Origin of the sequence: Microcoleus sp. N9_A1 (assembly GCF_036701795.1) — a bacterium.
GTDB lineage: Bacteria > Cyanobacteriota > Cyanobacteriia > Cyanobacteriales > Microcoleaceae > Microcoleus.
This window is the reverse complement of the sequence record NZ_JAUBRI010000005.1, coordinates 1-57,671: the sequence shown is the minus strand read 5'-3', so window position 1 is coordinate 57,671 and position 57,671 is coordinate 1. Positions and strand designations below refer to the sequence as shown.

Annotated in this window: 44 protein-coding genes, 1 tRNA gene and 1 pseudogene (1 of these 46 running past the window's edge); 23 read left to right on the top strand and 23 right to left on the bottom strand. The window is 45.6% G+C overall.

The window, feature by feature from the left end; translation table 11 throughout:
• Positions 1-984, bottom strand: partial view of a hypothetical protein gene (locus tag QUA58_RS03540; RefSeq protein WP_333393055.1) — the 5' portion only. 111 nt of this gene lie to the left of the window's left edge; only the first 984 of its 1,095 coding nucleotides appear in the window; the start codon lies at positions 982-984; its stop codon lies beyond the left edge, outside the window.
• 489 nt (positions 985-1,473) lie between these two features.
• Positions 1,474-1,626 (bottom strand): hypothetical protein, encoded by a 153-nt coding sequence (locus tag QUA58_RS03535; protein WP_333393053.1) that lies wholly within the window; start codon positions 1,624-1,626, stop codon positions 1,474-1,476.
• A gap of 239 nt (positions 1,627-1,865) precedes the next feature.
• Between QUA58_RS03535 and QUA58_RS03530 the strand changes: the two genes are divergently transcribed.
• Positions 1,866-3,299 carry a phosphoglucomutase/phosphomannomutase family protein gene (locus tag QUA58_RS03530; RefSeq protein ID WP_333255971.1) on the top strand — a complete coding sequence of 478 codons (1,434 nt, stop codon included), beginning with the start codon at positions 1,866-1,868 and terminating at the stop codon, positions 3,297-3,299.
• Between the two features lie 363 nt (positions 3,300-3,662).
• The gene (locus QUA58_RS03525) at positions 3,663-3,938 is read left to right on the top strand and encodes a LapA family protein (protein ID WP_333393052.1); all 276 of its coding nucleotides are present in this window, start codon (positions 3,663-3,665) and stop codon (positions 3,936-3,938) included.
• Positions 3,939-3,954: 16 nt separating this feature from the next.
• Here QUA58_RS03525 and QUA58_RS03520 read toward each other — a convergent pair whose 3' ends face one another.
• The 3 genes from QUA58_RS03520 to QUA58_RS03510 all read right to left on the bottom strand — a co-directional run bounded on the left by QUA58_RS03520 (position 3,955) and on the right by QUA58_RS03510 (position 7,393).
• A complete protein-coding gene (locus QUA58_RS03520) occupies positions 3,955-4,950 on the bottom strand; it encodes a hypothetical protein (protein ID WP_333393051.1) in 996 nt (331 codons plus the stop codon).
• A 154-nt stretch (positions 4,951-5,104) separates the two neighbouring features.
• Positions 5,105-6,160 (bottom strand): hypothetical protein, encoded by a 1,056-nt coding sequence (locus tag QUA58_RS03515; protein WP_333256124.1) that lies wholly within the window; start codon positions 6,158-6,160, stop codon positions 5,105-5,107.
• Between the two features lie 558 nt (positions 6,161-6,718).
• Positions 6,719-7,393 (bottom strand): Npun_F0813 family protein, encoded by a 675-nt coding sequence (locus tag QUA58_RS03510; RefSeq protein ID WP_333055855.1) that lies wholly within the window; start codon positions 7,391-7,393, stop codon positions 6,719-6,721.
• A gap of 1,092 nt (positions 7,394-8,485) precedes the next feature.
• Here QUA58_RS03510 and QUA58_RS03505 point away from each other — a divergent pair.
• From QUA58_RS03505 to QUA58_RS03490, 4 genes are all read left to right on the top strand, one after another.
• A tRNA-Arg gene (locus tag QUA58_RS03505) sits at positions 8,486-8,559 on the top strand.
• A 435-nt stretch (positions 8,560-8,994) separates the two neighbouring features.
• The gene (locus tag QUA58_RS03500; protein ID WP_445243704.1) at positions 8,995-10,521 is read left to right on the top strand and encodes a site-2 protease family protein; all 1,527 of its coding nucleotides are present in this window, start codon (positions 8,995-8,997) and stop codon (positions 10,519-10,521) included.
• A 241-nt stretch (positions 10,522-10,762) separates the two neighbouring features.
• The gene (locus tag QUA58_RS03495; RefSeq protein WP_333256120.1) at positions 10,763-11,713 is read left to right on the top strand and encodes a hypothetical protein; all 951 of its coding nucleotides are present in this window, start codon (positions 10,763-10,765) and stop codon (positions 11,711-11,713) included.
• A gap of 23 nt (positions 11,714-11,736) precedes the next feature.
• Positions 11,737-12,405: a hypothetical protein gene (locus QUA58_RS03490; protein ID WP_333393049.1), complete on the top strand. Its 669-nt coding sequence runs from the start codon at positions 11,737-11,739 to the stop codon at positions 12,403-12,405.
• Between the two features lie 130 nt (positions 12,406-12,535).
• Here QUA58_RS03490 and QUA58_RS03485 read toward each other — a convergent pair whose 3' ends face one another.
• The 3 genes from QUA58_RS03485 to glpX form a co-directional block, all read right to left on the bottom strand.
• Complete coding sequence (locus tag QUA58_RS03485; RefSeq protein ID WP_333393047.1) at positions 12,536-15,562, bottom strand: UPF0182 family protein; 3,027 nt, start codon at positions 15,560-15,562, stop codon at positions 12,536-12,538.
• A gap of 359 nt (positions 15,563-15,921) precedes the next feature.
• On the bottom strand, positions 15,922-17,214 hold the full coding sequence (locus QUA58_RS03480; RefSeq protein WP_333256114.1) for a glutamyl-tRNA reductase: 1,293 nt from the start codon (positions 17,212-17,214) through the stop codon (positions 15,922-15,924).
• Positions 17,215-17,373: 159 nt separating this feature from the next.
• Positions 17,374-18,411: a class II fructose-bisphosphatase gene (gene glpX, locus QUA58_RS03475; RefSeq protein ID WP_333256113.1), complete on the bottom strand. Its 1,038-nt coding sequence runs from the start codon at positions 18,409-18,411 to the stop codon at positions 17,374-17,376.
• A gap of 495 nt (positions 18,412-18,906) precedes the next feature.
• Between glpX and QUA58_RS03470 the strand changes: the two genes are divergently transcribed.
• Positions 18,907-19,524 (top strand): CP12 domain-containing protein, encoded by a 618-nt coding sequence (locus QUA58_RS03470; protein WP_333256111.1) that lies wholly within the window; start codon positions 18,907-18,909, stop codon positions 19,522-19,524.
• Positions 19,525-19,613: 89 nt separating this feature from the next.
• Here the strand turns inward: QUA58_RS03470 and QUA58_RS03465 are convergent, their stop codons facing one another.
• From QUA58_RS03465 to QUA58_RS03425, 9 genes and pseudogenes are all read right to left on the bottom strand, one after another.
• Positions 19,614-20,018 (bottom strand): MAPEG family protein, encoded by a 405-nt coding sequence (locus tag QUA58_RS03465; protein ID WP_333393046.1) that lies wholly within the window; start codon positions 20,016-20,018, stop codon positions 19,614-19,616.
• A gap of 29 nt (positions 20,019-20,047) precedes the next feature.
• Complete coding sequence (locus QUA58_RS03460) at positions 20,048-20,437, bottom strand: VOC family protein (RefSeq protein ID WP_333256107.1); 390 nt, start codon at positions 20,435-20,437, stop codon at positions 20,048-20,050.
• A gap of 149 nt (positions 20,438-20,586) precedes the next feature.
• Complete coding sequence (locus QUA58_RS03455) at positions 20,587-21,258, bottom strand: SOS response-associated peptidase (protein WP_333393045.1); 672 nt, start codon at positions 21,256-21,258, stop codon at positions 20,587-20,589.
• A gap of 451 nt (positions 21,259-21,709) precedes the next feature.
• Positions 21,710-22,654, bottom strand: a complete 945-nt coding sequence (uvsE, locus tag QUA58_RS03450; RefSeq protein ID WP_333393044.1) for a UV DNA damage repair endonuclease UvsE — start codon at positions 22,652-22,654, stop codon at positions 21,710-21,712.
• 30 nt (positions 22,655-22,684) lie between these two features.
• The gene (locus QUA58_RS03445) at positions 22,685-22,849 is read right to left on the bottom strand and encodes a hypothetical protein (RefSeq protein WP_333393043.1); all 165 of its coding nucleotides are present in this window, start codon (positions 22,847-22,849) and stop codon (positions 22,685-22,687) included.
• Positions 22,850-22,967: 118 nt separating this feature from the next.
• Positions 22,968-28,223 (bottom strand): AAA family ATPase, encoded by a 5,256-nt coding sequence (locus QUA58_RS31455; RefSeq protein WP_445301860.1) that lies wholly within the window; start codon positions 28,221-28,223, stop codon positions 22,968-22,970.
• 552 nt (positions 28,224-28,775) lie between these two features.
• Positions 28,776-29,621: pseudogene (locus QUA58_RS03435) on the bottom strand (sigma-70 family RNA polymerase sigma factor); the annotation flags it as partial.
• Between the two features lie 674 nt (positions 29,622-30,295).
• Positions 30,296-33,595 (bottom strand): helicase-related protein, encoded by a 3,300-nt coding sequence (locus QUA58_RS03430; protein ID WP_333393042.1) that lies wholly within the window; start codon positions 33,593-33,595, stop codon positions 30,296-30,298.
• A gap of 106 nt (positions 33,596-33,701) precedes the next feature.
• The gene (locus tag QUA58_RS03425; RefSeq protein ID WP_333256128.1) at positions 33,702-35,354 is read right to left on the bottom strand and encodes an AarF/ABC1/UbiB kinase family protein; all 1,653 of its coding nucleotides are present in this window, start codon (positions 35,352-35,354) and stop codon (positions 33,702-33,704) included.
• A 332-nt stretch (positions 35,355-35,686) separates the two neighbouring features.
• On the opposite strand from QUA58_RS03425, the gene QUA58_RS03420 reads away from it, so the two are divergent.
• Positions 35,687-36,271, top strand: a complete 585-nt coding sequence (locus QUA58_RS03420; RefSeq protein ID WP_333393041.1) for a Uma2 family endonuclease — start codon at positions 35,687-35,689, stop codon at positions 36,269-36,271.
• Between the two features lie 134 nt (positions 36,272-36,405).
• Here the strand turns inward: QUA58_RS03420 and QUA58_RS03415 are convergent, their stop codons facing one another.
• The gene (locus QUA58_RS03415; RefSeq protein ID WP_333393040.1) at positions 36,406-37,467 is read right to left on the bottom strand and encodes a mannose-1-phosphate guanylyltransferase; all 1,062 of its coding nucleotides are present in this window, start codon (positions 37,465-37,467) and stop codon (positions 36,406-36,408) included.
• A gap of 248 nt (positions 37,468-37,715) precedes the next feature.
• Complete coding sequence (locus QUA58_RS03410; RefSeq protein ID WP_333256097.1) at positions 37,716-38,330, bottom strand: thylakoid membrane photosystem I accumulation factor; 615 nt, start codon at positions 38,328-38,330, stop codon at positions 37,716-37,718.
• A gap of 321 nt (positions 38,331-38,651) precedes the next feature.
• Between QUA58_RS03410 and QUA58_RS03405 the strand changes: the two genes are divergently transcribed.
• Positions 38,652-39,554, top strand: a complete 903-nt coding sequence (locus tag QUA58_RS03405) for an undecaprenyl-diphosphate phosphatase (protein ID WP_333256095.1) — start codon at positions 38,652-38,654, stop codon at positions 39,552-39,554.
• A 438-nt stretch (positions 39,555-39,992) separates the two neighbouring features.
• On the opposite strand, the gene QUA58_RS03400 is transcribed toward QUA58_RS03405, so the two are convergent.
• Entirely contained in the window at positions 39,993-41,195 is a 1,203-nt protein-coding gene (locus QUA58_RS03400; RefSeq protein WP_333393039.1) for a tetratricopeptide repeat protein, read from the bottom strand.
• Between the two features lie 180 nt (positions 41,196-41,375).
• Positions 41,376-42,290: a tetratricopeptide repeat protein gene (locus QUA58_RS03395; protein WP_333393038.1), complete on the bottom strand. Its 915-nt coding sequence runs from the start codon at positions 42,288-42,290 to the stop codon at positions 41,376-41,378.
• Positions 42,291-42,430: 140 nt separating this feature from the next.
• Between QUA58_RS03395 and QUA58_RS03390 the strand changes: the two genes are divergently transcribed.
• From QUA58_RS03390 to QUA58_RS03370, 5 genes are all read left to right on the top strand, one after another.
• A complete protein-coding gene (locus QUA58_RS03390; RefSeq protein WP_333393037.1) occupies positions 42,431-42,562 on the top strand; it encodes a hypothetical protein in 132 nt (43 codons plus the stop codon).
• 433 nt (positions 42,563-42,995) lie between these two features.
• Positions 42,996-43,253, top strand: a complete 258-nt coding sequence (locus QUA58_RS03385; protein WP_333393036.1) for a hypothetical protein — start codon at positions 42,996-42,998, stop codon at positions 43,251-43,253.
• A 15-nt stretch (positions 43,254-43,268) separates the two neighbouring features.
• Entirely contained in the window at positions 43,269-43,607 is a 339-nt protein-coding gene (locus tag QUA58_RS03380) for a hypothetical protein (protein ID WP_333393035.1), read from the top strand.
• Between the two features lie 154 nt (positions 43,608-43,761).
• Complete coding sequence (locus tag QUA58_RS03375; RefSeq protein ID WP_333393034.1) at positions 43,762-46,320, top strand: sigma 54-interacting transcriptional regulator; 2,559 nt, start codon at positions 43,762-43,764, stop codon at positions 46,318-46,320.
• Positions 46,321-46,347: 27 nt separating this feature from the next.
• Positions 46,348-46,569, top strand: a complete 222-nt coding sequence (locus QUA58_RS03370) for a hypothetical protein (RefSeq protein ID WP_333253123.1) — start codon at positions 46,348-46,350, stop codon at positions 46,567-46,569.
• A gap of 278 nt (positions 46,570-46,847) precedes the next feature.
• Here QUA58_RS03370 and QUA58_RS03365 read toward each other — a convergent pair whose 3' ends face one another.
• Positions 46,848-47,084, bottom strand: a complete 237-nt coding sequence (locus QUA58_RS03365) for a hypothetical protein (RefSeq protein ID WP_333393033.1) — start codon at positions 47,082-47,084, stop codon at positions 46,848-46,850.
• Positions 47,085-47,440: 356 nt separating this feature from the next.
• Between QUA58_RS03365 and QUA58_RS31450 the strand changes: the two genes are divergently transcribed.
• The 5 genes from QUA58_RS31450 to psbM all read left to right on the top strand — a co-directional run bounded on the left by QUA58_RS31450 (position 47,441) and on the right by psbM (position 52,192).
• Positions 47,441-47,545, top strand: a complete 105-nt coding sequence (locus QUA58_RS31450) for a hypothetical protein (protein ID WP_445301859.1) — start codon at positions 47,441-47,443, stop codon at positions 47,543-47,545.
• A gap of 441 nt (positions 47,546-47,986) precedes the next feature.
• Positions 47,987-49,372, top strand: a complete 1,386-nt coding sequence (locus QUA58_RS03360; protein ID WP_333393032.1) for a TIGR03279 family radical SAM protein — start codon at positions 47,987-47,989, stop codon at positions 49,370-49,372.
• Between the two features lie 140 nt (positions 49,373-49,512).
• Positions 49,513-51,408, top strand: a complete 1,896-nt coding sequence (locus tag QUA58_RS03355; protein ID WP_333253116.1) for a TolC family protein — start codon at positions 49,513-49,515, stop codon at positions 51,406-51,408.
• Positions 51,409-51,554: 146 nt separating this feature from the next.
• Positions 51,555-51,851: a 2Fe-2S iron-sulfur cluster-binding protein gene (locus QUA58_RS03350; RefSeq protein WP_333083505.1), complete on the top strand. Its 297-nt coding sequence runs from the start codon at positions 51,555-51,557 to the stop codon at positions 51,849-51,851.
• A gap of 227 nt (positions 51,852-52,078) precedes the next feature.
• Complete coding sequence (gene psbM / locus QUA58_RS03345) at positions 52,079-52,192, top strand: photosystem II reaction center protein PsbM (protein ID WP_015177760.1); 114 nt, start codon at positions 52,079-52,081, stop codon at positions 52,190-52,192.
• Between the two features lie 120 nt (positions 52,193-52,312).
• On the opposite strand, the gene QUA58_RS03340 is transcribed toward psbM, so the two are convergent.
• Positions 52,313-53,164, bottom strand: coding sequence for a universal stress protein (locus QUA58_RS03340; RefSeq protein ID WP_333393031.1), 852 nt, complete (start codon positions 53,162-53,164; stop codon positions 52,313-52,315).
• Positions 53,165-53,305: 141 nt separating this feature from the next.
• Between QUA58_RS03340 and QUA58_RS03335 the strand changes: the two genes are divergently transcribed.
• From QUA58_RS03335 to QUA58_RS03320, 4 genes are all read left to right on the top strand, one after another.
• Entirely contained in the window at positions 53,306-53,806 is a 501-nt protein-coding gene (locus QUA58_RS03335) for a thioesterase family protein (RefSeq protein ID WP_333253110.1), read from the top strand.
• Between the two features lie 268 nt (positions 53,807-54,074).
• The gene (locus tag QUA58_RS03330) at positions 54,075-55,136 is read left to right on the top strand and encodes a DMT family transporter (protein ID WP_333393030.1); all 1,062 of its coding nucleotides are present in this window, start codon (positions 54,075-54,077) and stop codon (positions 55,134-55,136) included.
• Positions 55,137-55,158: 22 nt separating this feature from the next.
• Entirely contained in the window at positions 55,159-56,334 is a 1,176-nt protein-coding gene (locus QUA58_RS03325; RefSeq protein ID WP_333253106.1) for an ATP-grasp domain-containing protein, read from the top strand.
• Positions 56,335-56,525: 191 nt separating this feature from the next.
• The gene (locus QUA58_RS03320; RefSeq protein WP_333393028.1) at positions 56,526-57,458 is read left to right on the top strand and encodes a hypothetical protein; all 933 of its coding nucleotides are present in this window, start codon (positions 56,526-56,528) and stop codon (positions 57,456-57,458) included.
• Positions 57,459-57,671: the final 213 nt, after the last annotated feature.

Sequence of the window (57,671 nt, the reverse complement as noted above, 5' to 3'; positions counted from 1 at the left end):
CAGCAGCATATCCTGCACTAACTCCCAACTTACATGAAGTTTCGGGTACAACATCACGCAAATTGGAAACAATTCTTGCTGTACCGGGTGAATGCTACCTTCCAAAACGCACCAGCACAAATAGCTTTGAAAAATCTCGACATCCCGGATACCAGAATTTTTTACCTCGCGATCGCTCAAATACCCGCTGCTGCTGCGGTATCCTTGATGCTGGGAACTAGCTCGATCGTACACTGCACTAGCAATCTGAGTCGTGTGCTGCAATAAATGCTGAACGGCTAATAGAGCTCTAGAATTCGGGGGCTGATTCGCCGCAGCCTCGTTAATCTCTCCGTAGGGAATGTGCAGGTAGTCGTCTACAACTTTTAAGTAGGGCGCAAATTCCGATCGCTCTGACTCCGAAAGACATCCTAACAAGATTTTGCTAGTGTATTGAAACTCCATTGTCACAAATCCCAGCACTAACGAATCTGTCTCTGAGTATTTTCGCCTCACTTTGATAATATCTTTTCCCACCAGCACTGACAAGCGGAAAACAGGTTCTCTATCCGCATAAGCGTCTATTGCTTTCCGATATAAGGTGCGAGTGTCGGCGGAAATTTCTAAAGGATTAATTAAGCTCTTATCGATCGCGTGGCGCTCTATTTGTTTCCCTAAAAGAGCTTCTACTCTACTCCAAGCTATCTCGCTGGCTAATTTCAGGGTATCTGTCAATTTGTCAACTATTGGAGCTCTATTTCCCTCAAAATTAGTTAAATCGAGCCTTGGGAGAATTTGGCGTGGCGCTTGGTTCTCTCGTGTCGCAACTGTACTGTAATATTTTTTTGCCCAGCTAACTGCGAAGGAAGAAACGCTGACACCTTTAGCTTTTGGGAGTTTGTCAGTGTCCGATCCGGTAATACCTTGGGACGCCTGACTTGCGCCCTGTTGAAGTTGGTCTGCTGCTGGTAAAAATTTTGAAGATATTTGTGAAATACCCGTCATGATAAACCTCGTTTTTTTATTAAGTCGCACCCGGTCGATTCTCCTAATTTTTAACGTTGTTAACTACAATTTTCTGCATTTGTACGCTGACAGTCATCAGCCATTACGCTTAAAGCTATAAGCCATTTGGCTAGACTGCCTGCATCTTTTATAAGCTGCACGTTAATAACGCTATTTATTGTGCGAAGGATCACCCTCACCCTGTGATCGTGATCCTAAGTTATTTTTTTGACCTATAAAGAGGGCTATAAATAAATTTACTTTGTCTTAAAAGCTGAGAATTAAAGTCGAGTATGCCTCAAAAAAACTGCTTGAAATACTTTATCTTTGTTTTGGAGTGCTTCGATCGATCACCCTAACTTCTTAAAGAAGCTAGCTTACAGCGCGATCGAGCAGTGACTGTGGTTAATTTATTTACCTACCTGAATTAGAAATGTATTTTGAGGCTGGCGATTGTTAGGAAACCGTAACAAATTCAACAATCGGGTTTTATAAATAAAGAATAAAATTTGAGATAAGAATCAGATTTATGTGCATTTCGTTAATGCCATTGCCAGCGCGGTTTTTTGCGCTCAGTTTTTTAGCTTCCCCGTGAAGCGAAGCTAGCCCGTAGGGAATCGCCCGCAATAGATCGTCGTCCATTCGATCGGCAAACTACCCTTCAAAGCCGGAATTGGCGAGTGACTCGCCTGATCTCTCCCACATTTTGCCAAGTCTGAGTTTTTCGAGTCCTCTGCCGGAGGCCGAAGCCTGTCTCTACAACGATAGGATTAGGTTGATGCGGGCCCCACGGGCGATCGATCCTCACAAACAGCACGGCCAGTACGTCTTTAAGGCTATGGCTTCGGGTAGGATTAGTAGGACGAAAGGAAGTGAATAAAATGAGCGCCAGCAGCAATTCAACAGAAATCAAGTTCGGAACCGATGGGTGGCGGGGACTGATTGCCCATGACTTTACTTTTGCCAACGTGCGAAAAGTCACCCGGGCGATCGCCAGTTACCTAGAAACCGCTTACACCAAAGACCGCCCAGTGCTAGTATCCTACGATACCCGCTTTCTGGCAGACGAGTTCGCCCGCACCTCTGCCGAAGTCTTGGCAGATTTGGGATGGACTGTGCTTGTGGTCGATCGAGATTGCCCCACACCAGTCATCGCTTACAGCGCCAAGCATCTCAACTCCGCAGGAGCCCTGATGTTCACCGCTTCCCACAATCCCGCACCTTACTGCGGCATCAAATACATCCCCGACTACGCCGGCCCGGCTACCCCGGAAATTACCGATACAATTGTGGCAAATATTGCTGGTGCTTCTGATGCCCCGGCGAAAGGCAGTCACAACGATAAAATCTCCACTTTTGACCCGAAACCCGAATATCTGAAGTTTCTTTATACTTTGATCGATGTGGAGCGGATTCGCTCTGCTAAGTTGAAGGTCAAGTACGACGCTCTCTATTCGACTTCTCGCGGTTATCTCGACGACGTTTTGGAACACTGTGGTTGCGATGTCGAAAGTTTTCACACCTACCGCGACGTGCTGTTTGGTGGCGGAATGCCCGAACCCAAGGGCGAACAATTAGTCGAGTTGGTGGAAGCTGTTAAGAAGGATTCGGCTGATTTGGGTTTAGCTACCGATGGCGATGCCGATCGCTTTGGTATTGTTGACGAGTTGGGAAATGTCTTGACTCCAAATACTGTACTGTTGCTGCTGGCGCGTCACTTGGTTAAGAATAAAGGATTGACTGGGGCGATCGTCCGTACAGTCGCAACTACGCACTTGCTCGACAATATGGCCGCCAAGTACGGTTTAACAATCTACGAAACGGCAGTCGGTTTTAAATACATCGGCGAAAAAATGCGGGAAACTGCCGTGCTCATCGGTGGCGAAGAATCTGGCGGTTTGAGCGTTTTGGGTCACATTCCCGAAAAAGACGGGATTTTGGCTGATATGCTAGTTGCTGAGGCGATCGCCTATGAAGGCAAACCGCTTTCTCAGCTAGTCGAAGAAGCCATTAAAGAAGCCGACGGCCCCCTGTACAACAAACGCTTGGACTTGCACCTAGAAGAAGCCCACAAAGCAGCCGTTTTGGACTCTTTTACCAAGAATCCCCCCACAGAAGTAGCAGGTATTGGCGTTAAGGAAATCGGCCGCAAAGACGGAATTAAACTTTATCTTGAAGATGGCGGCTGGGTATTGCTGCGGCCTTCGGGAACCGAACCCCTGATGCGCGTTTACATGGAAACAAATTCTGTGGAAAAAGAAGCCAAAGTTGCCCAATACATGGAAAAGGTAATTTCTCAGTTAGAACCTGTTTAAATTTCAACCTATTCCAACGCGGGGTTTTTCTCTACCGCTTGAGATTGTGAGGTGCCCGCAGAGCACCTCACATCTTTTTGATAACTCTTGTAGAGCCTCTGAACATTCATCAACGATAATGCTCAGCTAGTTATATATTGGCAATACACGTGGATTTGTTAAAGTTTGGGATTGGTAAATTTATTTATTTTAAACTTTTAATAATTAAAAAATTTCCTAATTTTTTTCCGCATCTACTTGACTTTTTCCCTAGTCTTATTGTATATTATTAAATAATGGGATATTTGCACAAATAAAACTTTAACACATATTTAGATTGTAAAACAATTATATTAGTTAAATAAGTAGCCTGTCAACCCTTTTATGAAAACAATTCCTCTGCTCGCCATTAGTTTTTTAGTAGCAATTTTAGCAAGCGCGATCGGCATTATCTCAGTGCAGAACGCCGCCCCAGTATCCTTAAATTTTATCTTTTTTAAATCGATACAAATGCCCGTAGGAGTAGTATTGGCAATGAGCATTAGTGCAGGACTGATCGGCGGTGCGCTGCTGCAACCGCTGTGGAACCTTTCAGAGTCGCAAAACTCGCGTCCTAAATTTCCGGCAAATCCAGAAGACTCCAACACCGCAGAATATTAAGTTAATTGCTGAATTCTTAGATGGAATACACCTGGCCGTCAATCAGCAGCCGAGTAATTCCTTTGGCTAGCAAGTAAGGCGCAGCTTTTTGCAGCAGCCTACCGTCAGGAATCTTGAAAACTCTTTGATTGCGAGTAGCAAATCGGCGGGCAACTCGGTGATTGTCAAACACTGCCAGGGTTTTCTCGCGAATTTCCGCCGCCGGAATTTGACCTAGTTCGCCAAAAGCTTTTAGAGGTCTAGTGATTAACTCTGCTGCCCGATCGACAACTAAATAACAAATTTTGGGCAGAGACGCTTCGCTTAAAGGCAAAACTTGAATCAGCCCTGTAGCCCCAAGCTCGTTAGCGAAGCCCTCGAAGAGGATCGACTCGCCCGACGATATTGAACCCAGCAGACTGCCTTCAAACAGAGAGTCTTCATCCTCTAAATCTTCGTCGAAGTCGTCATCTAAATCGTCTTCATCCTCGTCCTCATCTTCCTCGAAATCGCTAAAATCTTCACCTGCCAGCAGTCCTTCTTCTGGCAGAATTGCCTGTAGTTCCCCAGTCACAGCGCGATCATTGCGATCGGCAAGATTTGCTACTTCGGTATCTGGCAAATCAGAAACATCCAAATCCGACTGTAAAGTTCCTAGAATTTCAACTTCTGCAACTGCTTGGGCGGTTGATAAAGAACGCTTTCGGATCGCCGGCCGCGAATTTGCGACTGACGGCTGGACTGGGACTGACTCAGACGGGCCACCTACAGGATCGGTTTCGCGATCGAGCTTTGACGACTCAGCAGTCGCCTCTGTCGGTTCAGAAACACTGCTGCGATCGGACAAACGCTTTTGTTTTTGCTGGACTAGAAATTCGTATTCCGGCTCCGACAAAGCCCCCTGAAGGATGCGCCTCACAGTCGAACTGCTCACTCCGTAGCGCTTTGCCAGAGTGATAGTATTCTCGTTTGACTGTCGGTACAGCCTGATGAGTTCGCGTTTGTCTGAATCGGAGAGTTTTGTAGGCGTCATGCCAAGTTTCCCAGCAAAAAGACGTGAAAAGACGCAGGCTAGCAGTCAGCGAACTGTGATTTTTCATTTTCAATTTCAAGCTCACAGATGCCGACAAGGGCAAAAAAGCTTTCGCATCCCCATCGTTTGCCAAAGCAACCCCAATATCAAATCGCTAGGCTGCGCGACGACTGCGCCTGCTCTGGCGAGAACGGGTTGAGATGTCATGTTCCAAGATAGCTCCAATCCCAAACAGGATGGCACTGAAAACAAAAAAGACTTCCAGCAAACTGCCACTTTGATAACTACCCTCAGCCTGAGTATCGCGCCATTTAAAATACATATCTGCGATGTAAAGCGAAAAAGTTGCAGCCGCAATCATTCTCCAAGATTGGGAAAAACGTCCTCCCCAAAATGCCAGCAGCAATGCAGTAGCAATAATCAGCAGAAAAACGTCCCCGACGATGTAAAACAAATTGATTGCATTTTTGTGAGGCGCCAGTTGCTTGTCTAGTGCCATCACCCATCCGGGAGCTTTGATTTCTGCTTCTTCTTCTTCGGGTGCTGATGCAGCATCGGTCGCGGCTGCTTTTGCCTGTAACTTAGACGAATTTTCCAAACCAGGCGCTCTTCCTGTGGCAGTGGTTGCTGGTTCAGATTCTGTCACTACTTCTTGAGTGGCTGCCGGAGCCATTCCTAGCTGGGTCCTCCAAGAGTCAGGTGCAGCAACCCAAATAGCTACAGCAATCCCGAAGGCTGCAATTCCCGCTAACAAGCCCCACTGCCAAATTTCTAGATTCAGTCGCTTGGAAGTCACAGCTACAACCATGCCCCCGATCAGGACCACATAGCTGCCCAGATAAAACGCATCTGCAGGAGACACGTCCGGGTCTAACCCGAAATAGAGTTCCCAAATCCCGAACAGCACGCCGGCTATGAAATAGAACAGCATCCCCAGACCAATGCCCAGCCAGACGTTGCGCCCACTGACCATGTGCGGGCTTTGCCAGTTTCTAAAACAGACTAAAGCCGCTCCGAAGTATGCTCCGCATTCAAAAATATAAGTGCCGATCGAGTACCAAAGAGGTAAACCATCTTCTGCTGAGAGGGGGACGCTGAACAGCAAAAAGAACAGCAGCGCCATTACAGCCCAGACAATGCCCACAATCACTAGGGTCTGAGCTGAAAGTAAAGATGAAGATGTAGATGACTTTTCTGAAGTGCTACTCATAGGGATTCCACGAGACCTAACTAGCGGTTGAACGCACCTCATCTCAATCTTTGATTGTAGATGAGGATTCTTTCGCCAAAAAAACTTAAAAAACCTTGATCTGACGCTTCCGGAATAACTGGCGTCCTCAGTGTGTCGTCGGGACTTTTGCCCTCGTACACTCTAGAAAGACTAAGCAAGAATAATATCTATTTACTAATTCAACGAATTAGTCGTTAGTCGATCTTGTACCCGGAAATATAATGATAGAAATACGGTATATGTCTCCACCCTTAAGGCTTTTACAGTACCCAATCTATCTCTGAAATTCTACCCTCAACATTTGAGGGAGCTGTTTTTTTGCTTTCACACTTCCCCACTCATATCAATGATTGTAGGTGGGGACTGTGATCGAAACTGAGTTAAATTGCGCGACCATAGGTGGCATCCAAACCGAATCAACAATTTGGTTGTCAATACAAGTTGGCCATCCAACCTGTATATCGCCTACCCCCTACAGTGCAATTATCTAAGCTCAATTATCTGGACCCAATTGTCTGAGCAATTGTCCAAGATTTTCTATCCTGCGATCCACAATTTGTTGAGGGCTGATTGTTTCAGCCAATCTAGAAACTGAGTCCGATCCGGTGCTGGCATATCTTGCAGCACATCGCTCACTCCCTCCGCGAAGTCCGTATTGCCAAAATATGATTTGCCCAAGCGGTGGAGTTCTTGCAATAAGGTCTTGAGATGCTGCTCTTGCCAAGGAGGCACCTTGTGATTTTGCAAGGGACTAACGGTTAGCCAGTTTTTTATCGCATCAGGGGAGTCTGCCTGGGGGAAGTTTCCCTGCTGAAATACCTTGGCGATATCTTTCTGAAACGATGTGGCTTGCCTTGCGCCTAAGAGGTCTTCTACATCGAAGTAAACAGCTTGGAGGAGCAGCAGACAAGCCTGCGCGAACAGTGGTGCTTTGGCTGCTTCATTCCCTGCCGGTTCTTCACCGGCAAGCTGATCTAAACGGACTTTTCCCCAGACGCTATATCGATCCGGCTCTTCTAGCAGAACACAGGCTTTGCCTCGGTTGTCGGTTAAGTCCCGCCACAAGGCTCTGGCGTCTTCTGCTTGCTTGCCGTTGAAGGCGCTGATTAGGCGAAAAGTCTGCCCCTGATAATTGAGAATGGGAATTTGTTGATCCCGTTTTGGGTGTTGAAAATTGGTTATTTCAACATCCTGCCGTTTCAGAATAAACATGACACTGCGATTTGACTCCTGTCATGGCCGAGGTGCTGTGCTTTTGACACTCCCCATGCCTAAAGGCGAAGGGATTCTTGATTCAGCGAGTCCACTTAAATTAGCAGGATTGCTCCCGATCACCCAAAGATGGTTCTCTCCTCAAGCGTTCCATACTTTTTTGCTAACAAATGCTAACAAATATCTAAGCTGAGATTGTCTCTCAGCCTTGGCGTATAAATCAATGCACGAAGGAAAATCCCCCGCGCACAATTTACGACTGCTGTACTGGCAACGCTTGATTTTCGCGCTCGTGCCGAGCGGGCGATTGACTGTTTTGCTTTGATGCCGTAGAGGAAGCTTATATAGAGGCTCCGTACCATCAGGGATTTTCACCTGAGTCTTTCAATCCTAGTTCTACCACATTTTTATCAAATATCAAGTCGAGCAGAATGTTAGCCAACATAACTCAATATCAGCAAATTAGTCATAAAAATACTCGATAAGTGAGAAACTCAGTGGCTTCAGCCCGCTCGTGGAAAACGATCCGGCGGTTTCAACCGCCTTGAATCCCCTTGCGGGGAGAGGGGTATGGTTGCCCCTCTCGGAGGTATGCTTGCCTCCTTCACCCTTTCGGGGTAATGTTCGCTTTGTGCCTTGGTTATAAAGGCTTGTCGTTGCTCGCAGCAGTGTTTCAGTGACTTTAAAACTGTTTAGCTACAAGCGACAGAGCGGAAAACTAGCGTCGCATTCTCCGGTGTCGTGACCCCAATAACGTAGTCAGTGAAGACTTCGGTGGGTCAGTACAGCTTGCTTGATTTCTCCTGCAAGCTCAGTGGCTTGAGCCAAGAGTTACTGACCCGAGTTCACGTCCTACCAAGTTTTGATTGTAAATTTACAATTGTGCTGTTTGCAGGTGAGTCCCTCCAGCTTGTGTCAGATACAGTCTTGGAGGCACAGGCACTCTCATCACCTTGGTTTTTTTTCCCGAGCCATCGCGCTGCACGCCATATTTTTGTAGATCAAAGCGGTTTCTGCGTAAGTCATCACATAATTTACTTGCTTGATCGCACACTACACCTATACAATAATCTTGTTAGCGATTTTTGAGTTGGGTGCGTAACTCAGTTGGATAGAGTAGCTGCCTTCTAAGCAGCGAGCCGCAGGTTCAAGTCCTGCCGTACCCGTTAAGCAAAATTAATGATATCAAGGGTTTCAGCTATTTTCTGCCGCAAAGTAAAGAGCGGCTCAAACCTTATTTGTTGTGCGTTTGTTTCGGATGCCCGAATCCTTACAAAAGCCCCGCCTGCCAAACTGGGCGAATCTGCCTGCTTCTGGGCGATCGACACTGCTACCCTTCTGAGTATATGCTTGCCACTGCTGATGTGATATCACAAAAAGTCTTTTGTGTCAATAGCCTAGAGCCTTTGATGTTCAAACAGCACCAGCAGCAGGTTGTGGGCCGAGTAGCCCTCAGGGGTTATCCTTAGTAATCAGGCTAGTTTCCGATAGGTTTGGATATGTTCCCAACAACTCTATTTCATATTCCCCAAAATTTAATGCTATTACTCGACCGCAGCGCGATCGACCGATTAAAGCCCCTATTGGCGCAAGCAACCGGAATGCCTATAGTTGCATCGGAAAATACGGCAACAATTGCTCTCGTATTGCTTGCTCTGGGAATTCTGGGTTGGGGATTTTATCGCGCCAGACCTTTTGGCAAACTGGGAATTTTGGCTTGGTTGCAGTCTGTTGCGCTGATGAGTCCCTGGCTGCTGTTCTTTGGTTTGTTCGCCGCCGGAATTTACCTCAATCTAGTTGCGGTATTGTTGCTGCTGGTGGCATCCACGGGATTATACATTTATCTGGGCCGGCAATTGCGTAAGGCTGCATCGGATGCAGTGCTGCCCCGGCCGGATGCTGCTGAGGTAAAGTCCCAAAGCGATGCTTTCTCCGCTCCTGAGTCGCAGCGACCACCAGGCCCAGAAACCATTAAAATCGTCACTGCCTCGCCGGCGAATAATGAATCAGAAATAATTCCCGTTCCAGTGGAAGACCTCAAGGCAATTAAAGGCATATTTGGAATTGATACTTTCTTTGCCACAGAAACAATTCCCTATCAAGATGGGGTAATTCTCAAAGGCAATCTCCGGGGAGACCCAGAACAAGTACACTCACGTTTGACGGCAAGTTTGGAAGAAAAATTAAACGATCGCTACCGCCTATTTTTAGTAGAAAATCAGGACGACAAGCCGGTAGTTATTATCTTGCCCAGCACCAACGACCCGCAGCCAACTACCGTATCTCAAAAAATCCTAGCAGTCGTGCTGCTGCTGGCAACAATTGCTACTAGCTTAGAGACAGGCGGTTTGCTGTTAGGTTTCGATTTCTTTAACTCGCCGGCTAGATATCTAGAAGTTCTGCCAATTGCAGCAGGAATTTGGGCGGTTTTAGGCTCTGGGGAAATTGCTCGCCGAGTGCTGGCAAATCGGTACAAGGTGGGCTTGAGTTGGCCGTTTTTTATACCGACTTTGCAGATAGGTTGTTTTGGAGCGATCGACCGTTTTGAGTCGCTGCTGCCCAACCGTAAAGTTTTGTTTGACATCGCTTTTGCCGGATCAGCGGCTGGGGGAATAGTTTCTCTGCTAATGCTGGTAACGGGTTTGCTGCTGTCTCACCCCGGCAGTTTGTTTCAAATTCCCGCAGAATTTTTCAAGGGCTCGGTTTTGGTGGGAACTTTGGCAAAAGTGGTTTTGGGTTCGGCGTTGCAGCAGCAGATTGTTGACGTTCACCCGCTGGTAGTTATCGGTTGGTTGGGCTTGGTAATAACGGCGATTAATTTGATGCCGGCGGGACAGTTGGACGGGGGTAGAATCGTGCAAGCCATCTACGGTCGGAAAATAGCCAGTCGCACTACTTTGGCGACTTTTGTGGTGCTGGCCATCGTTTCTTTAGTTAATCCTTTGGCTCTGTATTGGGCGATCGTGATTCTGATTTTACAGCGGAATCTGGAACGGCCGAGCCTCAACGAGCTGACTGAGCCTGACGACGCTCGCGCGGCTTTGGGTTTGCTAGCTTTGTTCTTGATGATTGCTGCCCTGTTGCCTTTGACTCCGGCTTTGGCTGGCCGTCTGGGCATCGGGAACTAGCAGTAGTCGGGCATCTTTGGTAATAGGCTCTTGGGTTGGGGTAAATTAGTGGAATCTAGGAATTGACCGATCAAACTGGGGAACTGAAGGGCGATCGGGTTCCTAACTACTAATTTCCAATTAAGACCCGCGCCCAGGGCAATTTATCTACTACCAAAAGTTGATTTTTTTATAACCCAAAATTTGTTTAAACTTGATCGATTAAGTTTAAATAACTTATCTGAGCCTATAGGATAAAGTCATGGCTAATCAACTTCCTCCTGTATTGGTAACTTTTGATGCAGATGTTTTAATGACTGGCAGAACCCAAGTGTGGCAAGAATATGCCAAGGTGGGAACTTGCTATATCCCGGAAGTAGTGTACGACGAAATAGATCGTCTGACAGGGCAGGCGGTGGAAAAAGAGCAAGAGCAAGTAGCTAGAGAGTTTATGCGATTTTTTGCCGACAGTGGCTGGATTGCAACTGACGCTCAGGAAACACACCGAGCTCTCGAACCTTCGATCAAAAATCAAAGCAAGCCAGCAATGCTAGTAGTGGCGACGGCTCAGTGTGTTTACGGTTTGGCGACCGAACACCCGGAGGCATTGGTGATTTTTGTGTCCAACAGCCAGCCTCTGCTGAAGCGGCTGGCTTCTGTAGGCACTACGAATCTCTGCGGGATTACCGGGGCGATGCTGTTAAATTGGGCGAGGAAAGGGGAACGCCCGCCGGCGGCGACTCAGCAATTGCAAAGTTTGATGCGTACCCTCGCCGATCGCAAATCCACTCAGCGCCCTAACAGCAGAATTCAGGATGCTGCTGTTGGCCAAACGGGGGCTTCTGCTAGCAAGTTAACGGGAACCCGCGGCGCTTCTGAGCTAAAATCGCCCAGCAGTTTTACTAAAACTAATAAAACGGGTTTGACTCAGAGCCGCAGTGCGAGTTCCCGGCCCAAAACGCCGCGGCGCAATCGCGAGGAGTCGAGAGATTACGAGCCGGCTGTATATCGCATGAAACATATTACACCTCCGAAAAAAAGGAACAGCGGTTTTCTGTCTAGTGCGTTCAATTTTTTGGGAGCGTTATTTTTCTTGACGGTAGCGGTAGGTATTTTGTGGCGAGTGTTCGATGTGAAGGGTTTTAGAAAGACTTTTGTGCCGGCTCTACCACAGCCTGTGCAACAATTTGTTAAGTCGATCGATCCTAAGTGATCGACAATGCAACTCTTTTGACAATGCTGAACGGGAACGAAATAATTAGTGGATTAGCACTGGCTTTTGCGGGTTTTGCTTATGCTTTAGTCTTTTTTGTTCTTCTTCCCTTCAGGGAGTACGATTATGCAGCACCACTTGGAGCAATAGCAATGGCGATCGCCCTTACTATAGCAATGAATTGGCTACTATCTGCATCGTTGCTAACTGGGTGGAGTTGGGTGGCTGCATTATTTGGTTTTCAGGTAGCCCTCATGTTTTTTGGTAGCGTGTTTCTGGAAGATGGGCTGTACCTGCCAAATTTGTTGTTTTTTGGAACTATGATCGTAGGATGTGCGAGCGTTTATACCACTTTTTCACAACGAAAAACACTGCTAATTGTGGGTTTATGTACAGTATTTTTTCTAGCTTCAATGTACTTATCTTTGATTGGTGGCTATGCGATCAAAGGCAAAAATCCGTTTCAGGGTTCTTCTACCCAGATGCTGCCACTGTTGAATCAAAGGGTAGAAATTATCACCGACAATCCCAAACAATTGTATTTGAATGGTAAAACTGGCGAACTCACGCATATTTACCGTTATGAGGTGACAGTGAAACTAGATTCTGGAGGAGATGAGACATTGATGTGGCCCTATGTCGATGTTTGGTGGCAGGATATCAAGGCTGCTAGCGAACAGAAATCGCAGTAATTTATATCGTTTCCGGTTGCATCGGAATAATAAAATCGAGTCAACACTTAACACTCAACCATTCAGTCTTTCGACCCCTCCTTCTACAGTCAACAGTCAACAATCATCAGGAGTGCAACCGGAATTGATATCATTCACTCTTTAAAGCCGGGGCTGTAACTTCTACAGGTCGAATAATTGCAGGTTTATTAGTAGGTGTTTCTTGAAAAACTGCCTTGAGTGCTAAGTCTAGATTTTCGGCCATGACGATGCGGTTTTCGTAGGCAACAATAACTCTGACTAAAGTTGGCAAACTATTGCGTTCCGCTTCTAAATAAAGAGGTTCTACGTACAGCAAAGATTGTTCGATGGGAATGACTAATAAATTTCCTTGAATTGCTTTTGAACCCTGGCGATTCCAGAGAGATATTTGTTCGGAAATAACCGGGTCTTGATTGATTAATGCTTCTATTTGTTCCGGCCCGTAAACTAATCGCTGTTTGGGAAACTGGTATAACAGCAATTTTCCGTAATTTTGGTCGTCCGATCGCCCTGCAATCCAAGCAATTAAATTGTTGCGACCTACTGGTGTAAACGGCAGCAGCAAAATAAACTCTTCGGAAGTTTCCGTCGGCAGTTTCGTAATTAAATAGTACGGTGCTAGCGGCTGCTGTTCGCTGCCATAAATTTCCTTGGGAACTCGCCACAAATCCTCCCGATTGTAAAATACCTGCGGGTCTTCCATGTGATAAGTTAGCAAGCGTTCTGATTGAATGTTTAACAAATCTACGGGATACCTAATATGTTTGCGGATAGCCAGAGGCATTTTGTCAAGGGGTTTGAATAGTCCGGGAAATATCTGAGCCCAACTGTTGATAATCGGGTCTGAGGGATTTGCAACATAGAAGTCAACCGAGCCGTGGTAAGCGTCAATGACTACTTTTACTGAGTTGCGGATGTAGTTAAATTCATTTTGACCCGGATCTGAATAGGGGTAGCGATCGCTCGCTGTATATGCATCGATAATCCAGTAAAGATAGTTAGGAGGATCGTCACTATTAGTATTTGAGGAAGATGGCTGATTTTTATTACCATTTTTATTGTTATTTTTTTCTATATCATCTTTACTCAGATTGGCGTTTGCTACTACCAAATACGGGTCGGAATCGTAGCGCAAAAAAGGAGCGATCGCCCGAACTCTTTGGTTAATGTTGCGACGGTACAATAATTTAGTTTCTGGCGTAAAATTGCGAGTCAGCGCCATTTGCCAATTTTTGAGATAATTAGCAAACAGCCAGCGCCGCCACAGAGAACCGATCGCAATTCCGCCTCTGCCGCTGTAATTGTTGTAAACATTTTCTTCGCCGCTGGGATAGTCGAATTCCTTGACTTGCGTGGGCGTCATCACGTCTGTATCGGTGACTGCGCCGTAGTAAATGCGCGGATAGCCGATCGGGATACTCACCCGAACTCGATCGCTAGTTATATCTAAAGCAGTCTCTCCTTTCTCGGCTGCAACTCCAATATCTTTAACAAAATAATCGGGTAAACCGCCGACACCGACTGTGTTTACCGGAGAAAGAGTAAAGCCGTAACCGTGCGTGTACACCAGATGTTCGTTCACCCAAGTTTGAGCTTCCGGCGCAACTGCTGCATAATCTAGTTCCCGCGCCGCCAGAATTACTTGCTGGCTTTCAGTTTCTCCCTTTTTTGCGGTTTTCTTTTTGATTGTGTAGCGATCGATATCCGCATCAGGAAATGTATAATACGGTCTGATTTGCTGTAACTGTCGGTTGGTTTCCAGCAGCGGTCGCTTGTCCCACAGCCGGATGTTGCTAACAGTCAGTTGATTTCTTTCTAAGTCTTTATATGTAAGTTTCCCGGCCGGATCGAAAGTTTTGATTTCAATTTTTTTGAGATCGAAAGCTTCTTGAGTAAAGGCAATGCTGCGCTTGATGTACGGCTGTTCTCGCGCTATTTCGTTTGGTTTGACTAGCAGTTGCTGCACAATTTTTGGCAGCAGCCAACCTCCCAAAAAACTCAAAATTATCCACACTAAAACAATCTTTTTAATCAGTTTATTGGCAGTTTTGAATTGCCAAACTTGGTAAAGCATCAAAAGTGCGATCGCCCCAGCCAACACGCTCAACAATCCATAGACGGGCAGTCGCACCGTCACATCAGCGTAATTCGCTCCGTAGGTAACGTCTCCGCGCGAGTACATCAATGCGTAACGCCCCAGCCAGTACCGAACTGCGGTGGCTAGCATGAAAGCTGCACCTAAGCCGTACAAATGGCGCTGCTGCGATCGCGAAAACCCCAAAAATCTACCTTGACTCAGGCTGTTTCCCGACAGCAAATATGTTAAAGCGCCAGATACTAAACCGTACAAAAATACAACTGTCAGCAATAAGCTTAGCAACTCTAAGATTGGAAAAATAAATACATAAAAGCTAATATTATGGTTGAAAATAGGGTCGGTTATATTAAAATTAGTAGCGTGGAAATATTGCAAAATATTTGTCCAGCGACTGACGGCAACGATCCCCATCGCCACACTGAGAAAAAGAGCGATCGCCCGCAGCCAAAAATCAGGCTTAATTGCCACAGCTAACATTGTCCCCAGCAGCAAGCCCAACTGCCACCACCCAGAAAATAGCTGTACCAGCCCTGGCTGGATTGAGTCAATTCCTAACTTTACGGGCAGTGGAGGCACATTGCCCCCTATACCGAGATAGGTGAGGCTGCTGGCAGCTAACAGCCCGCAGTGAATTACTGTCAAAGTGGCGATCGAACTCAATCCGAATACCGTCAACAGCAGCCAGAAAAAGGTAATTTGGGATTTAGCAACAGGTAATTCGTAATTCTTCCCGGTATTCTTCCCCGTTTTGTTCGCCCTCAGCGAAGCGAATAGCCCCGCCGCCACCGGCGATTTCATTTCTTCTGCGGGATGTTGCAGGCGGCGGGCTAAAGCCAAATTTCCGAGCAAAAAGACAGAAGAAACAGCAATTGCGATCGTCCCCAGCAACCCTTGAGTTTTCAGCTTTAAGAGAAAAACCTGAAGATATCCAACTTCCTGAAACCAGAGAATTTCTGCCGCAATGCGGGAGGCTAACTCCAAAACCAGCCACAGCCCTACAAGCAATAAAATTAATTTATAAATTCGCTTAATAGTCATTAGTCATTAGTTGGGAAGAGTCATGAGTCATGAGTCATTAGTTGTTAGTCATTAGTCATTAGTTGTTAGTCATTAAACTTGTTCCCAGGCTCTGCCAGGGAACCGATATCCAGAGGCTCTGCCTCATCCAAAAATGGAGGCAGAGCCTCCTAATCTGCGTTACCAGGCTCTGCCTGGTAACAAGTCCCTAAATTCGAGTTAAGAAACCCCGTTGGTGACCAAATGGGTAAGTCCTAATTACATTAAAAGCTGATGCAAAACATCATCAATGACTAATGACTAATGACTAATGACTAATGACTAATGACAACTGCCAACTGCCAACTGTCAACTGTCAACTATCAACTGTCAACTGTCAACTAGCTGTACTGCTGATTGACATCCACATCCAAATTAAACAGCGTTTGCAAAGTCTGCATCGCTTGTCTGCGTGCCTCAATATCCTGCTGAGCACGTAACTGTACCATCGGATCGTGCAAAATCTTATTCACAATCCCCCTTGTTAAAGATTCAATCACATCTTGATGTTTCTCCGAAAATTCCGAACCCAGACGCGATAAAGCTTTTTCTAACTCTTGTTCCCGAATCAATTCTATCTTATCCCGCAAACAGCTAATAGTAGGAACAGTTTCCAGACTGCGCCACCAGAGATCAAAAGCCTCTACTTCCTGTTCCAGCAAGCCCTGAGCTTCCATTGCCATTTTGCGGCGGCTTTCGTGATTTTGAGCTACCACTGCTTTCAAGTCGTCCACATTAAACGATCGCACATTAGCGAGTTCATTCGCATCCGAGTCAATGTTGCGTGGCACAGAAATATCCACCAACATCAAAGGGCGATTCGGGTCTAAAACCTCTTCCAATTTAGCTTTATTTAACAGTGGCTCGGTAGCTGCCGTACTGGTAAAAACCAAGTCAGAAGCGGCAATTATCTGCATCATTTCCGAGAGCTGATACAGGTGCAATTCAGCATCTTTAAACTGACCGGCCAACTCCAGCGCGCCCCGCACAGAGCGATTAACGATCGAAATATGACTAGCTCCTTTTGAGAGCAAATGCTGCACCAAAAGTCGCGACATTTTGCCAGCACCGATAATCGCAATTTTGCTGCTTGCTAAATGCTGACCCTTCATTTGAGCCAATTCTGCCGCCGCCGAACTAATCGAAACTGCACCGGTACCGATGCTAGTTTCCGTGCGAACTCGCTTCCCTGCTGTGAGAGCTTGCTTGAACAAGCGCTCTAAAATTCTGCCTACACCTTTGTACTGCTGGGCGAGTTTGTGAGTTTGTTTCACCTGAGCCAAAATTTGTCCTTCTCCAAGCACCAAACTATCGAGGCCCGAAGCCACTCGCATCAAGTGCATCACCGCATCTTCGTGCAGCAAAATAAACAGGTGAGGGCGCAAAGACTGCAAAGGAACTTTACTACATTCGGAAAGGAACTGAATAACCTCTCGCACACCAGGCTCCGACTCGCTGGTAACAATATAAATCTCTAAGCGGTTGCATGTGCTGAGGATGGCAACCTCTTGAATGTGGGGGTAGCCGCGCAATTGGGCGATCGCAGCTTCAACTTTTTGTTCTGGAATGCTCAGTTTTTCGCGAACTTCAACCGGCGCTGTTTTGTGGCTGAGACCTATGACGGCAATATTCATATCTGTGATTTGTCACTATTTATTTCTTAGTTATCAACAGTCACCTGTGATTAATTCTTAGTTTATCGCTAATTTATAATCACCGGTGACTGTCAACGGTTAGCGGTGAAAAATTAACATTTCAAAATTAACTGTTAACTCTTAACCTTTAACTAATGACTACTTCAATTGCAGAGATTTCGGCTGTTCAAACATATGGATTGTATCCACAAACCGAGCCGTCTTCGACTGAGAAGAAATTACCAAACTTTCAGTGCGAGCGCCGCCGCCAAAGAAGCGAACTCCATCCATCAGCGTTCCGGGAGTAATTCCGCAAGCTGCAAACAGAACAGTTTCTCCAGATGCCAACTCTTCAGCATTGTAAATCTTGTCTGGATCTGTGATGCCCATCTCTGTCAAGCGGGCGATATTCTTCTCTTTGCTTTCGCCGATCAAACCAGTTTTGACAATAGCCGGATCGTAAATTAACTGCCCTTGGAAGTGACCGCCCAAGCAGCGCATTGCTGCTGCGGAAATCACACCTTCAGGTGCTGCGCCAATACCCATCAGCGCGTGGATATTAGAACCAGAAAACGCGCAAGAAATCGCTGCCGAAACGTCGCCGTCGCTGATCAGTCGAACTCTTGAACCCGCTGCCCGAATTTCATTTATTAAATCTTTGTGTCGGGGGCGATCCATCACCACCACTACCAAATCTTCAATACTGCGGCCGAGACAATCTGAGATAATTTTGAGGTTTTGGGTTGGTGTTTTGCGAATATCTACATGATTCTTAGCAGCCGCAGGAGCAGCCAATTTGTTCATGTAGAAATCCGGTGCAGCAAACAAACCTCCTTTCTCAGAGATTGCCAAAACTGCCATCGAACCGTTTTGACCGTAAGCAACTAGGTTAGTTCCTTCGCAGGGGTCAACGGCGATGTCAATTTCGATCAATTCATCTAGGTTGCAGACATCTTTGGCATCTTCGCGGGTACAAATACCTACTTGTTCGCCGATGTAAAGCATGGGTGCGTCATCGCGTTCGCCTTCGCCGATCACGATGCGGCCGCGCATATGAATTTTGTTCATGCGCTCACGCATGGCTTCTACAGCCACTCTGTCGGCTTCATCTTTCTCGCCTTTGCCCATCAAGCGAGCGGAAGCGATGGCTGCCTGCTCGACTACTTCGATAATCTCTAAACCGATTACATTGTCCACAAACTTTATTCTCCCAACTTCTGATGCTTGCCTGTGCTCTTTTGCACTCCCAGCCATCAAGTTTATCAGAGGCGGGGATCTCTGCGAGCGCAAGCAGTTGCTTAGTTTGTGTTAACTTTTGCTTCTTTGAGACTGGGGCTGGAAAATCTGAGTCCAACAAGCTCAAAGATCGAGATCGCCCCAATACTTCACTCTTGCTTGGAGGAGCCCACGCTAGCCCCGTCTGAGCGCTAAATCGCGGACTCCAGAGGTTCCGGGGGAGCGATCGGCTGTTTCCGGCAACTTGTCATCCCGAATGCCGTTAAAGGTTTTATGATTAGTTTGCGATCGCACGATTTCTCAGAAACCTGCTGGCTAGACTGGATTTATCGTTACTAAACCCAATATTTTCGTAGAAACCGGGTTTCTGAGGGTAAGTCTTAATGATGATCACAAATCAAATGGACAGCCCCAAATCGGGACGCAGTAGACTTTATCAGCGGGAAGCAATAAAAAATGATGATGAAAGCCCAAGATATTATGACAACAGAAGTTGTTACCATTCGCGGTTCAGCAACGGTAGCTGAAGCGGTGGCGATGATGAACGATTTGTGTTTGCGCGCGTTGATTGTGGAACGCCGCCACGAACAAGATGCCTACGGCATTGTCACGGAAACGGATATTGTCTATAAAGTAGCAGCCTACGGGGTAGACCCGAAAAAAGTCCGCGTCTTCGAGATTATGACCAAACCGTGCATTACGGTGAATCCTGACTTGGGCGTGGAATATGTGGCTAGGTTGTTCGCGAATACCCGCATCCGCCGGGCGCCGGTGATTAAAGACAAATTGCTAGGGATTATTTCGGTAACGGATATCTTGACAAAAAGCGATTTTGTCGAGAAGCCCAAAAGTATTTTATTTGAGGAACAAATCGAACAGGCGATCGCGGAGGCCAGAAGTATCTGTGCTGAGAAAGGCGCTACTTCTAGAGAGTGCGCGGTAGCGTGGGATATTGTAGAGGAAATGCAGGCTGAGGCTTCTCACCAGCGATCGATGAAGCTTGAGAAAACGGCTTTTGACGAGTATTGCGAGGAAAATCCCGAAGCTGCCGAAGCGCGAATGTACGACAGTTAATTTAGTCGGTTGGCAGTTGGCAGTTGACTGTTGGCAGTTGGCAGTTAGCAGTTGGAATAATCAAAAATTCTGCTTTCTACTTTCTGCCTTTATAAAAATGTCATCACCGTTAAGGCGACTAAGCAAACTAACTGAATCACTAAGCTAACAAGGCGATATATGGGATTAATTCCAGCGATGTGAATGACCGAGTGTAGAATCCGAAACACTATGTAGACAACTATCAGCAAATCTACCGGTGTCCCAGATACGCCCCGAACTGTCAGCAGGAAAACAACTCCCAGATACAAAGGCAGGTTTTCTACTAGATTAGACTGTACCCGAAATAGCCGCCACAGCAAGCTTTCATCATTTGGTGTGCCAAAATCTTTGACAGATCCACCCGCAGATAGATGCCGAATCTTGATTGTCAGTAAAAGGATAACGACAGCGATCGTCCACAGAATGAAAATTGCTAAACCCCATAGGGGAAAGGTCATGTTAATCGAATTCATAAACTCACCCACTAAAACTTACTAATATTTTAGGAAGCGGGCTGCTGAATCATATAAAACACGTTCAGCTTATTCCCATCTAGATCCCGAAAATATCCCACATAAAACCCCGGTAACGTGCCTCTTGACCCCACTGCTCCTTCATCCTTAGCGCCAAGTTCGATCGCTTTGTTATAAACTAAGTTGACTTTTTCTGGACTGTCAACTTGAAGTGCGATCATTACGCCATTACCAACAGTTGCTTCGTTGCCATCAAAGGGTTTTGCAACAGCAAATCCTGGCATCTCTGGAGAAACGCTCCATGCGATAAATCGGTCGAATTCCATGAATCGTTGAGCGCCAATTTCCGCAAGCAAAGTATCATAAAACTTGGCTGCACGTTCAAGATTGTTGGTGCCGACTGTAACGTATCCAATCATATTTTTTGTCCTCTAACTGATGTTAAGATAAAAAAAAGTTTGAGCAAATAACAACTGAGTTAAACTGATCCTTAGAAAACAAAAGCTACAACTCAAACATTATTTTACATCATAACTCAAACTATCTCGGTTTTGTCCGCTGCAATGATTTATTGCCGATCGCTAATACATTCGGGACTGTCTCTACTTGCACTGTTGACGATCGCACTTACCGCCTTTGCTTTCATGGCTTCGGAAGCATAGGGCTTTAACAAAGGCAAAACTTCCTGAGCATTTTTAACAGCAGGATCTAGCCACTGTTCCCAATCGCTGTCGGGGAGAATCACTGGCATTCGATCGTGCAACGGCTGCACTGTTTCGTTAGCAGCGGTAGTAATTATACTGCAAGATACAATGTTTTCTTTTTCTGGAGATTCCCAATTTTCCCACAAACCCGCAAAAGCAAAAGGTTCGTCGTCTGCCTTTTGAAAATAGTAAGGCTGTTTGTTCTTTCCCTGCTGTTGCCATTCGTAGAAGCCGTCAGCGACTATCAAACATCGCCTGTGCTTGATGGCGCTGCGAAAAGCTGGTTTTTCGGCTACAGTTTCCGATCGCGCATTGATCATCTTGCTGCCTATTTTGATGTCTTTCGCCCAACTTGGAATCAAACCCCAGCGCATAAATTGGAACTGTCGCTGCATATTTTCGGGAGAAACTGTGACTGTCGCAACTGATTGAGTGGGGGCGATATTGTATCGCGGTTTGATGTCGGGAACTTCCGACAGTTTGAAGAATTCGGCGATGATTTGAGATGAAACAGTTAAAGTGTATCGTCCACACATAATTTTATAGCTGTATTAACGCGGTTTTTACCGATTCCGGCAGTTCGACAGTCGGGCAATCCGGCAGTCCGGCAGGGGTTGAAACCCCTAAATTCGGTTAAAACCGACTGGAAATACGAACTCAATATCTATCTATTTTAGTCCTCTTTTAGAGGACTTTAGCTATGAGACAGGGGTTTTTAACCCCTGTCGGACTGTCGGACTAAACCGGGCGGGACACCCACAAGAAAATTCATTCTTTGTGGAACAGGCATCTTGCCTGTTCTTGCGATTTACCGTTAAAAACCCTCTCGGACTGTCGCACTAAACCGGGCGGGCGAGACGCCCACCCCACAAGAAAATTCATTCTTTGTGGAACAGGCATCTTGCCTGTTCTTACGATTTACCGTTGGGTGGGGGTGGGTTTTCGAGATGATTGGTTTTAGGCAATTATTGTTTGTAAAACCCGCCCCTATGAGACACTGCTAAATTGTGGAACATTCGCAGACAACCATTCGGCGCGCAACTTTTCAATAGCTAATTCTTTGAATTTAGCTTCTACTTCAATCCAAGGAGCCTGATAATAGCAATTAGGCATTTCTGTAATTAAATCGCTGTGGCGCGGATCGGCAAAAAACTCTTTTCCATTCGATATGTGTACTAATTGCCATTCAGGAACAGACCAAGTTGTGCGGGCTGCTGCCAGCATTTCGGCAACGCTGGGATCGTCGTAAGTTTCTAAATGTTCGTGAATGACGTGGTGGTGGGCGTCAAACACCATTGGTACGCCGGTATCGAGACAAACTTCTAAAATTTCCGAGGAACTGTAAGCGTATTCGTCATTTTCAAAGGTTAAGCGCGATCGAATAGATTCGGGTAAGTCGCGGATGACTGATGTGAGTTGCGAAGTGCGATCGCCCTTACCGCCGTGAATGTTCATCAGTGCGTAGGGCGATCGGGGCTGTCCCAACATATCTAAAATTAAAGCATGAGCCGCGAGAATTTTAATGCTGTTTTCAACCACAGAAAGCTTGTCGGAACTGAGGACTACAAATTGATCGGGGTGGAGTACCAAGCGGATGCCCAAAGAAAGAGCGCGATCGCCCGTCTTCCGCAATTCCTCAGTCATGGAGTGTAGCACTGCTTCCCCCAAATCTGTATCTACAAAAGGGAACAGTGCAGAAGTCATGCGGTAGAGCTTAATCCCATTAGCAGCACAAAAGTCGATCGCTTTGTCAAGCCGCTTTAAGTTGTCCGCATAAAGTTCGCGCAAGATTTTTTCTTGTTCAGTTTCCGCAAGCTGTAAAAGTCGCTTGCGCGTGACAGTGCGAAAGCGAACGGCATCGGATGTTGTAATGCAGACTAACCCCAATTCCGGCAATTTGTTTTTTTGAAATAGTTGATTAATCTCGATCATTTCTCAATAATCCCTAACTTTAATTTTATGTTAAATAGGTTCAATATTTTCCATTGCTTCGTTATGGAACGGATAACCGGATGTTTCTTGATTTAGCGGGTCAGCGGGTTGGTCGTCAGGGGATGTAATTTGACCGTTAGTGTAGGTATTGGGTTTTGTGGAAGAGCCTTTATGGCTGGCGTGACCGCTGCTCATCTTTGTTTCCTCAATTAGGTTTATGGAACAATTTCTAGCTTAGACTTAGCTGCTGCGGGCGATCGCCTATCTTAAGTCAGAGATCTGCTTAAGTACATCGCACAGCAGAAAGTTTGTATTACTCTGCCATAGATTCGAGCAGACGACCAACTACAGGGTCAATCTGCCAGTAATCCTTACCGTCTTGCTTCTGATTTCCTAAATGCGAGACAAGACTGAGGAGATCCGCCCATCTGAGAGTCTGCTTGACAACTTCAGGCGATACATCATCAACAAGATCAATTAATTCCTCAACCGCTGCTTCTCCCCATTGGGCCAAAGTTCTCATCACCAGTTTTATTTGAGGTTCGCAACCGTCAAAGCCCATTGAATTAATTAATTGATCGGATTTATTAAATTGATTCTTCAGTTCCGGCAAAGAATCTTGCCAGCGAGAATCAGCCTGGTAAAATTTATAGAATTCTTGCAGCAGGTTTGACCAATTCCCTGTCACTTCTGTAATCTTCTTTCTAACTTCTAGTTCCCTGGGCAAATTAACATCTTCCAACCAATGTCGCAGCGCGGCATCGTGCCAAGGTTTGAGACTGAAACTTCTCAGTTCCTTAAAGTAATCAACATTTGTGGAATTATGATTAACTAACTGCCAAGCCTTCTGAGGATTTGCGACAAAAACAAGCTGCATAAACGAGTCTTCTTTCTTCAATCTTTTGACTTTATTAATTGCCTCATCAACCCAATCCTTAGTCCAAGGGGTGGTGGGTGATACAACAACGAGCGTCGTGGTATCTTTCTTGCGACGGTTACTAATTTCTGTCAAACGCTGGCTGAAATCCGAGCGGTCTGAAAGGTTTTCTAAATAGTGAATTTTGCAATCCTTCTTACTAAAGGCTGCTTCCATAAAAACTCTCAAATCGTCAATTCCTGCCGCTTGGCAGCCAAATATAATAGAGACACCGTACTCCCGGCGCAGCAGCTCTGATTCCTGTTGAACAGTTAAAGGACTGCGCCGGGAATCAGCTTTATTTTTGACAAGAGGAGACCGAAAAGTAGCAGGTTCGTATTCAGGTGGAGCTTCACGCGGTCTCAGAAGTTCTGCTTCAATTTCTGGTTGCGTACCCATAAGCAAGGCTAAATTAGAACTTCTCAGAGTGAAGTAACCTGCATTGGTTTCTCGTAAAACTCCTAATCCGACCATTTCTTCTAGTAAAGCAAGGATTTCATCTTCTGATGACCTTCCCGCGAATCCTTCAGACCACCAAGACAAGACTTGCTCGCAAATCCAAGATACAGAAAACCCATCCTCCATGCCTGTTTCATTCTCCTGAGAGCCATCAGCAATCGAGTAGGCAATTACCTCGTAGCGCGGATCGAGTCCCAGGGTCAACTTAAAGCGATCGCGAATATTATTGCGAAGGTCTTGACTTTGATAAGCTTCTTCTACATGGCGAGAAGTAATCACGTAAGGCGGACTAATTTTAGGATCGAAAGTAGGCACATCTGGGTTAGTAATGTGCTTGAGTAACTGCTCGCAATAGAGTTGAATCAAGCTCGGATAATAGTTAGTCTGCCAAAGAATGCGCGGGATTAAATCAAGTGATTCAAAACGATAGCCAAGACTAGCCAGCGGACGTTCTACCAATGCTGTTGCCGATCGCATTTCACCATTATTCAGCAGAGGCCCAATGCAGATGGGCGCGCCAAAGTGAGCCAGCGGATGGTTTGCTTGTCTAGTGGTTCTCAGAACGTTGTGCAATCCGGCAAAGACTACCTTAAAACGTCGGTTAGTTTCCGTCATTAATTTTCTGAACTCATCGCAGCGCGGGAAATCCTCCTTACCATCGGCTTCCAGGAAATTATCTGCCTCATCCAACAACAGCAAAAAGCGCCGCTGCTTGTCGAATTCCAGCCAACTTTTAATCCGCTGCAAGCTGCTTTCGCGGACTGAATTGCGCCGGTTGGTATCGGGAATTTGCAATTTATCCAATTCTTCGTTTAGTAGATGCCAAATCTTATCTAACAGTTGCTTGCGCCCAATTTCTTTGATATCCAAAAATAGGGCGTTCCTTCCCACCTCGGTTGCGTGAAAAGTCCGGTGTACATACTTAAGCAAAACCGTTTTACCTAACTGGCGCCCTCCATAAATTAAACAAGAACCTTCTGGATCGATTATGGATTTCCGTTCTCGTTCTCGCCCGTAAAACATCTCAGGCGGAACCTCTCCTGCTGCGGTTTTATAAGGTTCTAGGTAAGTAAAGGGTAAGGTACAGTCAAACAAGACAGGTAGGCGTGTTTTTTGTTCTCCGCAAAGGTAGAGCATCAGCACATCATCTATAACAATGAAAGTGCTCCGACGCTGCCGACACAAATCAGCCAAATCTCGGCGTTTCTTTACGGTCATTCGCCGAAAATAAAAGACGAATACTGGAGAACCGAGAGCAGTTTCTCCAACCGCATTCAGGATATCTTGTTCGTTTGGTATATCCCATAGGCAAAGAATCCGGTAATGACCGTTGGCGGCTGAACCATAGGCAGACACAGGACAGCGATTTTGGTCAAATATCGGCTCGGCATTAACGTCAATCCAGGTATATTGTCCTGATTTTTTAAATGTAAGAGATTTTAGGTTAAAACCGAGGTTGCTGAGAATTTGATGAGCATCTTTCTCTGTGGCTTGATTCCTTCCCTTGGCTGCCAACCAAGTGTCGAGCATTTCAGCGGCTTTTTTGGCTTGGGCCCCCTGCGGCATCTGGATTTTGGCGATATTTTTCCCTTTGGAAATGTCTGCAATTAGCTCTTGCTTTTTGTAATCCTGAAGCACTTTTTCGATCGCAGTATACTTATCATGCTCGAAGAAGTCTTTAAAAGCATCTCTCTTTTCCTCTGGTTCAGGAAGCGATCGCCCTTTTTGCAGCATAGATATATATTCATTAGCCGTCAGGATATCGCCTCGATCCAATACACTGCAAATTCTGGTACGATCGGCATCTGCTATACCTGTTTGCTGAAGACTCTCTAATTCCTCGGATACCCGATCAATCTGTTCCTGGCGCTTGGCGCTAATTCCTTGACCTATCGCCCGAAGCAGCTCAATCTTTTCGGAAAATAGCCTGGTAGTTTCCAGAGCATTTTTAATGCTTTCAATCTGTGCTGCATAAGCAGTTCTATCTGTTTCTCTTAGCAAACCAAAAGCTACGGCACTTTCGAGCTGTTTGCTAGTAGTCTCGACCTGCTCATGCAAAATTACTTGGCACTGTTCAATCCGATTATTCCGTTCGTCCTTTAGCCGATCGAGGTCTAATGTTGATTCGGGGTTGTATTCGAGATATTCGATGATTTGTGCCGTAGCCTCATGATTTCCGACCGCTTTTGAACTACAGACATAACTTTGCATATCGAATGCTTGTTGCCAATCCCAAATGTCATTTTTGACTAACTCCAAAATTCCATCTATACCCGCTTCAGGATTAGCGATATCCAGTTCCCAGGCATCGTTGATAGGGAGAGACGGCATTCTTAACAGATCCGCGTGCAGGATATGTCTTGCGTAAGGTTCTGCGGTTGACAATTTGGTATCTGGATCGAAGATATTGGCGATGTCTTCCACAGCTTTTCGGCAACAGGCAATACCAGCTAAAATAAACACTGGAGGTTTTGTCGCCTCAAAGGTATCTAATTCTTGGAGAACAGTATCTTGAAGATTCTCAATATCTTGTTTTAACTGTTTTGCTTCTTTCTGAAGATAATTGTCTCTTCGATCTAAGCGCGATTCCTGAATTTCAATCCACTTTCGCACCAAATCAACAGGTTCACGAACGCGATCGCGAAACTGAATCACGGCTTTCCCCATCATGGCGTCACTGCGACTGCGGCGAATTTTACGATCGGTCTTCTCAACTTCAGAGTCTATCTGGGATTCGTCAGACAATCGATTGACTTTCTGCTTGAGTGTTGAAAGTTTACTCAAATCGCTTTCAAGTACAGGAAATAGTAAAGAGTGAATCAGTTCGTCCGGCTTCAACCAATCCTGCCAAACCTTCTTCGCCGGCGGGTAAATCATATCTTTTTTATGTGCTTGAGACCACCAAGATTCGATGTTTTGATGCAATTGGTCTAAAGATTTTTGTATGTCTGCCTGGTCTTGAGCTTTCTTGATGGCTGTGATATCCAGCGCCCGCTGCCTATCGCCGTGTTTGGCGATAATTTGGCAATAATCGTATAGTTTGTCGAGTCCAGCTTTACCGAAGTGAATCTGCTGGAGAAGGTGCTTCGCACCAGTATTTGGCGCTAGTAAAGACGGTCGCAGTGCTGCTGCTGCCAAGAGCAAGCTTGCAGCTTGAGTCCATTCACTTTTATCTGGCAATAAATAGCTTTCGCTGTAACTCGTGAAGTCATCTTTAAGCAGATTTGCAAGTTGTCCATATCCTACGTCATAGCGCAGGTTTTTTCCTACCAATACTGCTCGAATTAACTGCGGTGGCAGGTGCGGATTAAAGTGAGGATATTCTTTTTCTAAACAGCGAGCTAAATGAAAGGCAAGGCTGAGTCTTTCTTCAAAAATCAGCCGCCAAACTAAGTCGCGCAAAACTGCTGGACGTTCTCGATCGGTGCCGTCCAAGATGGATTGAGCGATTTTTTGAGCGGTATCATTGGGCGAGAAGCAGTAAAAAGGGTGTTTTTCTTCTCTTTTTTTATCCCCCTGCTTTTTAACTTCTTTCCCTTGTTGCTTTTCAGAAATTTGCTGATGTATCTGAATTGCGGTTGGCGATTCTATTGGAATATTTGGGATATTTTCCGGGGTGGGCACCGCGAGCGCGTTCTCTGTCGATACCCCATTCAACTCTGCTGCGGGTAGTGCTTCTACCCGAGGAATATTTTCAGACTTGGGAGACTCAACTAAGTCATTTTTGTCTAATTTATTTTGAGTATAAACCGGAGGTAAATCTGGGATTGCTTTCTCCTGAATAATGAGCTTTCCTCTCCCTGCTGCCCTCGCCAGAGTTCTTCCAAATGATGCCGTTACCACATCCTCTAAGGAATCTAAACGTTCGTCATCTGCTTCTTCCCATTCTGCAATTAGTGTTAGCAGTTTTGAGAATGGATGATTGCCATCAGCCAAGAGTTGGGTGTCCGGATGCAAGTCAGACTCCTGAGATTCGGAGATGGCGCGTTGAAGTTCGCGGGCTTTTTCCTGACATTCCAACAATGACTGAAAATTGCTTTCTACTCGATGGGCGATCGCTAAAATGCGTTCCAAAACCCTCAAGGAAGAGTCGCGGACAAGAGCGATCCCACTTTTTTGCTTCTCGGCCAAATCAACACGGTCAAGTACAGACTTGATATCTGCTAAAGAACCAATTTCCTCAGCTTGCAGCATTGGCAATACTGCCAAAGATTCAGCCAGTTCTAGCACCTTGTCGCGAAGCTGAATAAAGTTTTTACGGGACTCGTCAAGTTCTTGAATAAGCTGTTGAGATATAGGTATACCAGGGTAAAGCAACTTTCGACTCGCCTCTGACAGCCGTGCTTCCAGTTGGGAAAAAATCGGCTCTAGTGCGGTGAGTTGTTTTAGTAAGTCTGCTGAATTGTGTTCCATCGGTTTAATCACTCCATTTAAGTTATTTTCTGTCGGTTCTGCAAGGTGAAAATTCTGGTCATTATTTGCATAATTGAAATTATTTTCATTTTCATCGGCACTCGACAGGTAAGTCTGAGCCAACGTTGCTTGTTGTATATTTGATTTGTCTATGAAATTGTTAAAATAAATTAATGGTTCGGTCATATTAGCTATATCAACTATTTTATCATCAACAGGCTCCTGTAAGAAAGTGTCGCGGCTGCGAGACAAGTTTTCTGGAATGTTGAAGTGTCTGGGCTGCATCGGTTGGGCGATCGGTCTTTTTGTCTCAGTTTGATAAATTGCTGTGGGGCGAATATAATCTTTTAAAATGCTGCTGCGGTTGGGATGGCGCAATCTTAGTAAAGCGTTAGCCTCAATTTGCCGAATCCGCTCGCGGGTAAGATTAAATATATTGCCGATTTCTTCTAGAGTCTTCTCGCGGCCGTCATCCAAGCCGAATCGCATCCGTATAACCTCACGTTCGCGGGAACTGAGGGTGTTTAAGACGCTTTCTATGTCTCGCCGCTGGTTAATTTTTAAAATATAATCTTCTGGTGTTTCCCCATGGAATTCAATCAACTCTCCCAATGTAGAACCTTCTTCATTACCCATTCTAGTATCCAAGGAAATGATAGGCTGATCCGATTCAATAACCAAGCGCAATTTGGCAGTAGTCATTTTCCAGCAATCAGCGACTTCTTCCATCTTGGGAGTGCGACCAAATTCTTGAGAAAGCAGTTTGGTAGTTTTCTTAATCCGCGAGATCGTTTCGCAAAGGTGAACTGGCAGGCGGATAGTCCGTGATTGATCGGCAATCGCCCGCGTAATTTCCTGACGAATCCACCAATATGCGTAGGTGGAAAACCTGTAGCCCTTCGTGCAATCAAACTTTTCTACAGCCCTGATTAAACCCAGATTTCCCTCCTGAATCAAGTCTAAGAAATCCAGCCCTCGATTTTGATATTTTTTAGCGATTGAGACTACCAGCCGCAAGTTAGACTCTACCATTTTGTCTTTAGCTTTTCGGCTGCCCTCTAATTCTAACTCAGCAATTATTCGAGCTAATTCAATCTCTTCGTCAGCTTTGAGCATGGGAATTCGACCGATTTGTTGCAGGTAAACCCGAAGCGAATCTGGCGGTAGGCGCTCTTTTTTAAATTTGATGCTGTCAGGAATAGTTTTATGCCAAGCTTCATGAAATTCGTCAAAGTTGCTAAAGCCATGATTCTCATGCAACTCTGTCACAAAAATATTGAAGAGCATTTTTAAATGAGAGTTTGTCGGACTGGCGAATGGGATATCTTTAAGATGTTTGACTTTTCCTAATACATCTTTAGATTCATTGCGTTTGTGTTGGCGGCGGTTTATCATGGAGAAAGTCAGAGTTTCTCCATGCTGAAAGAGAACGATCGCCGGCATCGGTAAAATTTTATTAATCTCGCGGACAATGCCGTCAAGTTGTTCTATAGTGTACGCGCTCCTCCGCAGTGCGATCGCGAAAAACAAGTACGAAGTAAAAAAGGCACTCTCACCACTGCTAGTATCAAATTCGACAAACTGGTCATTATCTGCAATTTCTGTCCCGGTAAATTGGAAGAGAAAATCAACCGACAGCCATTCCTCTAAGAGAGCTTTTTGGGAGTTGAGCTCTTGATATATGTCAAATTCTGCAATAAAATTATCCGAACTATTAGGATAAAACGGAAGAGTTTTATCACTGCGGTAGCCAAGAGCAAAGAACAAATTCCGGGCGTTATCAGCAAGTTTCCCCTTGGCAAAACTACTTAAAGCTTGATTAATAGATACTTTTGCTTGTTGTTCGCTGACGCTCATTTAATCACCAACCAGGTAATCAGTTCAAAATCCGTTGTTGCTTTAACCTGATGCGCTTTTTCAACCAATACAGCACTGCGGCTAGACAGCAGGTAGCCGATGCTCCGCTTCTTGTAAATATCTGCAATTGAATCCACCGCCCGCTTCAGCAAGTCGTTATACAAACTCATATCAAATCCGTTATTAGTTTGTCGATCGAACAAGTTGCACAACTCTTCATAGGGAACAGTACACCCCGCGCACAGCAACTGATATATTTCAAGTATTTGTTTGGGTTGAGCAAAAGTTAATCGCACTTCCTTATTTTCTCGAACGTAAACTAAAAAGTATGGTTGCAGCGGGTTGACGGTTTTATTATCAAGACAATCGCCTTTTTGTTTGAGGCAAAAAATTACGCCCGGAGCAATTATCGGGTACTCCGAGTTAGTTGGAACTACTGCATAAAGTCCTAAAGGAGCATCTTGGAGTAGTTTGCGGTTGCTCTCAATGTATTTGGCTAGTTCAATTCGGAAGTCATCGAGAGTGAATTCGGTTAGGGCTACACTCTCCGTGAAATCTTCGAGATCCAGCACCTCATGTTTCAATCGCAGCAACTGCTTGTCGCGGTATTTCAAATCACTCTCAATCAGTTCTTGAATTTCCTTTGCCTCCAGCAGGTTATCTTCAAATGTACCAGCCATGTCCGCTAAAGCCATCCGTGCTTCTACTCGATTTTTCAGATTGATGTATTGATCCAAGTTCTCTGTCGGCCAAAAATTAATTAATTGTACCGTGTGGTTGGGACTGCCAATGCGATCGCACCTACCGAACCGCTGGATAATTCGGACTGGGTTCCAGTGTATGTCGTAGTTAATCAGATAATCGCAATATTGTAAATTTTGCCCTTCTGATATACAATCTGTGGCAATTAATAAGTCAATCTCGCCGTCTTGCTGCATAGATGGAATTTGGGCGCGTTTCTTGGCGAACGGCGAAAAATTTGTCAGGACGTGATTGAACTCATTTTTGCCAAAGGTGGTCTTATTTGCCGCCGAACCACCAGTCACCAAAGCTAGGTTAATTTTCAATTCTAATGTTGCCCATTCCCGCAATCCTTCGTAGAGATAAACTGCCGTATCTGCAAAGGCAGTAAACACTAAAACCTTGCGATTTGGTTGGCCATGCTTGTTAGTTGTAGGATTCCTAACTTTCTTGGCGATCCGTTCTTTTAGCTCAGCCAGCTTGGCATCGCGTTCAACAGAAATGCTTTGGGCAGAATTGTAAATTTTTTTAAGCTGTTTCTTGTCGTTTTTCAGGTCTTTTAACCAGGTTTCGACATCGAGGTGCACCATTTTAACTTTTAGCTTGCCAACCTCCCACGCCGCTCGTAAATCCTCGTCTTCTTCTGCCTCGAACTCTAAATCCTTGAAATCAATTTCCGCGTTTTCGTCTTGCCAATTCCTGAAGGATTCGAGTCGTTTTTGTAACTCTGATATTTTGTCAATAGTCCGCTGCATTGTGATAGCGAAGGAATTCACCGAGCTTTCCAGGCGTTTCAAAAAATTAACCTTTATCATGCCGATCAGAGAGCGTTCCCGATCGCTCTGTTTGAAATTTCGCCCTCCTTTATTTTCATACACCGAACGATAGGGGGGCAGGACATATTTTGAAGGGTTGAATAGCGAGAGTTGATATTTAGAAATTTCGCTGTTAAGCTGTTCGTAGGACATGAACTCACCCTTTAGGTCAATCTCAGGAAATACGGAGATGGGTGTGAGCCGTTCTGGAAAGCCGCCTAATTGGGCGATCGCATCTTTATAGTATTTTTGAATGTGCTTGCGCGATCGTGCGATCGTCAATTGGTCAAGCAGTTTGAAAAAAGCAGAACTTAGTTCTTCCAGCAGTTCGCTAGTTTTGCGATCGCGACTTTTCTTAGCCCACTTGGTAAATTTTCCCTGAGCATCAGCTAGTGTATCGCGCAGACTGACAATTCCCAGCGATTCGCCAAACGCAGCATCGCGACCTTCTGTTATAAAATAAAGTTGATTCCGCAAATCCTTTAAATCATTGTTAACCGGAGTTGCTGATAAGAGTAGCACCTGAGTTTTGACACCGCTCTTGATAATATCATCCATCAACCTTTCGTAACGGCTCTTTCTAATTAGATTACCAGATTCGTCCCGTTTGCTCTTGATGTTGTTGCGGAAATTGTGCGATTCGTCAATAACTACCAAGTCATAGTTACCCCAATTAATCGTTTCTAAATTAATGTCCCCAGAGTAACCAGAGTCACGACTCAAGTCGGTGTGAGATAGGACTGTATAGTTAAAGCGGTCTTTAACCAAAGGATTGAGATCGCTATTGTTCTGTGCTAGATATACAGTCCAATTCTCGCGGAGTTTTTTGGGACACAGAACCAAAACTTTTTCATTGCGAAGTTCAAAATGTTTAATAACCGCTAGAGCTTCAAATGTTTTACCTAAACCAACGCTGTCAGCAATAATACACCCGTTATATCGTCGGATTTTATTGATGGCGGCCTTAACTCCGTCTTTTTGAAATTCAAATAGAGCTTTCCAGATTTCTGTATCAAATAGGTGTAGCTGTTCGCTGAGAATATCGCTTTTTTCTAGGTCATCTAGAAAAGTCTCGAAGATATGAAACAGAGTTTTGTAGTAGATAAACTCAGGAGAATTATTCTGGTAAAGTTGCTCTAGGTACAGCAGCACATCTTGTTTGACATCTTCGATGAGCTCGGCATCATTCCAGAGTTCATCAAACCAGGCTTTAAGGTCGCGGGTATCGCGTTTACTATCTACTTCTAGATTGAGTTCAATATTGTTGTTATTTTTACCTAATCCGAGTCCCCGCATGGTAAAATTAGAACTGCCCATAATAGCATTTTCAGTTCCGTTATGAGCAATGTGATACATTTTGCCGTGCAGTAAATTAGATTGCTTTACTGACCGTATCTGGACTTTTTTTTCAATCCATTCTGCACATTCTTTCGCCACCCGTTTTTGCTGCAACCGATTCTGTAGCTGCAAGCCCTCATCCTCAATTTGGAACGCCTTTTTATCGGTTTTACTGGGGTCAAGGGACTTGATGAAGCGCGGTTCGCCAAACAAAAATTTTAAGCTTTTAATACCTAGAAGTTGTTCCTTCAAAGCATCAAAAGCATAAATTGTAAAGTAAGCAGAAACAATTGACAAGCTTGAGTTTTCCTCGACCTTGGCTTTCAAAAAATTGCCCACAGTTCCGCGGTGGCGGTTGTCTCTAATTGCCGACTTTGGGAGAGAAGAATCATGCTTTGACATAGCCTACCTTTATGCGGTTGTTGCACTTGGCTATATTCTACATCTTCCACGATTCTTAGGAACGGGCTCTCCGGCCCGTTCCACAACATATACTGATATTGTACAATCAACTCCGCAAACGGCCCGATCGCATAATGCTAATAATCAACCAAAAACCCAAAAAACTAGCCGCCCCAAACAAACCATTGCTCAAAAAAGATAGCTGAGCAGTTTGCGCGTTAGAAGAAATAATTGCCGCCCCCACAATCAGCGAACCTACAACAATACTAAAAGAAAGCCGATTCGCAGAATCCCCCAAAGTGCGGCGCAGCGGATCGAGTTCTTTTAGCGTCAAATTCCACTTCAAAGTTTCCGAAGTCACCCGGTCTAAAAGCACTTCCACCTGTCGCGGAGATTGCAAAGATAAGCTTTTCAGATCCAGGGCAGTTCTCAACAGAGCTTGTACCGGGTCATCTCCCAATAACTGACGCCGAAACATATCTGTCATCAGCGGTTTGACCTGCTCTATAATATTGAATCTGGGATTAAAAGAACGCGCCAATCCTTCCAAATTAGCTAAAGTTTTTGCGTACAAACCGAGATTGCTGGGCAGCCTAATTTTATTGTTTCTGGTAATTTCCAGTACCTCATAAAATATTTCCGATAAGTTCATTTGCGACAAGCTAATATTGTAATACTTTCGCAGCATTCGAGCCAAATCGTTTTCGAGATTAGCCAAACTTGTAGGCTGAGCAAATTCTGCCATTTGCAATGTTAATTGAGCGCAGCGCTGAGCGTCTAAATCGACAATTGACAGTAACATTTCTGTCAAATTCTGCTGGGTGCGCGGGTCTAACCTGCCGACCATGCCGCAGTCTAGCAGGGCAATCCGACCGTCTTTGAGATAAAATAAATTGCCGGGATGCGGGTCTGCGTGAAAGAATCCGTCGATGTACAACTGCTGGAAGAAAACGCGGCAAAGCAGGGTTGTAATTGCTTCGCGTTCGGCATTTATATCTCCTTTGTGGCCAATTCCTTGCAAATCGCCTAACAGAATTGGCACTCCGTTCAGCCATTCCATTACTAAGAGTTTTTTTGTAGTCAACTCCCAGTTAATTTCTGGTAGAACAACTTGTTTTGGGTCGAACCATTTACTTTTAGATAAATTGCGGCGCAGTTCGTCGGTGTAGCTGGCTTCTTGAATGAAGTCTAGTTCTGCACGCAGGGCGATCGCAAATTCTTCGGCTAGGGCGACAATATCGTATTGTTGACCGAAGTCTGTCAGCATCACAAGTTCGGCCAAACCTCGGAGCACGGCGATGTCTTGTTCGATGACAATATCGATACCGGGGCGCTGAACTTTCAGGGCGACTTCGCGGCCGTCTTTTAAGGTAGCTTTGTGGGTTTGGGCGATCGAGCCTGCGGCGATCGCCTGAGTGTTAAATTTAGCGAAGGTATCTTCGAGAGATTGTACGAGTTCCTTGCGGACAATCGCTTCTACTTGCGACCACGGTACGGGGGGCACTTCCGCTTGCAGCGTGGAGAGGGTTTCGATGTAGGCGGCGGGTAAAAGGTCGGGACGGGTACTCAGCAATTGTCCCAATTTCACAAAAACTGGGCCTAATTCTACCAAGATGTTGCGGAGAACAGCGGGAGTTGGGAGACTGGGTGCGTCGGTTTTGCGGCCGGTTAGGAGGCTTTTCATGTAGTCCCAACCGTTGCGGAAGACGACCTCTAGGATTTCTCCTTTGCGAGAAGTGTTTTGAACTAGGCTAAACAATGGGCCTCCGGGTCGATCGACTTTGCTAGCAATATAACTACTAGGATAGCGCTGTTGACCGAGCTGACCATTGTCTTGAGGAATAATTTGGGGGTGAGAGGGTGGGAATGGGCGCAATTTCTGAAGAGGGATAGCTGCGCTGCGCCTACTTTGGGGTGTGGGGGAGGGCGATCGGTTTTTGGCCGTAGCATTAATCCTCATGTTAATATACAGTTAAAGTAGACATGATATTTTTATGATTAAATTTATTGAGTTTAAAAGTTGAATCAAAAACTTGAATAAGTAAGTTATTACCAGCCAAATTGTCAATGTGTTTCACATCTATAAAAAACATGATTGCTATCCAATCTCCTGCAAACTCGATCGAATTATCCATCAACTTAACTGACGATCAATTTTTTCAGCTTTGTCAGAACAACCGCGATTATCAATTTGAACGTACAGCATCAGGGGAATTAATTATTATGCCACCGACAGGCAGTGAAACTAGCAAGCGCAATATCGATTTATCATATCAACTTCAAGCCTGGAGCAGGCAAAATAATCTAGGAGTTGCCTTCGACTCTTCTGGAGGCTTTACACTCCCGAATGGTGCCGATCGCTCTCCTGATGCCTCTTGGGTCAAAAAAGAACGCTGGGATGCTTTAACACCGGAACAAAAAGACAGTTTTGCTCCTTTGTGTCCCGATTTTGTGGTCGAGTTGCGATCGAAGACTGATTCGTTGAAAAAGCTGCAAGAGAAAATGCAAGAATATATAGATAACGGTGCGAGATTGGGTTGGTTAATTGACAGGCAAAATCGGCGGGTAGAAATTTATCGCCCCGGTCAAAGTGTGGAAATTCTCCAAAATCCTGCCACTGTGTCGGGGGAAGATGTACTGCCTGGTTTTGTGTTGGATTTAGCAGAAATTATGTAGTCAGTGGCAGATGCGAGTTGCGTCACTAAAATTTCCTAGGTTCGTAGTAAAGACTTTAGTCTTTCTGGCTTTATTGAGTAAGAAAAAACTGAAGTCCTGACTACGAACCTGTTTTTTTATTGCGGTGTCGCCCTTTACAACAAATCTTTCAATTTGTCATCTTCTCCCAACACTTTGATTACCTGTTTAATCTCCTGCGTCCTGTCCTTTTTCACAATCAAAGTTACATTCCCATCTCTGACAACTACCACATCTTCTAAACCAATAGTGACAATCACCTCATTCTCATCGGCTGCATAAAAGATGCCACCTTTGGTATCAATTCCGACGTGTTTTGCTAACTCGACATTCGGTTTGTCTCCTTGCAGCAAACGACCGATCGCATTCCAATCACCCAAATCGTCCCAACTAAAGCTCACAGGCAAAACACAGGCTTTTTGCGTCTTCTCCATCAGGGCGTAATCAATGCTAATTTTCGGCAATTCCGAGTAAGCAGCAGCACCTTTCGCTTCCAAAGCTGCCATCATTTCCGGTACATGATTTCGCAATTCTGTCAAGACCGTACCGACTCGAAACACAAAAATTCCGCCGTTCCAACTAAACTTACCGCTGGCGACAAATTCTTCAGCAGTTGTGCGATCGGGCTTTTCGGTAAACCTCGCCACCCGGTACGCCGGAAAACCGCCAAAACTGCCAATTTCCTCGCCTTGTTCGATGTAGCCGTAGCCAGTGGAAGCATAACTCGGTTTAACACCCAAAGTGGCGATCGCACTTTCCTTCATCGCCAACTCAGCAGCCGCTTCCAAAGTCTTGACAAACTCCTCCGGTTCCCCAATCCAGTGATCCGCGGGGAAAAACCCGACAACCGCATCCTCACCGTAACGCTTCGCAATTTCGATCGCACTCCAAGCCACCGCCGGCGCAGTATCCCGGCCTTCGGGTTCGGCCAGCAAATTCTCTTGAGGTAAAAGCGGCAACTGTTCCCGAACCCCGTCGGCCAACATTTCCGATGTTACCACCCACAAATCGTCCCAGCCGTTACCTAATGTTAATAGTCTTTCCGCTGTAGTCTGCAGCAAACTCTTGCCACTACCGTCGAGACTCAAAAACTGCTTGGGGCGCTGCTTGCGACTCAGCGGCCAGAAACGTTCGCCTTTACCGCCGGCCAGAATCACAGGAATTAAGGTTCTACTCATGGTTTAAAGTTTAAAAAGTTCACATCTATTTTGGCTTGATACCCGTAGGGACACGGCAATGCCGTGTCCTTACCCGTAGCTTAATTTTTAATTCTACCTTCTATCTTCCGCCTGTCACTTTGTCAATCCAATTAGTATTACGATAAATGTATGGTGCGCCGCAGCGCACCTTACCCCAATATCAGACCGATAAGTTATCGTTAACGAATTCTTTAAAATTGCTATAGCCACGAGCAATTAGCAATTAGCTATTGATTCGACAATTCGACGTTGAGTTCGTTCACGACACGGCGTTTCAGCGGGAGAGATTTTTCACGAGGCAGCAAGTCAAATACTTTCCTAAAAGCATCATCTACCTGTTCAAATGGTATTTGTCCTTTCTCATTAAAAACTACTTTTCCTGATTGGTCGAGGATGACAGTTTGAGGTACAAAACCTTCGTAATAATGGCTCGGTTCGGTGGTTTTGGGTGACGGTTGCGGAGGCAAAGAGTCAATTATTACTGGGATAAAATCGGCTTCGCGGCCGTAAAATTCCTGGAGTTGAGAGACGACGATCGCGTATTGCTTGGAGTCGCTGCTGTCGTCAGTGTAAAACACTAACAATACGGGTTTATTACGTTTGAAAGAATCTGTGAGCTTGACCTTAGGAGGAACTAGGGAACCGTTGCCCGCGTAGAGGGCAAAGATAGTGCCGTCGAAGCGATCGTCTGTGAGAGTTGCTAAGGCTGGCGGTGCGCCGGTTAGCAGTATCAAGCTAAGTGCGATCGCCACTGTTAAAAGACTGGCTGACAAGATTCGCTTCAGCAAGCCCAGGCCAGAAGCAGGAGTAACAATTGATTTTTTGTTCTCAGGAAATATCATATGTTGTTGGCAGTTGCTGTAAGGAAAGCGAAATCAAATGCAAAAACTTTCCTAATTGTATCAGCAACTGTATGCAAATGTTCCTGAGTAGGTTAACCTAGTGTCGGATAGACTATGATAATTTGCTTGTTGTAGCGATCGACACGGTGATTCTACTGATCCAAAAACACTATTTGCGATCGGCTTTTCAGGAGTGGGCTGAAAGTGTCCGCGCCACAATAGAATTTATTTGTTGCGGGCTGAGCTTGTAGCTTCTGAGAATGATGCAAGATGTTAAATTCAACTGATAACTAGAAACTGACAACTGGGAATTCACAACTAATGATAGCTTTGCTTGACGCACTCCTCGCCCAAACGCCCGCTGCTGATGTTTCCGGGCCCGCTCAAATCAATCTGTTGCAGGCGATTGTTTTAGGAATTGTACAAGGATTAACAGAGTTTTTGCCCATCAGCAGCAGCGCTCATTTGAAGGTAGTGCCGATCGCCCTTGGATGGGGCGATCCGGGGGTTGCTTATACTGCTGTAATTCAGTTGGGCAGTATTGTTGCAGTGCTTTGGTATTTCTGGAAAGACTTGACAAATATAACTGTTGGTGCAATTGAAGCAGTGGTGAAGCGCAACTACAAATCGCAAGAGTTTCAAATGGCGGTGGCACTGGTTTTGGGAACAATACCTATACTCTTTTTTGGGCTGCTAATCAAGGCATTGGTTCCAGATTTTGATCACTCGCCGCTGAGAAGTTTGACCAGCATCGCCATTGCTTCGATCGTCATGTCGCTACTGTTAGCAATAGCAGAAAAAATTGGCAAGCGCAATCGCACTTATGAAAAGTTAACTGTCTCAGACGGTATTTTGATGGGATTAGCTCAAGCAATAGCCTTGATTCCGGGGTGTTCGCGATCGGGTTCTACCCTAACAGCAGGATTGTTTATGGGATTGGAAAGACCCGCCGCCGCGCGGTTTTCTTTTCTATTGGGAATTCCGGCAATTACTCTGGCTGGATTAGTGGAATTGAAGGGTGCTTTGGGAGAAGGAATCAGCGATGCTGGAGTTGCAGCTTTGATAGTGGGAACAATTTCGGCATTTGTGTTTTCTTATTTGTCAATCGCCTGGCTGCTCAAGTTCCTGCAAACTCAAAACACCTGGGTGTTTGTGTGGTACAGGTTGGCTTTTGGCGTGGCAATTTTGACCGCGCTTGCAGGTGGGGCAGTGAACAATATTTAAAAGATAAATCCGATAGCAGTAGGAGCGACTTATGTCGCTCTGCTCTCGGTAGAAGTAAGAAATAGAACGCCCCATTACAAAATTGTTATCAATGCAAGAAAGTCTGAAACCTCAACAGCAAGAGAATTTAGAGAATCTATTGATGCAGTTAAAAATAAATTTAGATCGGGACGATTTAGATAAAATGTGCCAGTGCCGTTAAGGAGGAAGGCGAAAGATTTGTCTCCCCCTTTTTTCTATAATTTGAGCTGACCACTTTTCTTTTATTTACATAACTCATTCAGACGCGCTATAGTAACGAAAAATACCAAAAAAAATCAAGTTTCGGATTCGGATAATGTTTAATTAGATCCTCGAATTTTTAAGGAAGTCGGGGCTCTGGGTATTCTATTTGTTAGCGATTAGTAGTGCGATCGACCTTTGGGGAGTTTTTGCAGTTTATTGAAGTTTCCTCAAATTGTTAAGGGCTGTTTCATAGTTATATTTATCACCTTGCTGCTGAAATAAGTCTGCTGCTTTCTGAAAGTCTTGCATCGCCCCGGGCTTGTCTCCCCCTTCAGCGCGGGCAATTCCCCGGCTCAAGTAGGCGCCGGCTAAGTTAGGATTGATTTGCAAAGCTCGATCGTAATCGGCTAAAGCACTTTGCGTGTCTCCTAAACGAGAGCGGGCAACGCCCCGGTTTAAGTAGGCATCGGCAAAGTTAGGATTAATTTGCAAAGCTCGATCGTAATCGGCAAGTGCACCCTGACGGTCTCCTAAATCATCGCGAGCATTCCCCCGGTTGGTGTAGGCTTCGGCCCAGTTAGGATTGATTCGCACAGCTTCGTTAAAATCGGCTACAGCTCCCTGATTGTCTCCTGAAACATAACGGATAATCCCCCGGTAATAGTAAGCAAGAGCATCGTTAGGATTAATTCGTAAAACTTGGTTGAAATCGAGGATCGCACCTTCCTTGTCTCCTAACTCAGAGCGGGCAAGTCCCCGGTTGCCGTAGGCTTCTAATAAGTTAGGATTAATTCGTAAAGCTTCGTTGAAATCCGCTACAGCACCCTGGTTGTCTCCTAAATCAGAGCGCACCATTCCCCGGTTGTTGTATGCAGAGGCATAGTTAGGATTATTTCGCAAAGCTTCGGTGTAATCGGCGAGTGCACCCTTTTTGTCTCCCAAACGAGAGCGGGTAACTCCCCGGTTGTAGTAGGCTGAGGTATCGTTGGGATTAATTCGTAAAGCTGCGTTGTAATCAGCGAGTGCACCCTGGCTGTCTCCTGAGTCATCGCGGGCATTCCCCCGGCTGGTGTAGGCATCTACATAGTTAGGATTAATTCGCAAAGCTTCGTTGAAATCCGCTACAGCACCCTTATTGTCTCCTAAACTATAGCGGGCATTTCCCCGGCCGTTGTAGGCTTCGGCATAATTAGGATTAAGCACGATTGCTTGAGTGTAAGCCGCTATAGCGCCTTGATAATCTCCTTTTTCATATTTTTCCTCACCCTGAATAAAGAAATCCTCAGTTTTGGGCGCAGCCACCACAGACGCACTCGGAACCTGAGCAGATATAGCAAAAACTGGGGTTGGTTGTGCGATCGCACTTATTGCAACTGCACCAATCAACGCGATCGTCCGTTTGTTAAAAATTTTCATTGATTTTACCTGGCAAGAAAATAGCTTTGAAATTAAACATACTCGCCTTTATACACTAATTGCAAGCGATCGACTGGGAGGAACTTCAAAGCTAGGTTCCTCGTACAAACTTCGCTCAGATGGAAGGACAAACGATTTGTCAGGTGTTAAACAGGCTATAGCGATTAGTAAGGCAGCAGTTTATTGAAGTCTCCTAAGAATGTTAATGGCTTTTGCATAATTATTTTTATCTCCTGGCTTCTGATATAAGTCTGCTGCTTTCTGAAAATCTTGAATCGCACCCGGCTTGTCTCCTAAGTCACGGCGGGCCAGTCCCCGGTTGTAGTAGGCATTAACATGGTTAGGCTCAATTCGCAAAGCTTGGTTGTAATCGGCTACAGCACCCTGCTTGTCTCCTAACTTAAAGCGGGCAAGTCCCCGGTTGTTGTAGGCTTGGGCATAGTTAGGATTAATTCGTAAAGCTTGGTTATAATCGGCTACCGCACCCTGCTTGTCTCCTAAGTCAGAGCGGGCAATTCCTCGGTTGTAGTAGGCTTTGGCATAGTTAGGATTAATTCGTAAAGCTTGGTTGTAATCGGCTACCGCACCCTGCTTGTCTCCTAATTTAGAGCGGGCAATTCCCCGGTTGTGGTAGGCTTGGGCATAGTTAGGATTAAGCGCAATTGCTTGAGTGTAAGCGGCTATAGCACCTTTATAATCTTTTTTTTGATACTTATCCTCACCCAGAATAAAAAAATCCTCAGCTTTCGTCCCTGCCGCCAAATCTGAGTTGGAAATCTTAGCAACGCTGTACTTTTGACTGTTGGTAAACTCTACAACTGTTAAGTCAACTTTTGGCAGTTTTTTCAAGGTAGCATCAGCATCACTCCCCTGCTTCAGGGTGAATAGCAAAGTCCTATTCGTACAAGTATCATCTTGATTAACAGCAGCGCACACCACGGGTTCTGCATTCATAATCCCAGTGCTAATATATTTGAGAGTACCACTGTTAAAAAAGCTCTCATTTCCCGCACGTCTGGGTTGACAAAAAAGTACATTTGTGGTAACAGAAATAACTAACCCTGTGACGCATCCAGTCAAAATTTTGAATTTCATAAATATATCCACATCTTTGATATATCTTGTCACAGCTCAGCTAAGTTCACAACCCAGAACTTATGCTGATTGCAAAGGCGATCGACTTTAGCAAACTGCTATCCTAAAGAGAGAAAACTAACACTGCCATCAATCTCAAAATGCTACTTGTTCCTACGGCTGAACCAATTCCGCTGGTGGCTGATGCAAACGGTGTGATTCGCGTTAGCAGAACCCGCGTCACCATAGATACACTCATTACCAGAAAGAATTGGTTTAAAGCCTCTCCCTGATCGGGAGAAATTAAAAGAAAACTATTCATTACTCCAATCCTCTTCCTTCTAGGTAGAGGTCGCACTCAACTGTCAACTGTCAACTGTCAACTGAATGAAAGCTTTTCTTGAAGGATGCACAGCAGAATAAATCAGGGAACAGTACCCGTCTCTTCAACTTTCCGATATTTATTTTGCGATCGGCTACTACTTGCGACACCAATCCGAAGTTAACGCTTATCTGATGGAACGTCAACGTCTTGCTGCAGAAGTTCATCAGGAAGCAGAAAGGCATTTTAACCCAGTTGGAATAGGCGATCGTCTATTAGCAAGACGTAACAAAAAAGGGTATTTTTATATGCTGCGATTCTTGGTAGACGAGAACTTTAAGAATCAGATTGTCTGAGGTATTCTGCGGCGGAATCCCGACGTTGATATTGTCCGCGTTCAAGATATGGGGTCGCTCGAAGCAGACGACCCAACTGTCTTAGAATGGGCAGCGCAGCAAGGGCGCGTGGTACTAATTCACGATGTAGCAACGATGACCAACTTCGCCTATGAGCGAATGCAAGCAGGTCTTGCAATGCCTGGGTTATTTGAAGTCAGTCGCCGTGTTTCCGTAGGTTTGGCGATCGAGGAAATTTTGCTAATAGCTGAGTGCAGTCGGGAAGGAGAATGGGAAGGGCAAGTGCGATTTTTACCTTTACGCTAACGAGCTTAGCAAACTATGTCAATACCGAAAAAAGGAACAAGAAAAATAATTGTTGATAGGGAGCCTTTCATCTGGCTAATCCGAAGACAAGCTACTAATACGCAAGCAGACTACGGTTGCGGAAATCTTCATGTTGGTGTCGAACACGCTGAAAAACGGGGTTCGGTTTTAGTTATCATCACCGATCGACCTCATCCTCAAGATAGGAGTACAACTAACTGTGAATTACCAGCAAAACCCTCTGATGTAGCACAATGGATACGGCAAGCGGTGCAACTCCGATGGCAGCCTGGGCGATCGGGAATCACTTTTAATGTGCAGATTGCAGGAGGACGTGCAGAAAAAATATATTAGAGCGGGGAGTGTCGATCGGCTATGCTGAAGACAGAAAATTAACACCACACTCAAACTCAAAATGCTAGTCGTTCCCAGCAGTTAATATTGATGTAGCACAAAAATATATATTTTACACCAACCACCACGATTCGGCTTTCGCCGAGGCTAAGCGATGTCTACCGAAAAATTAGTTAACTGGCTCGAATCGAACACCGAATTAGGCATATTATCCCGCGACATTTTACAGGCGATCGCCCTGGAAATGGAAATGGCAACTTTTCCCACGGGATTTCGAGTGGTAATCGAAGATACGCCCGTCACCAATCTCTACATCCTAGAAAGAGGACAAGCCGATCGCTACCGGCGCAAACAACCGGGCTTAATGTGGGGGAGTAGTTTGTTACCGGGGGCGATCGTCAATTTATCCGCCCTCCAGCGATCGCAACCGGCAGATAGTCGAATTATTGCCCGTACAGAATGTCAATTTTGGGTAATTAGTGCCTCACGCTGGCGCAGTTTGCTAGAAAGATATCCACGCATCACCGAAGCCTACGCTCAACGCTTGGCTGCGAAATTAGAGCAGCTAGAATCAGAAATCGCCTACGAAAGAGAGCGTCAAAACGCACTCCGCACCTATTTAGTACCAAGGGCGAAACGCGGAGTAATTGGAAATAGCCGTTATGCAGTGAAATTGCGCCAACAAATTCGCACAGCATCGAGTGACAATCGATCGGTATTAATCTCTGGCGAACCTGGTTTAGAAAAAGATAATTTAGCTGCTTTAATTCATTTCGGTTCCCACCGCCGCAACGAACCAGTTATTCAGATCAAAAGTGCCTTGCTTCAGGCTAATGGAGCGGAATTATTCGGGCGTTTGGGCGGCAAACCGGGATTGTTGGAATGGTTGGGCGAAGGGACGTTAATTTTCAATGACGTGCAAGAATTACCCGCTCAATTATGCCCCCAAATTCAGCAATTATTAACCGAGGGAACCTATACCCTAGTAGTCAGAGAAGGACAAATACCACCGCCACCGCGTTCTACTAATGCCCGCATTATTTTAATCTCAGAAATTGTGCAGCCCAAGCTAGATAAGCTGACACAACACAAGATTAAAGTCCCATCCTTGCGGGTGCGAAAAACAGATTTAGAGGCACAAGTCAACTATTATCTCAATATTCTTGGTCGCCAAAAGAAATTAGTCAAGCCCCAAGTCACACCGGAAGCAATTCGCCGCTTGCAAACCTACGATTTTCCAGGTAATTTACAGGAATTGCAGGGAATGGTCGATCGCGCTTTAGTTCAAGCCCAGGGAAGTCAGGTACTAACCGAAGAAGTATTTTGGGCCCAGGCGGCGAAAAAACAAAAATTTCGCCTGAATTTATTAAATATCTATCCTAAATTTAGGCAATTTTTACGGAGTGATTGGTATCCCGATCGCGTGAATTATTGGTTTACCAGTTGGGTATTTGCATTAGTAGTAATCATCCTATTTGTTGCTCCCCAAGATAGAGAGCATAATTTTGCTCTCAATATTTTTTGGGCGTGGTGGTGGCCGTTGATGTTATTATTATTCCCCCTCGTCGGGCGATTGTGGTGTGCCTTTTGCCCTTTTATGATTTATGGGGAAATCGTCCAAAAACTATCGCTAAAATTTTTCCCGCGAACTCTCAAAAAATGGCCGCGCCAATTAGCCGAAAAATGGGGTGGTTGGTTTCTATTCGGACTATTTACCCTAATCTTTCTCTGGGAAGAGTTGTGGAATTTAGAAAATACCGCCTATTTATCCAGTTGTTTGTTATTGCTAATTACGGCGGGCGCGGTAATTTTTTCGGTAATTTTTGAAAGGCGGCTTTGGTGTCGATATTTATGCCCCATCGGAGGGATGAATGGATTATTTGCTAAACTTTCAATCATCGAATTGCGCGCCCAACAAGGAACCTGCGCGGCGGAATGCACCACCTACCAATGCTATAAAGGCGGCCCGGGCTTGGGGGAAGGATTAACCACTAATGGATGTCCAATTTATTCCCATCCGGCCCAATTAACTGATAATAAAGATTGCGTCTTGTGCATGACTTGCTTAAAAGCTTGTCCCCATCGATCGGTAGAATTAAATGTGCGCCCTCCGGGAATCGAATTATGGACAACCCACGTTCCTCACAGTTATGAAGTTGCCTTGTTATTTCTCTTATTAGGCGGTATCTATCTCCATCGCTTACCGGAAATCGATAGTTTGTTGGGGCTAGGTATCAATTTAGAGCAATTTTTACCTCATTTAGGAATGTCGCTAGCGGTGTTAATTATCCCGCCGCTGATTCCGTTAGTAGCTTATGCCGTCATGCAGGCAATTTACCGATTGGGACAAGCAAAAACTATTCCATTTACAACCTATAAACCTCTCTCATTTGTCTCTCTTGCCTACGGATATCTCCCCCTAGTCTGGGGCGGTAGTTTGGCTCATTATTGGCGATTGGGTTTGCAGGAAGGCGGGCGAGTGCTTCCGGTAACTTTTGCCACTTTCGGACAAATTAGAGATGATTTGCCGAGTTTTGTAGGAGATCCAGCGGTGATTAGTTTTTTGCAAGGTTTTACTTTGATTGTCTCATTGTTGGTGACGATATTTGTGACTCAACAAATTGCTAAGCGATCGATTAAATCTTTGATTCCTCAGCATTTAGCGAGTTTGTGCCTCATGGTGAGTTTGTGGTATGCGATCGTAGGAAACTAATGTAAAATAAAACAAGGAGGATTTGCTATGACTTCACAACTTCAACAAGCGATCGATCTTGCTCAGTCACTGTCATTGACAGAACAGCTTGAACTACTCAAAACACTATCCGGTATTATCCAACGCACCCATTCTCTGGAAACTGAAGCTGCAACAACAGAAGAAGATACAGATTTTTCAGCAGCAAGCTTTCGCCAATCTTGGCAGCAAGCCATAACTGGACAAACATTACCCCTTTCTCAACTTTAGGAGGGTTTCGCACAACTTCTGAAGAACCAGATGCTTGAGTCTTTTTGTTATAATCCTATGAGTCGGCTGGACTAAAGTCCGCTCCAAGTTGCGGACTTTAGTCCGCACTACAAACTAATCTTAAATTCGTCAACCTACCAGACATGATGGGATGATTTTAAGATTTGCGGGCAGCATCGAAACTGTTAAAATAGTTACTTCAGCAGTGGGAATCATCATCTAAATTGGCAAGCGATTGTACTAATTTACGATCGCCAGCAACTCCCAAAATCGAATATCTAGTTTCGATGCCAACCTCCCGGTTCAACCTCCAAATTTAGCATTGTTTTGAAGTCAGCCAAATGGTTGAATATGTCCTTTTCCACATCGGTTTCTTTTTCTTTATTTTGGAGTTGGTGCTGCCACAGCTTTTGATCGAACGTTCCGACAACAAAATATTCGTTGCCGATCGCCTGCGGTGCAATTTTCTGCAAGCCCACCGTCAATTCTGCCTCCAATTCATCTTGATGCGCCATAATCAACTCGCATTTCGAGCAGTAGCGACAGGTTTTTCCCTGTATTATTGGCCCCACGCCCTTAATCGAGATAAACAAAGCAAATTTCCGCAGATGTGTCAGTTTTTGACACTTCGGACATTTGCTCAACCTGATATCGGGATACGGGTTGAGGATGAAGGAATATCGCGGTTTTAATTTGCCAATGTAAGTTTTAGCCTTATCCATTACAGTAAGCCACAGGAAAAATCAATGATTCAATTTTAGCCACAAGGCATTCGATCGCACATAATATGATGCAATTGATCCAATCTTTGTGGTTTTGTGCATGAGCGAGAATCTGCGAAATCGCCTGTGGGCAAGTGTTTTAGCTGTGGTTGCGTGAAAGCAAAAGCCCTTGGTTAGCTGTCATCGGGATAGTTATTTTGGGGGTTTACGGCGTGCTTCCCACACTGCAAACTGCTACTTTTGGGCGGGCGTAGGCGGCCTGTGGGGGCGTTTTTATTGTGCTGTCGATCAGCCCTTGCTATTTGAATTGAACCACAAAGGCTTTCGCTCGATCGAGCTTCTCGGGGTAGGCTTCCCGGCGATCGACCTTTTGAAAAACAAACCCACGTTCGATCCAGAAGCGTACCATAGCCTATTGCTTGCGATCTGATTTCTTCCGCCGACGGAAGCAAACATCCATCCGAATCGCTTGGCCGCGACAGCTAGGACACTTGGTCTCTTGAAGGCGCTTCGGCAGGAAAAGCACCTGTAGGGCGCGAGATTCGTGGTAGCGTGACTGATGGGTGCTAACTTATAATTGTGTTGCAGATCCAGGTGTAGGGGAGATAGTATTATAATTCTATTTACAGGTTCAAGTATACAAAAAGTCTCTTAAAAATACTTTATTAAACCTCTCAAAATTTTCTCGCGATCCTATGAGCGAATCCTCAACCAAACCAGCCAGAATTACCAAAGTTATCCCCGACAGCATCTGCGCCGAAATGGGATTTGAACCCGGAGACTCCATCGTCGCCGTTAACGGCCAAAAACCCCGCGACTTAATCGACTATCAATTTCTGTGCGCCGATGAATTTCTCGAACTAGAAGTTTTAGATACCAAAGGCAAAACTCACAAGTTAGAAATAGAAAAAGAGTATGACGAAGACTTGGGTGTGGAATTTGAAACCGCCCTCTTCGACGGACTAATTCAGTGTAACAACCGCTGCCCTTTTTGCTTTATTGACCAGCAACCTTCGGGAAAGCGCGAAACTCTTTATTTCAAAGATGATGACTATCGCCTCAGCTTTCTTTATGGCAGCTATCTCACTCTCACTAATTTGACTGAAAAAGAGTGGAACCGAATCGAACAAATGCGGCTTTCTCCTCTCTACGTTTCCGTGCACGCTACGGAACCGGATGTGCGAATTCGCTTGTTGAAAAATTTTCGGGCTGGGAAGATTCTCGAACAAATTAAATGGTTTCAAGAGCGCCGTTTGCAAATTCATGCTCAAGTTGTTGTTTGTCCGGGAATTAATGATGGCGAACATTTGGAACGGACTTTGTTAGATTTGGCAAAGTTTCATACCGGAAATATCCCGGCTGTGGCATCGGTGGCTGTGGTGCCGGTGGGTTTAACTCGCTTTCGCCCTGCGGCAGATGAATTAATTGCTGTAACTGCCGAAAAAGCGCGGGAAGTCATCGCGCAAGTGCAGAAAATTCAAGGGGTTTTGAGTCAGGGAAAAGGTGGCGGAAAAACTAAGAAAAAGAGTTCAAAATCGCGCTGTATTTGGCTGGCTGATGAGTGGTTTTTAATCGCTGGTTTAGATTTGCCGTCGGCGGCAGATTATGAGGATTATCCCCAAATTGGTAATGGTGTGGGTTCGATTCGCCAGTTTATTGGGCAGTTTGAAGCGGCTTTTGCTAAGCTGCAACCGCTGCCGGTTATTCCACCTCGTAGGTTGGTTTGGGTGGTGGGAAATGCTGTTGAAAAAGCTTTTGAGCCGATCGCACAACAACTCAACCAGATTCCAGGCTTGTCTGTCAATATGGCAGCACTCTCCAGCCGCTACTGGGGACAAACTATCACTGTCACGGGTTTGCTCACCGGGCAAGATTTGCTCGAAGCTTTGCAGGGGCGAGACTTGGGAGATGGCATCTTGCTGCCCTCGGTGATGCTAAAACAGGGTGAACCGCGTTTTCTCGATGATATGACCCTAGAACAGCTCGAAAACTCGCTCAAAACCCGGATTTTGCCGGTGAGTGGCGTAGAGGAACTAATCTCGGCGGCGATCGGTCTGGCAAATGCTGAAGTTCAATTGTAAATGTCGATCGAACATTCAAAAGTTAAGATGAGTAGGGTAATTGTGACTTGTAACCGTCGAGTTCAGGCTACAGACTAGAAACTTGAGACCTCAATCTTGCTCTAAAATTGTCTCTAGGATTGCAGAGTAATTAAAAAATTATGCGTGTTTTTCGTCAAATTATCGTAGTCGGAGTGGGCGCTGCAATTACTTTCAGCAACGCCGCACAGAGTGCTTCAGCACAGCCCCCGGCTCAATCTCTGGACAGTTCCCCCCGCTTCAATCAGCTCGAATTAGGGCAGAAGGTTCGATCGACCTCGAACAAAGCGCCAGAATCAGCCTCAGATCCCGAACAGTCGATCGCCCTTAACCCGCAAACCTCCGAGTCTCCGCAGCAAGGGGGAGCGAATATCGCATCAACTTCCGCAACCGGGCCCGAGCAAGCATCAAAGCCTCAACAGGCTGCTCCGGCTTCCCCATCAACTCTGTCTCAGGGCGGTTCCACACCACTAAGAGGTTTGGAACCGACAGAGGTTCAGCAGCCTTCCCCGAACCCTCCCAACAATGTTCCTGTGCCCAGTTCCCCGGTACCCATTCTCCGGGGCACTCCCAACGAAAGTTTCCCCCCTGTGCCTCCGAGGGGCATTTTAGATACCAAGCCTCCGACTTCCCTGGAACCCAACCCGAATCCGCTGCTGTTTCCGACAAAGCCGGAGGATGTCAGGATCGAGCAAACTGAGTCAATTACCTTGCAGCAAGCGATCGACCTCGCCCGCCGCAACAGCCAAGTTTTGCAAATCGCCGGACAGCAAGTGGAACAAAGCAGAGCCGCTTTGCGCGAACAGCAAGCTGCTCTTTATCCAGACCTGAATTTTCAAATGGACGCCAGCCGGTCTGTGAGTGCCGGCGGAGAACTCGGAATCCGGGCTGGACAGCGCCGCCTCAACGCTCTGGCTAACCGAACCGGGCAGCCCGCCGAGCAAGCCGGCACAAATTTCGGCAACAACAGTCTCAACAGCACTTTGCAGTTGAACTATGACATCGATTTGTTCGGAAGGCGGCGCGCTAACATCCGCGCGGCAGAGGAACAGGTGCGCCTTCGGGAACTGGATGTGGAACGCCAAGCCGAGGAACTGCGCTTCGACACTGCTGAGGCTTACTACACCTTGCAAAACGCGGACGGACAAGTTGCCATCCGCCAAGCTTCGGTCAGAAATGCCGAGCAAAGTTTGCGGGATGCCGAAGCCCTGGAACGGGCAGGGGTCGGAACCCGGTTTGCTGTGTTGCAGGCTCAGGCAAATTTGGCTAACGAACAGCAACAACTGTCATTGGCCCGTCGTGACCAGCGAGTGGCCCAGCGGCGTCTGGCTGAGATTTTGAATATCAGCCAGTCGGCGAACTTGACAGCGGCTGACCCGGTAGAGCAAGCCGCACCTTGGAGGCTGTCTTTGGAAGAAAGTATCGTGCAGGCTTTTAGGAATCGCCCCGAGTTGGAACAGCAGTTGGTACAGAGGGATATCAGCAATCAGCAGAGGCGATCGATTCAGGCGGGGCGTTTGCCTCAACTGAGTGTTGGGGGTAGTTACAACGTACTGGGACAAGACCCTGATAACCCCGATCCGTTTGCTGCTCGCGGCTGGGCCGATGGTTATTCGATCCGGGCGAGTCTGACTTGGAGTATCTTCGATGGGGGCGCGGCGAACGCCAGGGTAAAACAGCGGGATGCTGATATTACAATCGCCGAAAGTCGATTCGACCAACTCCGCAATCAGGTGCGCCGGGAAGTGGAACAAGCTTATTATGGCTTAGAGTCGAGTTTTGAGAATATCGAAACTTCTGAGGCGGGGGTTTTGCAATCAAGGGAAGCTCTGCGTTTGGCCAGACTGCGCTTTCAAGCTGGGGTGGGTACTCAGACGGATGTCATTCAGGCGGAAACTGATTTGACTAGGGCTGAGAGAAACCGATTGTCGGCAATTGTCACCTACAACCTGGGACTTTCGTCTATCCAGCGGGCTGTGAGCAATCTCCCGACGAATAACCTCTCGGATGCTCCTTGAGATTGAGTTGGGGCGATTTCCTACGGGATAGCTAGGTTTCACGACCTTTAATCACAAAGGCAATTAGACATCGGGTATTAAACGTCCGACACATTAGTTAATATTTTGTAATAGAGTTCCATGTCAACTGCGTTAAGGGATCGGCAATGGCCAATATCAAGTTTGTAAAGGAAAATCAGGAAGTCATCGCAGCAGACGGGGCCAATTTGAGGCTCAAAGCTCTAGAAAACCGCATCGATTTGTACACATTTTCGGGAAAGATGATGAATTGCGGGGGCATTGGTCAATGCGGCACCTGCATTGTGGAAATTGTCGAGGGCAGTGAAAATCTGTCGCCCCGCACTGACTTTGAGAACCGCAAGCTCAAGAAAAAGCCCGAAAACTATCGGTTGGCTTGTCAAGCTATGGTCAACGGCCAGGTGAGCGTGAAGACTAAACCTTAACTGCCGGTGGGCATGGGGCATAGGGCATGGGGTATAGGGCATGGGGCATAGGGCATAGGGCAGAAGGAAATAAAAATTCTTGGATTCTGAATTTTGATTTTTTTCCTATTCCACTGTCTACTACTGCCTTCTGCTGATGTACTTCTGTATTCGAGTTTGCCTTTTGCCTTTGAGTGATATCCTAGTTGTGTGTGTTTTTCTATTTTCCGATAGAGGCGAGCGTCTTCATGGAAGTTAACGATTTAGGGTTTGTGGCAACCATTCTGTTTGTATTGGTTCCCAGTGTTTTTCTAATCATTCTGTACATTCAAACTGCTAGCCGTCAAGGTAGAAAAGATTAGCAACTGCTGCTATTTCTGTCTGGCTTTGCTGCTTGCAAAAAAAAGCGCCAACAGCTTTTTGCTGAGGCGCTTTTTTTATTAACTGTTGAGTGTTAGCTGCTAACTCTTAACGATGAGATTCTAGCCGACTGTGCGGGCTAGCAAGACGGGACAGTTGGCATAAACTCGCACGTAGTCTGATAGCGAATTTCCCAGGAGTCGATCGATATCCACAAAGTTTTTGGCAACGTTGGGTCGCCGATCGGGGGAACCGATTACCAACAAGTCGGCATTCAAGTCGTCTGCAATCCGACAAATTTCTTCCCCTGGCTTGCCTGTAGCACTCACGCAGCGGTAGCTAACTCCCATTTGTTTGGTTAGTGCTACTGCCGGAGCTAATACGGGGTCTTTTTCAGCACTTCCTGTTAAATCTTCGCTGGCTTTTCCCGTCAAATCTTTGGTGACGTGTACTAAAATTATCTCTCCGCCGCTGACTTCTTTAACCAAAGATAGCGCAAGCTCTAATGACTGTTTGGCAGCTTCTGATTTGTCTACCGCCACCATGACGCGCTTGATTTTTTTGACGTAGATGTCGTCTTTTACTAACAACATCGGTCGGGATGTTAGCTGGAAAACGTACTGGCTGACAGAGTTTTCCAAAATCGATTGCAGCCGTCCGAGTCCCCGGGAACCCATAATTACTAAGTCGGATTGTTCTTCTTCTGCGACTTGGCAAACTGTGGTTTTCGGGTCTCCCTGTTTGAGCCGCGGGTTGACTTTGCTGGGATCTATTTTCAAAGACTGGACTGCTTGTGCTAAAATCTTGCCTCCTTCTTCCAATTTCTCGGCCATGCCATCGGATGTTACTTGGGGCGGCACGACGTGCAAGACGGTGACAGAGGTTTGTTGCAAGGAAGGGATGTCCATCAACATATTAAACATCTCTTCGCACAAGCCGCGACCGGCGACGGCTACTAAAATTTTTTCTATCATGGTTTTGGCGGTAAAAACAGTTGAGTTTTCTTGTGCGACGTTAAACTAGGGCGTTGGTACTCTAGCTAGTTAATGTCCAGCATAAGCCTGAACTTTGCTTTATGATTTGTAGAAATGTAGCGTTTTGGAACAATTTGTAACGTGTTAGAGAACGATCGAACTCAACCAGAACTCGCACCGGCTGGTGCTATTCAAAATCGGCGCGGGATGGACTCTGAGGGCTGGTTTGAATATTTGGTGCGAGTGTACCCTCACCATACTGACTACAGCGGTGTGGTTTGGCACGGGACTTATATTGCTTGGATGGAAGAAGCTAGGGTGGAAAGTTTGCGCTCTCTTGGCATCGAGTATGCAGACTGGGTGGCGCAGGGTTTGGAATTGCCAGTGGTGGAACTTTCGCTGCGCTACCACCGGGCTGTACAAATGGGTCAATCTGTGGCAGTCAGAACGCGGATCGCTGCTACCGAGGGCGTGAGGCTGCTTTGGGATTACGAAATTCGATCGGCTGATACTCAGGAGTTATATGTGACAGCACAGGTAACTTTGGTTGGTGTCGATCGTGACAAGGGCAAGATTATCCGGCAATTGCCGCCGGCACTAAAGGAGGCTTTGACAAGGCTTTCTGTTAAACCTTCAACCTAAGCTGCTGTTATAGCAGTTGACAGTTGACAGTTGACAGTTGACAGTTTTTAGACGGGCATCAAACCGTTGATGCTACAAGGATCAGGGATCTATTCATGAGCTTATTTCTGTCCTTACCGATGTGGCGGTTGCTATAACTATAAAAAATAGTTGGTACAGCCCTAGTAAGTAGAGTGCGTGACTTTTGAGTCACTCCCTTCGCCGCCCAAATATTATTTGTTCACGCACTCTACACAACTGCCTTATGCCTTCATTGGAACTTTTAATAATGTCAAGAAAACTGGGATTGCCAGAGCCAAATATTGAAATTCAGCGCAATGTTTTGGAAAAAACCGAGTTAAACTCTGCCTTAACAACTGAAGACAAAACTCTTGTTTCGGGAAAGCCAGACAGTTTAAAAAACGGTGAATTAGCTGACAGTCAAGGCAAAATTTGGGCGCTCGTTTCGCTGTCGGCGGCGCTGCTAGCGGTGTCGCTGGCTGCGATTTTTATTAGGTTGAGCGAACGGGAAATCAGCCCGAATGCTACTGTTTTTAACCGTTTGTGGATAGCAACTGTAGTATTTGGACTATGGAATGGTGCTGATGCTGCGCGCCGCCGAATGTCTGGGGCACAAGTTGAAGAGCGATCGAGCTACACTCTGCAGGATGTGATGCTGTTAACAGCGGTAGGCGTGGTTTCTTCTGCTTCTTTGGGTTTCTGGGCATGGTCACTGACTCAGACTAATGTCGCTAATTCTACTGTACTGCGAAACTTAACTCCTTTATTTACTACTTTGGGGGGATGGCTGCTGTTGGGGCGGCGCTTTGACAACAGGTTTTTGGTGGGACTGGCGGTGGCTTTGTCTGGTGCAATTGCGATCGGCATGGACGATTTGCAAACTGCAGGAGACACTCTTTTCGGCGACATAGCTGCTCTTTTATCAGCGATGTTTTATGCAGGAAATCTGCTGATTGCAGAACATTTGCGAACGAAGTTTCCGGCGACAACTATATTGATGTGGCGCTGTTTTATTGGCAGTATCTTGGTTTTGCCACTGGTTGTGCTGGCGGGCGATCGAGTTTTTCCTTATTCTTGGCAAGGATGGCTGGCTGTAATTGGTTTGGCGGTGATTTGTCAAGCTTTCGGTCAGGGACTGCTCATCCACAGTCTCGGTCGTTTGTCGTCGGGATTTGTCGCTCTTTTCCTGCTCCTAGAACCCGTGATTACTGCGATTATTGCCTGGGTGCTGTTTGCGGAAAGTTTGAGCTTGTTTAATTGGTTTGCTTTCTCCGTAGTTTTGGCGGGAATATATTTGGCAAAATCTAGCCGTTCTGCAGATAAAAAATAAAATACACAGGAAAAAAACTTAAATGGTTGCAACATCAATTGGCATAAATCGCTGGCATTATGACTTTAGTTTGCTGCCTCAATATTTGGAGGTAATGTTTGCTAAATTGCGGATCGCTGTGGTGTTCGGCGGCGACTGCGATCGCCCTGGTTCTGTGATTTACAAAACTCACAATCCCCGCGCTTGGAAGAGTTACGAAGTAGTCGCCCGTGAGATTGTTAAAGCCTTAGCAGAAATTGGCTTTCAGCAAGTCTTTGTCATGCCTGACGACATGAACTTGCCGGAACAACTCAAACAAAACAACATCCATTTAGTGTGGCTGAATACTGGCGGAGTCCAGGGCTACAATCCTGTTTGTCACACTCCCGCTTTGTTGGAAATGTTGGGAATGCCTTATGTCGGTCACAATCCTTTAAACAGTTCAACTTTAGATAACAAACACGCTTTTAAACGGGAACTGCAATCAGTCGGAATTAAAACCGCTCCGTTTATGAATTGGCATCCTTCTCAAGGGATTTTGCATCCTAATTTGCACGAGCGTTTTGCCATTGCTTTCGGGGATTATCCAGGGCCTTTTGTTGTTAAACCAGTATCCGGCCGCGCTTCGCTGCACGTTCATTTTGTAGACAAAATTGAGGGTTTGTCTCAGGCAGTTTCGGAAGTTCACCGAGACACTCACAATACTGCTTTAATTGAGAAGTATTTGCCGGGACGAGAATTTTGTGTAGCGGTTTGCGGCTATGTTACTTATGCTAAAGGCAGATTTGATAAAAATACAAAACCATTTGCTTTTTCGACAATCGAGCGGGTGCTAGAGTCTGACGAACGCATCTTTACTTCTATGGATAAAAAAGCGATTACGGCCGATCGAGGACGGTTGATGGGGAGCGAGGAACCGGAACTCAAACAAAAGTTAATTGAGTTAGCTAGAAAAATTTATTGGGAGTTTAGTTTGAATAGTTTGGTGCGGATTGATGTCCGAAGTGATGCTGATGGCTCGCTTTATGTTTTGGAAGCAAATCCGAAACCGGATCTGAAACATCCAGGGAAAAATGTGACGAGTTTGGTAGCTTTAGGTTTGGCGGAATACGGGATGAGTTATAACGATTTAATTTTTAGTTTATTGGCGGATAGGTTGGATTATTTGTTGACTCAGCATATCGAAATTATTCCTCATATTGTGGATTTGCTGCATTAATTGGGCTTGCAGGGTGCGGATGGCGCACCTTACCTGTAAACAAAAGGTATTTGTAAATAAATATAAATTGTTGAACCAAGTTAATACAGGCTTGCAAGTTGTGATAGCTTTGAGTAAGATAGCGATTTGTTGCTGTCCATTTTTTGGGCAAGCATCAAGATTACTCAATTTATATCAATTAGATAGAACAAATGGAAGCATTACTTTTATTAATAGGATTTGGAGGCGGGGCCTTAGTCTGCTGGCTAATTTTGAATAAGCGAAATTCGCGCAATTTGGTGCGGATGCATGGTTCGCAGGAGGCTATATCGAATTTGGCGGCTCAGTTGGATGCCAGAAATTCGGAATTGCGGCAAAAGGTGCAGAATGAAAATCAGCTAAATTCTGAATTGTCCCAGTTGCAAAATCGGTTGGAAACAGTGACTCGCGAGCAAGATTTTTTAAATAATCGAGTGTCGGAAATGGAAGAAGTTTTGGGAGGAATTGCCCAGGAGCGATCGCAAATTGATGCTCTGATTGCTGAGTTGCAGTTAGAAAATGCTCAACAAGCTGAGTCGCAGTTAGCAGAAGTGGCAGAACTTCAATATCAGTTAGAAGTTGCGGAGCAGGATCGATCGCAACTTAACGCTCAATTGCTGGAAATGCAAGCAGAGTTAGAGACGGTGGATGCAGAACGTTCTCAATTTCACGCTCTGCTGTCGGAATTTGAGAGTCAGTTGGAAACGGCTAGCCAAAGCAGGTTGCAGGTACAGTACCAGTTGTCGGAAATTCAAATTAAGTTCGATCGCTCGATTGAAGAGCGGCAGCAACTTCAGTCTCAACTGTCGGGTTTGCAAGCTCAACTGGAATTAGGCGTAGCAGAGCGATCGCCACTGCAATCCCAGTTAGAAACAGCTAACAGAGAGCGATCGTACCTTTACTCTCAAATATCGGAATTTCAAAGCCAAATCGATACAGCTAATCAGGCTCAAAATCAACTGCAATCTCAAGTAGCGGAATTAGAAAATCATTTAGAAATCGTTTATCAAGAACGTTTGCAGCTAAATTCGCAGCTATCAGAATTGCCAACAAACTCCCCAGCGGGCGATCGAGAATCTCCAGAACCTGAAGTAGAGCCTACTTGAGTAGAAATCAAAGGAAAGAAATCCTCAGTACAAACAGGAGAATATTTAGGCAATCGGACATCATATTTACTCCTAAATTCCTAACAATCGAGCGGGATTTACCTTCATCATTAAATCAATTTCAGGTTGAGAAATAGGGAGCATCCCATTAAGGAAGTAAGTATTTATACTTAGTTTAGAAACAGGTAAAATGTTAAAAAATCACACCTCAAG

Coding starts and splice junctions, on each gene's coding strand:
- QUA58_RS03330 (WP_333393030.1), top strand. CDS start 54,075: ATGTCAAGAAAACTGGGATTGCCAGAGCCAAATATTGAAATTCAGCGC.
- QUA58_RS03340 (WP_333393031.1), bottom strand. CDS start 53,164: ATGATAGAAAAAATTTTAGTAGCCGTCGCCGGTCGCGGCTTGTGCGAA.
- QUA58_RS03375 (WP_333393034.1), top strand. CDS start 43,762: ATGTCTACCGAAAAATTAGTTAACTGGCTCGAATCGAACACCGAATTA.
- QUA58_RS03400 (WP_333393039.1), bottom strand. CDS start 41,195: ATGAAAATTTTTAACAAACGGACGATCGCGTTGATTGGTGCAGTTGCA.
- QUA58_RS03455 (WP_333393045.1), bottom strand. CDS start 21,258: ATGTGTGGACGATACACTTTAACTGTTTCATCTCAAATCATCGCCGAA.
- uvsE (WP_333393044.1), bottom strand. CDS start 22,654: ATGATCGAGATTAATCAACTATTTCAAAAAAACAAATTGCCGGAATTG.
- psbM (WP_015177760.1), top strand. CDS start 52,079: ATGGAAGTTAACGATTTAGGGTTTGTGGCAACCATTCTGTTTGTATTG.
- QUA58_RS03490 (WP_333393049.1), top strand. CDS start 11,737: ATGCTGAACGGGAACGAAATAATTAGTGGATTAGCACTGGCTTTTGCG.
- QUA58_RS03430 (WP_333393042.1), bottom strand. CDS start 33,595: ATGTCAAAGCATGATTCTTCTCTCCCAAAGTCGGCAATTAGAGACAAC.
- QUA58_RS03360 (WP_333393032.1), top strand. CDS start 47,987: ATGAGCGAATCCTCAACCAAACCAGCCAGAATTACCAAAGTTATCCCC.
- QUA58_RS03370 (WP_333253123.1), top strand. CDS start 46,348: ATGACTTCACAACTTCAACAAGCGATCGATCTTGCTCAGTCACTGTCA.
- QUA58_RS03515 (WP_333256124.1), bottom strand. CDS start 6,160: ATGAGTAGCACTTCAGAAAAGTCATCTACATCTTCATCTTTACTTTCA.
- QUA58_RS03500 (WP_445243704.1), top strand. CDS start 8,995: ATGCCTATAGTTGCATCGGAAAATACGGCAACAATTGCTCTCGTATTG.
- QUA58_RS03355 (WP_333253116.1), top strand. CDS start 49,513: ATGCGTGTTTTTCGTCAAATTATCGTAGTCGGAGTGGGCGCTGCAATT.
- QUA58_RS03535 (WP_333393053.1), bottom strand. CDS start 1,626: ATGGACGACGATCTATTGCGGGCGATTCCCTACGGGCTAGCTTCGCTT.
- QUA58_RS03420 (WP_333393041.1), top strand. CDS start 35,687: ATGATTGCTATCCAATCTCCTGCAAACTCGATCGAATTATCCATCAAC.
- QUA58_RS03415 (WP_333393040.1), bottom strand. CDS start 37,467: ATGAGTAGAACCTTAATTCCTGTGATTCTGGCCGGCGGTAAAGGCGAA.
- QUA58_RS03495 (WP_333256120.1), top strand. CDS start 10,763: ATGGCTAATCAACTTCCTCCTGTATTGGTAACTTTTGATGCAGATGTT.
- QUA58_RS03470 (WP_333256111.1), top strand. CDS start 18,907: ATGATGATGAAAGCCCAAGATATTATGACAACAGAAGTTGTTACCATT.
- QUA58_RS03485 (WP_333393047.1), bottom strand. CDS start 15,562: ATGACTATTAAGCGAATTTATAAATTAATTTTATTGCTTGTAGGGCTG.
- QUA58_RS03395 (WP_333393038.1), bottom strand. CDS start 42,290: ATGAAATTCAAAATTTTGACTGGATGCGTCACAGGGTTAGTTATTTCT.
- QUA58_RS03405 (WP_333256095.1), top strand. CDS start 38,652: ATGATAGCTTTGCTTGACGCACTCCTCGCCCAAACGCCCGCTGCTGAT.
- QUA58_RS03445 (WP_333393043.1), bottom strand. CDS start 22,849: ATGAGCAGCGGTCACGCCAGCCATAAAGGCTCTTCCACAAAACCCAAT.
- QUA58_RS03520 (WP_333393051.1), bottom strand. CDS start 4,950: ATGACGCCTACAAAACTCTCCGATTCAGACAAACGCGAACTCATCAGG.
- QUA58_RS03350 (WP_333083505.1), top strand. CDS start 51,555: ATGGCCAATATCAAGTTTGTAAAGGAAAATCAGGAAGTCATCGCAGCA.
- QUA58_RS03390 (WP_333393037.1), top strand. CDS start 42,431: ATGCTACTTGTTCCTACGGCTGAACCAATTCCGCTGGTGGCTGATGCA.
- QUA58_RS03385 (WP_333393036.1), top strand. CDS start 42,996: ATGGGGTCGCTCGAAGCAGACGACCCAACTGTCTTAGAATGGGCAGCG.
- QUA58_RS03320 (WP_333393028.1), top strand. CDS start 56,526: ATGGAAGCATTACTTTTATTAATAGGATTTGGAGGCGGGGCCTTAGTC.
- QUA58_RS03325 (WP_333253106.1), top strand. CDS start 55,159: ATGGTTGCAACATCAATTGGCATAAATCGCTGGCATTATGACTTTAGT.
- QUA58_RS03530 (WP_333255971.1), top strand. CDS start 1,866: ATGAGCGCCAGCAGCAATTCAACAGAAATCAAGTTCGGAACCGATGGG.
- QUA58_RS31455 (WP_445301860.1), bottom strand. CDS start 28,223: ATGCTGCAAGCTGAGGAAATTGGTTCTTTAGCAGATATCAAGTCTGTA.
- QUA58_RS03525 (WP_333393052.1), top strand. CDS start 3,663: ATGAAAACAATTCCTCTGCTCGCCATTAGTTTTTTAGTAGCAATTTTA.
- QUA58_RS03365 (WP_333393033.1), bottom strand. CDS start 47,084: ATGGCGCATCAAGATGAATTGGAGGCAGAATTGACGGTGGGCTTGCAG.
- QUA58_RS03465 (WP_333393046.1), bottom strand. CDS start 20,018: ATGAATTCGATTAACATGACCTTTCCCCTATGGGGTTTAGCAATTTTC.
- QUA58_RS03460 (WP_333256107.1), bottom strand. CDS start 20,437: ATGATTGGATACGTTACAGTCGGCACCAACAATCTTGAACGTGCAGCC.
- QUA58_RS03510 (WP_333055855.1), bottom strand. CDS start 7,393: ATGTTTATTCTGAAACGGCAGGATGTTGAAATAACCAATTTTCAACAC.
- QUA58_RS03410 (WP_333256097.1), bottom strand. CDS start 38,330: ATGATATTTCCTGAGAACAAAAAATCAATTGTTACTCCTGCTTCTGGC.
- QUA58_RS03380 (WP_333393035.1), top strand. CDS start 43,269: ATGTCAATACCGAAAAAAGGAACAAGAAAAATAATTGTTGATAGGGAG.
- QUA58_RS03480 (WP_333256114.1), bottom strand. CDS start 17,214: ATGAATATTGCCGTCATAGGTCTCAGCCACAAAACAGCGCCGGTTGAA.